The following is a 56,181-nucleotide window of genomic DNA, read 5'->3' on the forward strand; positions in this document are numbered from 1 at the left end:
TCGAGCGAGAGCGCCAGCCGGATCGCCCGTCGGAGCAGCCGCCGCATGACGTAGCCCTGCTCCTTGTTCGACGGACGCACACCGTCCACCGCCAGGAAGGTCGCACCCCGCAGGTGGTCGGCGATGATGCGCATCGCGGCGGTCTCGTCCTCGTAGCGTTTCCCGGTGAGCTCCTGGAGTCGCTCGACGATGGGCCACAGGAGCGAGATGCGGAAGACGTCGTCGGAGTCGATCGACGCGGCGGCGATGCGTTCGAGGCCGCCGCCGAAGTCCACGTTGCGCCGGGCGAGTTCCTCGAACGAGCCGTCCTCGCGTCGGCGGTACTGCATGAACACCTGGTTGCCGATCTCCATGAACCGTCCGCCGTCGCTCGCGGGATGCGCGAGGCCGTAGGACGGATCCTGGAACTCGGGGCCGAAGTCGTAGAACACCTCGCTGTCGGGGCCGCACGGGTCGCCGATCGGGGTGCCCTCGAGTGACCCGCCGCGGGACCACCAGTTCTCGCCGCCGTCGTAGAAGAAGATCCGCTCTCCGGGCCGCACCCCGCGGGCGTCGCCGTCGGCCTGGGAGCCGATCTCCGCGATCCCGTTGGAGACCCCGCGCTCGGCGAACACGGACGCCCAGATCGACGCGGCCTCGTCGTCGCGTGGGATGCCGTTCGCGGGATCGCCGATGAAGCAGGTGACGGAGATCCGCTCCGGATCCAGCCCGACGATGTCGACCAGGAAGGTGAAGAACTGCCGGATCTGCGTCTCCTTGAAGTAGTCGCCGAGCGACCAGTTGCCGAGCATCTCGAAGAAGGTGGTGTGCCGGTTGTCGCCGACGTCCTCGATGTCCTGGGCCCGGACGCACGGCTGGCTGTCGGTCAGCCGCCGCCCGTCGGGGTGCTCCTCACCGAGGAGGTACGGCAGGAGCGCCTGCATGCCGCTGCCGTTGAACAGGGTGCTCGTGTCGCCGCGCGGGACGAGCGGTGCCCGCGTGATCAGCGCGTGGCCGTTCCGTTCGAGGAAGTCGAGGTAGGCGTTGCGGATCTCGTGGGCGTCCATGCCGACACGATTCCAGCTTTCGGGCCCGAGGGGAAGCCGGTCGGCGCGGCGACCTGGGCCACTGCGGTCGCGGGTCACCGGCCGTCACGCCGCGAGGGGGTCTCGACGCCCCGATCGTCCTGGAATGCGGCCCCCGGCGAGCCGCTCGGACCATCGAGCCGCTCGGACCATACTGTACGAAATGCGGCCCCTCCAAGCGGCCCGCGGGCCGACACGGAGCCCGGAGACGACGAAGGATGTTTGGTGAGGCGATGACGAAATTCTGGCGGTCCCGATCGGCTGGCGTGCTCTCGGTGGTGGTGATGGCGCTGCTCGCCACATCGGTCGGCATCGCGCCCGCGGCGTCAGCCGACAGCGACACCCCGTCGGGCGAACCGGTCGCCGTCGAGGACGGCATGGGAGCCGAGCTTCGAGCGGAGGAACAGCAGCGCAGAGTGGCGCCCGCGCCCCTCGGTGAGGCGAGCGTCCCGGCCCGCGCCGACGGCCAGCTCTTCGGTATCGACATCGCCACGTCGCAGACCAACATCGACCTCCAGGCGTTCAAGGCGGCGGGTGGGCAGTTCACGATCATCAAGATGGGCGGCGGGAACGCCTCGGACAGCCCCTACGTCGCGCCCGCCTACCGTGCGCAACTCGCCCGTGCCCGAGCCGCAGGTCTCCTCGTGGGTCACTATTGGATGAACGGCGACAAGAACGGTCTCACGCCGACAGCCGCGGCGGACTACTTCGTCGCACAGAGCGACATCCGCATCGGCGAGGTCGTCGCGCTCGACATCGAGGCCATCGACGGCGTCGCGGCGTACACGCCCGCGCAGGCCATGGAGTGGATCCAGCGTGTGCAGCAGAGCTACCCCGGCCTCAAGGTGCTCATCTACCTCAACCAGAACGCGGTCAACAACGGCGATTGGAGTGCGGTCGCGAACGCCGGCCACCCGTTGTGGGTTGCGGTGTGGGGCTCGAACAACGGGGCGCCGAACGGTTCGCCGCAGCTGACCCGGAACTGGTCCGACTGGTCGATGTGGCAGTACTCGAGCCGCGGCGTGGTGGCCGGGTTCTCCGGTGCCGTGGACGTGAACCTCGCGAAGGCCGACACGTTCACCCGGAACGGATGGGCCCCGGTCGACCGGCTGGCCGGCTCCGATCGCTTCGGCACCGCCGTCGCCGTGTCGCAACGAGCGTTCCCCAGCGGGAACGCCGGCGTCGCCTACGTGGCCAACGCGCTCTCCGCGCCGGACGCCCTGTCGGCAGCGCCTGCAGCGGCCAAGGAGAACGGCCCGGTGCTGCTCACCCTCGCCGACGCCGTACCCGAGGCGGTGATGACCGAGCTGCGTCGTCTCAAGCCGAAGACCATCAAGGTCGTCGGCGGTGAACAAGCCGTCTCGGCAGCGGCGCTCGCGCAGCTCAGTACCGTCGCACCCGTCGTGCGGTACGCGGGCGACGACCGCTTCGCGACCTCGTTGGCGGTCGCGAGCGAGGTCTTCCCGGCAGCCGACAAGGCGTTCATCGCCACCGGACTCAGCTTCGCCGATGCGCTCACCGGGGCGGCGGCGATCTCCGACGCAGGACCCATGCTGCTCGTCGACGGCACCGCACCGACCGCCGACGCCGCCACGCTCGGTCGTCTGGCCGCCATGGACGTGAAGAGCGTCTACATCGCGGGAGGCACGGTGTCGGTGTCGCAGGGCATCGCGGACGGCATCGGGAGCCAGGAGGGAGCCGGGAACGTCATCCGACTGGCGGGGTCCGACCGGTTCGAGACCGCGGTGGTCATCAACTCGGAGTTCTTCAAGGACTCCTCGCCCGCGACGTTCTACCTGGCCACCGGGAGCGACTTCGCCGATGCACTGACGGGTGGCGCCCTCGCCGCCCTGAAACACGCGCCGCTCTACCTTTCCAGGCAGTACTGCATCCCTCCGACGACGAACGCGGTCCTCCGGGCCAACGCGTCGAACGTCACGTTGCTCGGCGGAGTGAGCGTCCTCAACGAGAACGTCGGTCGTCTGCTCTCCTGCTGACGCAGCGCGGGGTGCCGCCCGGTGCAGCGGCAGCGGCAGCGGTCACGCGGGCCGCTGCCGGCATGTCGCGTCGATTCAGTCGTGGAGCGAGCGCAGGGCGGTCACGACGTCGTCGTGCCAGCGGCGGGCCGCAGGGAGCACGCCGCCGAAGATGGGGGTGTCGTGCGTCGCGCCCAGGTACATCGTCCCGCTCGCGTCGACGCCGTCGGCCCGGAGCGCGGCGAGGTAGGCCGCGCCGTCGCCGCGGAGCGGGTCGTACTCGGCCGTGAGGATCACGGCGCGGGGGAGGTCCGCGTGCGACCGCGCGAGGAGGGGCGACGCGTGCGGCTCCTTCGCCTGACGTCGATCCAGGAGGTAGGTCTTCGCGACGGAACGGAGCTCCTTGATCGCGAAGATCCTCGGGATGCCCATCTCCCGCACGGGGCGGAGGTCGATGTGGCCGCCGGTCAGGTCCGTGACCGGCACCTCGAGCAGCTGGAGTCGGATGGGCAGCCGGCCGCGTTCACGATTCACGAGCGTGAGCGCCGCCGCGATGCTGCCGCCGGCGGACACCCCGGCGACGGCGATCCGCCCCGAGTCGATCCCGAGCGTCGCGGCCTCGGCGAACAGCCACTCGAGCGCCGCGTGGGCCTGCTCCAGCTGGGTCGGGTACCGGTGCTCGGGAGCGAGCGCGTAATCGACGGCGGCGATGACCACGCCGGCGTCGGCCGCCCGACGACGGAACCCCGCGTCGGTCGTCGGGTAGTCGATCCCGCCGATGCGGAACGCCCCACCGAAGAACGACAGGACCGCGGGCACCGCCTGGTCGCCGTCGGCCGTCGGCGGGTGGTAGAGCCGGATCCGGACGTCGGGGAAGCCGGCGACCGGGATCGTGTGCTCCTCGATGCGCAGCTCCGGGCCCGGGACGCCGACGGTCGCGAGCTCCTTCTTGTCCCAGTTCCGCGCGGCCTTGCGGTGCTGTGCGCGCGTCTTCTTGCGGCGGGGTGCGGCGGTGGTGGCCTTCGCCGTCGGGCTCGAGGGCTTCGCCTTCGGCCCGGCGGCCTTCGGGGAGGTCGCCGTCGGGTCCGCCGCGGGAGCGGGCTTCGGGCGCGCGACGGTGGTCGTCTTCGGTCGCAGGAAGAAGGCCTTCGCCTGCTCGAGTGCGGTCGAGATGAGGTAGGCGCGGTGCGTCCGCGCTCGTTCGACGAAGATCGGGTCGAGGGGCAAACGACTCACCTGCTCTGCTGCTCGGATGGGCGGATTCCAGCAGTCTAGGCGGCTCGGCGGACGACGGCCGTGGCTTGCCTGATCGATCCTTCCGCGGGGCTTCACCTCCTGTTCACCGGGAAGCCCGGCCCTGTTCGGGCGCCGCTCGTAGCGTGATCACACGTACGGCACACAGCAGTGCCCGCGTCGGTCACTCGCGGTTCCGATCCACCGGAGCCACGCGCGGAGCGGGCGGGTGCATCGGTCCTTCTGAAAGGTACGTCCCAGCACATGAAGCTCTCCCTCACCCGCGTCGCTGCGCTCGGCGCCGCCGCCCTCCTCTCGATCGGCCTGGCCGCCTGCTCGAGCGCCACCGCCAGCGACACCGGTTCCGCCGCGGCCGGGACCTTCGCGGTCGACGACCAGACCCTCGTCTTCGGCGTCGTCCCCGACTCGGTCGACACGCAGACCAACTACCAGCCGCTCATGGACTACATCGCCAAGGAGACCGGCAAGAAGGTCGAGTACCACGAGTCGACCGACTACGCGGCCCTCATCGAGGCGGCCGTGGCCGGGAAGATCGACGTCGCCTCCTTCTCCGGCTTCACCTACGTGACCGCGCTCAACAACGGGGCCAAGATCACGCCGATCTCGTCGATCATCACCGTCAAGGGGCAGGAGCCGGGGTACTACTCCGAGGCGATCGTCCCGAAGGACTCGTCGATCACGAAGATCGAGGAGTTCAAGGGCAAGAAGGTCTGCTTCGTCGACCCGTCCTCGACGTCCGGGTACCTCTTCCCGAGCTACAACCTGCTCGAGGCCGGCATCGACCCCGAGAAGGACATCACCCCGGTCTTCGCCGGCAAGCACGACGTCTCGGTGACGAAGACCGCCGAGGGCGTCGAGTGCGAGGCGGGCTTCGCCGAGGACTCCGAGGTCGAGAAGAACGACGGCGTGAAGGTCATCGACCGCACGATGGTCCCCGGTGCGCCGATCGTCGAGTCCGACTCGCTGCCCGCCGACGTGAAGGAGAAGCTCGAGAAGGCCCTGTCCGAGGTCACGATCGACCAGATCATCGACTCCGGCGTGAAGAGCGCCGACAGCGACGCCTTCCGCGCGACCTTCTACGGCACCTCGCCGGTCGACGACGCGTACTACGACACCATCCGTGACATCTGCAAGAAGACCAACGCCAAGCAGTGCCAGGCCTGACCTGAGCGCCGGTCCCGCCCTTCGACAAGCGGTTCCTGAGCTTGTCGAAGGGCGGGAACGGCCGTCGATGATCCGCAATCCACGAGAGGCAGCAGCCATGAGCGTCACCGAGCAGCAGGCGCGTCGCACCGCACCCGACGGAGCGGAACCGCTCGTGCGTCTCCGCGGGGTCACGAAGCGCTTCGACCGGACGGTCGCCCTGCAGCGCGTCGACCTCGACATCCGTCGCGGCGAGATCGTCGTCCTGCTCGGTCTGTCGGGCTCCGGCAAGTCGACGCTCCTCCGTCACCTGGACGGCCTCGAGCGGCCCACCGCCGGGTCCGTCTCGGTCCTCGGCGACGAGGTACCGGCCCTCGGGCAGCGTGCCCTGCGCCGGCTCCGCGCCCGCGTCGGGTTCGTCTTCCAGCAGTTCGAGCTGGTCCCGTCGCTCACCGTCCTCGAGAACGTCCTGACCGGTTCGCTGGCGGGCGTCCGCGGACCGCGTCTCGGCATCCTCGGCTACGGCCGCACCCTGAAGTTGAAGGCGCTCGGCCACCTCGACCGCGTCGGGCTCCTCGAGCGCGCCTACCAGCGCGCCGACACCCTCTCCGGCGGTCAGCAGCAGCGCGTCGCCATCGCCAGAGCGCTCATGCAGGACCCCGAGATCCTCCTCGCCGACGAGCCCGTCGCCTCCCTCGACCCGGAATCGAGCGAGCAGGTGATGGCCCTCATCCGCGAGATCGCGATCGACCGCGGACTCACCGTCGTGTGCAGCCTGCACCAGGTCGACCTCGCGCTCTCCTGGGGCGACCGCATCGTCGGTCTCCGCCACGGCGAGGTGGTCCTCGACACCACGACCGACGGCCTGTCGAAGACCGAGGTGATGGAGATCTATGGCCGGGTCGCGACGAGCACCCGTGAGCTGCAGGCGATCGCTGTGGAGTTGGAGACCGACGAGCTGCTCGGCGACCCCGACGACGACCTCCGCGGCCTGCTCGGTGTCGAGGAGCGCGTGGGCGAGGACGAACTGCCCGACGACCCGGAGTGGGAGTTCGACGCCGATGTCGACGGCCGCGAGCCCGACGAGCTCCGTCGACCGGGCAGGACCCGCTGATGGTCGTCACCGCACCCGCGAAGACGGCACCGCCCGTCGGCCGCCCGTCGGGACTCTCCGGACCCGTTCCCGTCGGTCGGCTCCGACCGCAGACGATCGCCGCCGTGCTCACGCTGATCGCGCTGCTCGCGTTCTCGGTCTACTCGCTCCTCGAGGTCGGGATCTCGATCCCGAACATGGTGGCGAGCTGGGGCAACGCGGTCAACTTCTTCAACCGGGTGGGCACGATCACGTTCCCGCCGCCCGGGGAACTGCTGTCGCTCACCGCCCTGACCCTGGGGATCGTCATCTCAGGCACCGTCCTCGCTGCGGTGCTCTCGATCCCGGTCGCGTACCTCGCGGCCGCCAACACGACCCCGGGACCGGCCTGGCGCGCGGTCGGTCGGTTCGTCGGCGTGCTCAGCCGTGCCGTGCCCGATGTCGTCATCGCGATGATCCTCGTGCTCATGTTCTCGCTCGGCTCGCTGCCCGGCATCATCGCGATCGGGCTGCACTCCGTCGGCATGATCTCGAAGCTCTTCGCGGACGCGATCGAGCAGGTCGACGAGGGGCCACGGCTCGCGATCCGGGCGGCCGGCGGCTCGAAGTTGCAGGAGTTCACCTCGGGTGTCCTGCCGCAGGTCCTCCCGTCCTGGGTGGCCACGGTCCTCCACCGGGGCGACATCAACCTGCGTGGTTCGGTCCTCCTCGGCTACGTCGGCGTCCTCGGCCTCGGCCGTGAACTGTCGCTCGCGTTCAAATCCCTCGACTACTCGCTCGGCATCGGACTCGCGATCGTCATCTTCGCGCTGTGCGTCGTCATGGAGATCGTGTCGAGCACCGTGCGGACCGTGATGCTCGGGGTGCAGCCGACCGGACGTGGACTCGGTGACCGCGTCGTGCGTCGGGTGGCCGCGGGCCGGGAGGCACGTCGTGCGGCGGGTGGGAGCAGCCGCACGGTCGCCTCTCCGAGCGCCGAGTCCCGGATCGCCGCTGCAGCGAAGCGTCCGTGGACGCCGGCCCGCGTCCGCGACACCGTCGGTGCCTGGCTCGCCGTGGCGGTCGTGGTCTGGGGCGTCGTCGTGTCCGACATCCAGTGGGGCGACCTCGTGACGTTCTGGGCCAAGGCCCCCGACGTCCTCGTCCGACTCTGGCCTCCGTCGTTCGGCATGCGCACGACGGAGCAGATGGTCGAGGCGATGTTCGAGACCGTCGCGATCGCCTTCGCGGCGACCCTCATCGCCCTCGTCTGCTCGATCGTCATCGGGTCCCTCGCCGCACGGAACGTCGCCCCGAACCGCGGTGTCCGCACCGGCGCCCGGTTCGCGCTCGTCGGCATCCGCGGTATCCCGGAGCTCATCCTCGCGATCCTCCTCATCGTGGTCACCGGGCTCGGGGCCCAGGCGGGGACGCTCGCGCTCGGCATCTGCGGGATCGGCCTCCTCGGCAAGCTCATCGCGGACTCCTTCGAGGAGGTCGCGCCCGGACCGGAACGCGCGCTGACCGCCGTCGGCGCGACGCGCCCACAGGTCTACGCCGCCGCGACGCTCCCGCAGGGCGCCCGTGCACTGGTCGGGCACACCTTCTACACGCTCGACACGAACATCCGCGCCGCGACCATGCTCGGCATCGTCGGCGGAGGCGGCATCGGCTACTACCTGATCCAGGCGGACCAGGGTGGGAACTACGACCAGGTCACGGCCATCGTGCTGATGATCCTCGCGGTGGTCCTCGTCGTCGAGGGCATCGCCATGTGGATGCGGAGGGTGTTCTCGTGAACGGACGACGGATGAGCGGCGGGGTGTCGGCGCCGCGGGTCGGCCTCGGCGTCGGCTCGCTCGGTGCCTCGGCCGATCGCGCGGACGTCGTGATCGTCGGAGCCGGCATCGTCGGGCTGTCCGCGGCGCTCGCCGCTGTGGACGCCGGTGCCGAGGTCGTGGTCGTCGAACGTTCGGCCGAAGCCCAGGGTGCGTCGGTCCGCAACTTCGGTCATCTGGCCGCGACGCCGCAGGCCGGGCTCGCCGCCCGCCTCGCCGCGCGTTCGGCGGAGATCTGGCAGCGACTCGAGCAGGACGCTGGGCTGTGGGTCCGGCGCTCGGGCACGCACGTGGTCGCCCGGCACCTCGACGAGCTGCGCGTCCTCGAGGACTTCGCTGCGTCCCGTGCCCAGGCGGGAGCTGCGGCCGACGTCCGCCTGTACGACGCGGCCGAGTTCCTGCAGGAGGTGCCGATCAGTGCCGACGACGTGGTGGGCGGCGCCTGGCTGCCACGCGACCTCCAGGTGAACCCGCGTCAGGCGCTGGGCGCCGTCACGGCGTACCTGGAACGCCGCGGTGTCGAGTTCCGACGCCGGACGACCGTGACGGGGCTGCGCTCCGGCTTCGTCGACACCAGCCGCGGCGTCATCGCCGCAGGCCTCACCGTAGTCGCGGTGAACCACGACATCGACACGCTCCTCCCCGAGCTGGCCGAGCGGGCGGTCGTCCGTCGATGCGCGCTCGACATGGTGCGGGTGCGCGCCGAACTCCCGATGCCGATGCCGGCGCCGCTCCTGACCGGGTGGTCACTCCTGCGCTACGCGGGATTCGCCGACTCGCCCGCCATCCCGGCACTCCGGGAGCGGTTGCAGCAGGACCACCCCGGGCTCGCCTCGCTCGACGTCAACCTCATGGCGACCCAGTTGCCGGACGGCTCGATCATCCTCGGCGACACCCACAGTCGCGGCGAAGCGGTCTCCCCGTTCCAGTCCGAGCACGCCTTCGACGAACTCCTGCAGGCTGGAAGCACGCTGTTCGGGATCAGGCTCGACGTCCTCGAACGCTGGCAGGGCGTCTACGCCACCGCTCCGGAGGAGTTGCTCATCGACGAACCGACCCCGGGCGTCCGCGTGGTCGCCGCGACCACGGGCATCGGGATGACCACCGGACCCGCGCTCGGCGAGCTGGCCGTCGCCGAGCACCTCGGCCCGACCTTCTCGCCGGCGCAGCCGACCAGCATCCGTGCCGCATCAGCCCACCTTCAGAAAGGCCTCTCGTGACCAGCATCGATCGACCCCAGCAGGACAGCACCGCGGCACCCGACCTCGATGACGACGTGGAGACCGACCTCGCCGACCTCGACGAGCTGGAGGGCGGGTTCGACGACGCGCACGAGGACGACCTCCTGCTCGAACTGGTGGTCCTCGACCTCGCCGGGACGACGGTCTCGGACGACGGCGTCGTCGAGGACGCCTTCCGCGTCGCCGCCGAGACGATCGGCATCGACACCGAGGACGCGCTCGACGCGGCCATCGAGCTCGTCCGCGACACGATGGGCCAGTCGAAGCTCGACGTGTTCCTCATGCTGACCGACGGCGACGAGGCTCGAGCCGCTTCCGGCAACGCCGCCTTCGAAGAGGCCTACGAGCGACTCGTCGGCGAGGGGCGCGTCGAGGCGATCGCCGGAGCCGAGGACACGGTGCGGCGGCTCCGCGAGCTCGGCGTGGGCGTCGTGTTCACCACCGGGTTCGCCCCCGCCACGCGCGACGCGCTCCTCGCGAGCCTCGGGTGGTCCGAACTCGCCGACGACGCCCTGTCGCCCGCCGACGCCGGTCGAGGGCGTCCAGCGCCGGACCTGCCGCTGACGGCGCTCCTCCGGTTCGGTGCGAGCGCCGTCGACACCATGGTCGTCGTCGGCGACACGGCCAGCGACATGCTGTCCGGGGTGAACGCCGGCGCCGGGCTCGTCGTCGGGGTGCTCACCGGAGCACACGACGAGGAGACGCTGCTCGAGGCGGGCGCCGACGAGATCATCACGAGCATCGCCGAGTTGCCCGCGCTGCTCGGTCTCGACTGAACGACCGACCGGGGGAACCATGCACACGACGCTCACCGCGCACGAGGGCAACGACGTCTTCATCAGACCGTCGCCGATCGCGATGGTCTGGCAGGGGCCGGGGCACCCGCACCAGGCGATGGCGGTGCCCGGGGTGACGCTCGGGCCGGGCGACGTCCTCGTCGAGGTGGAACTGGCGACCGTGTGCGGCTCCGACGTGCACACCGTCCTCGGGCACCGTGACGCCGCCACGCCGCTCGTCCTCGGGCACGAACAGGTGGGACGCGTCGTGGCGGTCGGGGGACCCGTCACCGCCGTGGACGGCACGGTCCTCGTCGCGGGGATGCGGGTCGTGTGGTCGGTCGTCGTGAGCTGCGGCGTCTGCGACCGCTGCTCCGCCGGCCTGGAGCAGAAGTGCCGCCGGCTCGCGAAGTACGGGCACGACCGGGTCCACCGCGGCTGGGAGCTGAGCGGCGGATTCGCCACCCACGTCGAACTCCTCGAGGGCACCGCCATCGTGATCGTGGGGGAGACGCCGCCCGCCGCCGTCTTCGCGCCGGCGTCCTGCGCGACGGCCACCGCGATCGCCGCACTGGATGCGGCCGGGCACGATCTGCCCGGCACGGCGGTCCTCGTGACCGGCGCCGGGATGCTCGGGCTGACGGTCGCGGCCATCGCGACCGATGCCGGGGCGCGCGTCGTCGTGAGCGATCCGGACCCCGCCCGCCGGCTGCTCGCCGGTCGCTTCGGCGCCATCGCGACCGTCGACCCCACGATCGGCGCCGCCGAGCACCTCGACGCCGCGCACCTGGCGGCGGGCGTTGAGGGCTTCCCGGTGGCCATCGAGATGTCCGGCGACGCCCGTGCCGTCGACGCCGCCATCGCGTCGCTGTCGATCGGCGGGACGGCGGTCCTCGTCGGCAGCGTGTCGCCCGGTGCGCCGCTCGGCATCGACGCCGAACGGATCGTCCGACGCCTCCTCACGGTGCGCGGCGCACACAACTACCGACCGCGGGATCTGGCACGCGCGGTCGACTTCCTGACCGGTGCGTGGCGTCGGTATCCGTTCGCCGAACTCGTCGGCCCGGAGTTCCCCTTGCAGGACGTCGACGAGGCGCTCGTCGCAGCTGCATCGGGCGCCTTCCCGCGCGTCGGTGTCCGACCCTGAACGACCCGCGGGAGGTCTCGCGAGCCGGCTCGAACCCTCCGGCGAGCCTCGCGGGATCCGGTCGAGGTCTCGGCGACGGCGTCCGAGGGCGACGTGACCTCTTCGAGCGCCCCCATTCCGGGGGTCACGACGGCCGATCCACCGCGGATTTCCGCCGATCTCGGCTCGTGAATCCTGCCGCATGACCCACCTTGTGGGGTATCCTCGGGCCATGACGGTCACGACTCGCCACCCTGGTGTGGTCCGTGTCGGTGGTCGCCTCATGGTCGTGGATCCGTTCGCGGAACGAGGTGAGCTCACCGAGGATCAGCAGCGCGGTCACCAGCTGCGGCGGAGGATCACGCTCCTGCTCGGTGCATTCCTCCTGCTCAGCGGCTTCGTCATCGGCGCGACGGTGGGCGTGCTCGTCGAGTGGTCGCTCGTCCACGACGAACGCTCGTCAGTGTCGCTCCCCGGCTTCGACCCGGAATGGGTGCCCGGACTCGACGTCGTCGGTGCCTTGCTCGGTGCCATCCTCGTCGCCGTCTTCCTGCTCGTGTCGGCCGAACGACGCAACCGTCGTCGTCGCCTGGACGGCGGGCACCAGCCGTCGCGGTGGATCGACCCGCTCAACGATCACCTCATCGGGCTGAGCGACGACCTCCCGTGGACCTCACTCTGGACGCTGACGCGCATGTACGCCACCGCGGAGCGCCTGCAGCGCGAGCTCGTGGAGCGCAGCGGCACCCGCAGCGAGGTGGGCAGTGACGATTCCTGCGATCTCGTCGAGGCGCGGCTCGCGGCCGACGATGCACGCGACGCACTCGAGAAGACGGCCACGCTCATGGGCGTCATCGTGCCGGAGGGGCCGCTGCCCGATGCGCAGGCCATCCTGGCCGACAACGCTCGGCTCCGCGCCCGTCGGAAGACGAGCTGACCGGCACATCCGCGATGCGGATGGTTCCGGTGGTCAGCGCCCGCTGCCGGTGAGGCGCTCCAGGAGTTCGCGGTAGCGGTCGGCCGTCTGCGTGACGATCTCGGCAGGCAGGGTCGGAGGCGTGGGTGTCGACGGGTCGTCCTGGTCCCAGTTGTGGGCCAGCCAGTTGCGGACGATCTGCTTGTCGAAGCTCGCCATCCGTGCGGTGGGGTCGTCGCTCGTCAGGTAGACGTCGCGGTCCCAGTACCGGCTGGAGTCGGAGGTGAGCACTTCGTCGCCGAGCGTGATGACGCCGGTCCCCGGGTTGCGGCCGAACTCGAACTTCGTGTCGGCGAGGATGACGCCGTGGCGCTCCGCCGTGAGTGATGCCGTCTCGTAGATGCCGAGCGACAGGTCCTTCAGCGCGACCGCGTCGTCCTCGCCGATGAGCTCGACCATGCGGGAGAACGAGATGTTCTCGTCGTGCTCGCCGAGCGGCGCCTTGTACGCGGGGGTGAACAACGGCTCGGGCAGGCGATCGCCGTCGCGGAGGCCGTCGGGCAGCGGGATGCCGCAGACGGTGCGGTTCGCGACGTACTCCTTCCAGCCGGAGCCGGTGAGGTAGCCGCGGACGACGCACTCGACGGGGAACATGTCGAGCTTGCGGACGAGCATCGCCCGACCGGCGAACTCCGCCGGGATGCTGGACACCGCGACACCCGCGGCGTCGAGCTCGTGATCGGGGACGAGATGGTTCGGCACCTCGCGGAGCTGGTCGAACCACCAGAGGCTCAGACTGGTGAGCAGATCGCCCTTGCCGGGGATGCCCGGCTCGAGCACGTGGTCGAAGGCGCTGACCCGGTCGCTCGCGACGACGAGCAACAGGTCGTCGGGGCCGGCGGCCGGCTCGTACAGGTCGCGGACCTTGCCCGAGTAGACGTGGTTCCAGGCGTTGGTCTCCGAGGGTGCGCTCACTCGTTCATTATCGTGCATCGGCCGCGGCCGGATCGGTCGCCAGGGCTTGCGACCTCAGGGCGGTACGCGTATATTCCACGTGGAATAGTTCGCGTGGAGTGATTGGAGGGTCATGGGCAAGGTCAAGCCGCTCGGCCTGCTCGCCGTCGCCGCGCTCGGCTACCTCGCCGAGCGCCCCATGCACCCCTACGAGATGTACCAACTCGCGCTCCACCGCCAGGAGGACCGCGTCGTCAAGGTGAGCCCCGGCTCGCTCTACCGCGCCGTCTACGGACTCGAGGCCGACGGCCTCGTGCTCGCCTCCGGGACCGACCGCGAGGGAGCCCGGCCCGAGCGCACCACCTTCGAGATCACCGACCTCGGCCGGCACCTGCTGGGGGAGCGGCTGCGCGAGCTGCTCAGCACCCCCACGAACGAGTACCCGGAGCTCGGGCTCGCGCTGTCCGAGGCGCACGAACTGGGTGCCGAGGAGGTGCGGATGCTGCTCGAGACCCGCATCCTCCGGCAGCAGGCCGAGCTCGCCGACCTCGATCGCCGCATGACGTGGGCGCTCGAGCGCGGGATCCCGCGCGTGTACTGGATCAACGTCCCCTACTCGGCCGCCATGCTGCGCGCCGAGATCGCCCACCTCGAATCGCTCCTCGCCGAGATCGCCGACGGCGCACTCGCCTGGCACGTGCCGGGCACCCGTGCGCCACTCCACGAGCAGGCGGCGACCCCGCCCGTGTCCGCTCAGCCGACACCCTCCACCTGAACCTCCGGGACGACCGACCAGTCCGGCCGGCGGTCCCGCTCATCCTCGCGTCCCGAACGCGAACCCGTCCTCCGTGCAGAAAGGGACATCATGTCCACCACCCCCACCACGCCTCCTCAGGGCGTTCCCGGTCCGACGCCAGGGGCCGTGCGCCCCTGGCCGGCGCTCTGGTCGCTCGTCATCGGCTTCTTCATGATCCTCATCGACACGACCATCGTGTCCGTGGCGAACCCCGCGATCATGCGCGGCCTCGACACCGACATCAACAACGTCATCTGGGTGACGAGCGCCTACCTGCTCGCCTACGCCGTGCCGCTCCTCATCACCGGCCGCCTCGGCGACCGCTTCGGCCCGAAGAACCTCTACCTCGTCGGCCTCGTCGTCTTCACGCTCGCCTCACTGTGGTGCGGCCTGTCGGGCTCGATCGAGATGCTCATCGTCGCCCGCGTCGTGCAGGGTCTCGGTGCGGCGCTCATGACCCCGCAGACGATGGCCGTCATCACCCGCATCTTCCCGCCGGACCGCCGTGGTGCGGCCATGGGCCTCTGGGGAGCGACCGCTGGTGTCGCGACGCTCGTCGGCCCGATCCTGGGCGGCGTGCTCGTCGACGGCTTCGGCTGGGAGTGGATCTTCTTCATCAACGTGCCCGTCGGTGTCATCGGCTTCATCATGGTCTGGCGCAACGTCCCCGCGCTCGCCACGCACCCGCACAAGTTCGACGTGCTCGGGGTCGTCCTGAGCGGGCTCGGGATGTTCCTCCTCGTGTTCGGCATCCAGGAGGGCCAGAGCTACGACTGGGGCACGATCACCGGTCCGATCACCGTGTGGAGCCTCATCATCGCCGGCGTGGTCGTCCTCGGCCTGTTCGTCGTGTGGCAGGCCGTCATGAAGGGCGAGCCGCTGCTCCCGCTGGCGTTGTTCCGCGACCGCAACTTCTCGGTCGGCAACCTCGCGATCTCGACGATCGGGTTCACGATCACGAGCATGTCGCTGCCGCTCGTCTTCTTCTACCAGACCGTCCGCGGCCTGACCCCGACGCAGTCCGCGCTCATGCTCGTCCCGATGGCCGTGCTCTCCGCCGGGCTCGCGCCCGTGGTCGGGCGGGCGATCGACCGGGTGAACCCGAAGTGGTTCGCCCTCGCGGGGCTCCTCCTGCTGGCCCTCGCGCTCGGCTGGTACTCGATCCTCCTCACGCCCGAGCAGCCGATCCTCATGCTGCTCCTCCCGAGTGCCGTCCTCGGCCTCGCCAACGGCTTCATGTGGGGCCCGGTCTCCAACCTCACCACCCGGGGGCTCCCACAGCACCAGGCCGGTGCCGGCTCAGGCGTGTTCAACACGACGCGTCAGATCGGAGCCGTCCTCGGCAGTGCGGCCATCGCCGCGCTCATCCAGGGACGCCTCGCGGCCGAGCTGCCCGCTGCACCCGGTGGGGCGGCCGGTGGGGTGAGCGAGGTGACGGGTGGCGAGCTGCCCGAGTTCCTGCATGCCGGGTTCACCACCGCCATGGCCCAGTCGTTGCTCCTCCCGGCAGGCCTCGCGCTCGTGGGCGCGGTCGTGGTCCTGTTCTTCCAGAAGCCGAAGGCGGCCGCCTGGTCGACCCCGGAGACCCAGCACGGACAGGCCGCTGCTGTCGCCGCGGCTGCCGTGACCGCCCGGTCCGAAGCCGAGTAGCGGCTCCGCAGACACGGCGACATCGGACGGTCACGGGCCGAGGAGGTCCGTGACCGTCCTGGTGTCGCCGTTCCAGAACCGGAGCCCGGTGACGAGCCCGGACGGGAGGTCGCCGAGCGACCGGAGCCCGTCGAGTGCCGCCGCGGTCTGCTCGCCTGCGACGCGTCGGGAGAGCGTGACGTGGGGTGTCCAGTCGCCGGGCCGGGTGTGCTCGAACCCACCGGTGACGTCTCCGGCCACACGTCCGTGCAGCTCCAGCAGCTCGTGCGTGGGGATCACCGTGAGCGCGAGGACGGCGCCCGAGCGACGCGGGAACAGCAGCGGAGCCCCGAGCCGGACGGCGAACGGCGCGAAGGCCGGTCGCCCGGTGAGCTCGAGGTCCTCGCCGGCCGACAGCGTGACGTGCGGACGGTTGCTCGCACCGCGATGCGTGGCGAGACTGCTGATGCCGAGGTCGAGGAGCGCTTGCCAGCGGTCGCGGACGGCGGCCTCGAGGGCCTCGTCGAACGTCAGATCGACGCTGCGCACCGGTCAGCCGATCGGGAAGAAGCCGTGTACGGCGGCGGCGAAGGATCGCGGCTGCTCCACCCAGGGGTAGTGTCCGCACCCGTCGAGCACGATGGCCTGGCCGAGCGGGAACCGCTTCGCGAGGTCGACGACGGGCGCGAGTCCCGTCAGGCCGTCTTCGGAGCCCGCGACCACGAGCACGGGCGCGGTGACGGTGCGGAGGGCGTCGCGGATGTCCTCGACCTCGTCGATCGTGGGGGTGTGCACGAACGCGTCCTGCGCGGCCGGGTGCCAGGCGCCCAGACGCTCGTGTTCGCGGGCGGTGTCGTCCCATTCGCCCCAGGCGATGGGCGCCACCGCCGGGAACAAGCGGTTCCCCGACGCGGAGTCCGGCGCCGCGAGCAGCGCGGGCAGCGCCTCGAGGAAGCCGGGGTACCAGTCCTCCGCCGCGTGCCGCGCGATGATCTCCGCGCTGTCGTCGTCCGTGTCGACGAGCCAGGTGGCGGGCGGCGTGATGAGGCACAGGCGGTCGAGCCGGTGCGGGTAGCGCGCGGCGTAGCTCACGGCGACGCGGGTGCCGGCGGAGTGCCCGAGGAGCTCGAGGCGGTCGACGTTTAGCCAGCGACGCACGGCCTCGACGTCCTCGGCGAGTTCCGGCCAGCTCGCCGCAGCGGTCGACGATCCGCTCTCGGACCGTCCGACCCCGCGCTGGTGCAGCACGATGAGGCGACGCCTGGTGCTCAGGCCGCCGAGATCACCGAGGTAGACCGGGTGGCGCGCCGGACCACCGGCGAGGACGACGAGGGGTGGCAGGGTGTCGTCGCCGATCACGTCCACGTGCAGTCGGGTGCCGTCGTGGCTCTCGACGACGGCCGACGACCCGGTTCCCGCTGCGGCGCTCATCCTGGCCGCGATCAGGAGACGCGTGCGGCGATGTCGGTGCGGTACTGACCGCCCTCGAGTTCGATGCGCGACAGCGCCTCGTACGCACGGCCGCGTGCCTCCGGGAACGTGGATCCGAGGGCCACGACGTTGAGGACGCGGCCGCCGGTGGCGACCAGGCCACCGTCGACGTCGGCCGTGGCCGCGTGGACGAGGTGGACCCCCTCGACGGCGACGGCGGCGTCGAGGCCGGTGATGCTCCGGCCGGTGACGGGCGTCTCGGGGTAGTTCTGGCTCGCGAGCACCACCGTCACCGCGCTCGCCTCAGCGAACGCGGGTCGGGGCTGCTCGCCGAGCGTACCGTTGGCCGAGCCGAGCAGGAGCGTCGACAGCGGCGTGACGAGCCGGGGGAGGACGACCTGCGTCTCCGGGTCGCCGAAGCGCGCGTTGAACTCGATCACCCGGATCCCGCGTTCGGTGAGGATGAGGCCGGCGTAGAGGAGACCCTGGAACGGGTTGCCCTCCGACGCCAGCTGCCGCACGACGGGGACGGCGACGGTCTCGAGGACCTCGTCGACGAAGGCCGTCTCGCTCCCGAAGCGGTTGTCGAGCCAGGGCAACGGGGAGTAGGCGCCCATGCCGCCGGTGTTCGGGCCGGCGTCGCCGTCGAGCAGCCGCTTGTAGTCCTGCGCGGGGGAGAGTGGGAGCACCGTCTCACCGTCGGTGATGAAGAAGAGGGAGACCTCCTGGCCGTCGAGGAACTCCTCGACGAGGACGCCGCCGTAGCCGAGCCAGTTGGTGGCGTGCTGGATGGCCGCGTCGCGGTCGTGGGTGACGAGAACGCCCTTGCCCGCCGCGAGGCCGTCGGCCTTGACGACGTAGGGTGCACCGAAGTCGTCGAGCGCGGCGATCGCTGCGTCGAGGTCCTCGGCGCGGACCGCGCGACCGGTGGGCACCCCGGCTTCGTCCATGATCCGCTTCGCGAAGGACTTCGAGCCCTCGAGTGCGGCCGCCGAGCGGTTGGGGCCGAAGACCGGGATGCCGGCGGCGCGCAGCTTGTCGGCCACGCCGGCGACGAGCGGGGCCTCGGGCCCGATGACGACGAGGTCGATCGCTTCGTCGCGGGCGAAATCGCGCACGATCGAAGGGTTCTCCTGGTCGATGCCGACCACGGTCACATCCCCCGCGATGCCCGCGTTGCCGGGCGCGGCGATGATGTGGTGCCCGGCCTCTTCGGAGAGGAGAGCCTTGATGATGGCGTGCTCGCGAGCACCGGAACCGAGGACGAGGATCTTCACCCGTCTAGCTTAAGGCGCAATGGCCTAGCCTCGAATGCATGGCCAGACCCAGGATCACGGACGCCGTCGGTCGCGCAGCCCTGGAGCAGGCGCTCGGGGACGCACCGGCGTCGCGCACGGACACGGCGACCGCGGTCCGCTACCTGTTGGAGCTCCTCGTCGAGCGGGCGCCCGGCAACACCGTCGAGGTGCGGGTGCCGCCGTTCGGTGCGGTGCAGTGCATCGAGGGCCCCCGCCACACCCGAGGCACGCCGCCGAACGTCATCGAGATGGACGCACCGACCTGGCTCGCGCTCGCCTCCGGCCGCATCGACTGGACCACGGCGATGGCCGGCGGCACGGTGCACGCGTCCGGCCAGCGGGCGGATCTCACTGGCCTCGTGCCACTGCTGCTGCCGCGCTGACGGTCCGGGTACATTGGTGCGGTGACCTCTGACATCGACGCCCCAGCCGAGACGACGCTCGACGCGACGATCGTCATCCCCACGTACAACGGCGAGCGGTATCTCGAGCAGATCCTCTCGGCGATCGAAGGCCAGGACTACGACGGCACCTACGAGACCCTCGTCATCGATTCCGGCTCCACCGACCGCACGCTCGACATCGTCGCCGCCCACCCGGACGTCCGGCTGCACGTCATCCCGAACAGCGAGTTCGGCCACGGCCGGACCCGCCAGCTCGCCGCCCGGCTCGCCCGGGGGAAGTACGTCGCCTACCTCACGCACGATGCGATCCCGGGTGACTCCCGCTGGTTGCACGAGCTGACCACACCCTTGGACCCGGACGGCATGGACGTCGTCGCCGTCATGGGCAAGCAGATCGCACGCCCGAACTGCTTCCCGCTGCTCAAGTACGAGATCCACGACGTCTTCCACAACTTCGGGCCGGACTTCGGCACGACCGTCTTCGCGAACGACGGCTTCGCCGACGGGAACGGCGGACTGCTCGACGCCCTCGCGTTCTACTCCGACGTCAACTCGGCCACGCGCCGCGACCTGCTGCTCGGCGACATCCCGTACCGCGACCTCCCGTACTCCGAGGACATGGCCTTCGGCGCCGACATCATCGCGGCCGGACTGCGGAAGGCCTACGCACCGCGGGGCTGGGTCGTCCACTCCAACGACCTCACCCTCGACGAGTACCGGAAGCGGATCTTCGACGAGACGACGGCGTTGCGTCGGATCGGGAAGCCGATCACGCGGCTGAGTCGGTTCCGGCAGGTGGGGTACACCGTCTTCGGCGCCCTTCGGGACGCGAAGCGGATCGTCCGCGACCCCCAGTACAGCTGGAAGCGACGTGCCTACTGGTTCGTCATGAACCCGGCCTATCACGCGGCGAAGTGGAGCAGCTACTACGTGGCCTCCCGCGTCGACCTGGACGATGAGGCCGCCATGCGCGCCGGCTCGCTGGAGCACAGCCGCAAGTAGTCCGCGGACGGAGCTCCGCTCGCGCGCACTGCTCGCTGCTCCCAGCGAACCGGGGTGGTGCATCACCGCCTCGTGCGCTGTGATGGAGGCATGAGCACGAATCGGCTGTTGGTCCTGGGCGGGACGGAGTTCGTCGGGCGAGCGGTCGTCGACGAGGCCGTCGCCGCCGGCTGGGAGGTCACCGTCTTCCATCGCGGTACGAACCGTTCCTCGCCGTCGGACGCGGTCACCGTGCTGCACGGCGACCGGACGATGCCCGGCGGACTCGACGCGCTCCGGGTCGGGTCGTGGGACCTCGCCGTCGACACCTGGTCTTGGGCTCCGGTCGCCGTCCGCGACGCGGCCGCGCTGCTGGCGGACCGGGTCGGGAGCTACGTCTACGTCTCGAGCCGTTCGGTCTACGCCGACCCGCTGCCCGCCGGCGCCGCCGAGGACGCGCCGGTCGTCGACGGGTCGGCGCACGACGACGGCTTCGCGGACTACGCCCGTGCCAAGCGCGGCGGTGAGCTGGCCGCCGTCCAGGCGTTCGGCGACCGAGCGGTCCTGGCGCGAGCCGGCCTCATCCTCGGCCCGCACGAGAACATCGGACGACTGCCCTGGTGGCTGGCGCGGATCGCCGAGGGCGGTGAGGTGCTCGCCCCTGGTGCCGCTTCCGACCCCATCCAGTACATCGATGCGCGGGATCTCGCGGCCTTCCTCGTCGCCGCCGGTTCGACGGGCGCGAGTGGTGCGTTCAACGTCGTCAGCGAGCCGCGGGCGACGACGTTGGGGGAGCTGCTCGACGCCTGCGTCGCCGCGACCGGGTCGGGTGCGACCCTCCGCTGGGTGGATCAGGAGCGGGTGCTCGCGGCCGGGATCCAGCCCTGGACCCAACTGCCCGTCTGGCTCCCCACCGGACCGGACGCCGACGCGATGCATCACGGTGACGTCTCGCGTGCGGTTGCGGCGGGTCTCCGTCGTCGTCCGGTCACCGAGACCGTCGCCGACACCTGGGTGTGGCTGCAGGCACTCGGCGGCGTGGCGCCGCAGCGCCCGGACCGGCCCGTCGTCGGACTGGACCGTGCCATCGAGCGGGCCGTGCTCGCCGGGAACTGACTGCTGTCAGTGGATCTCGCGGAGGAGGGCGAGCCGACTGCGCGTCCTGACCGCGTCGCGGGCGAACCCCTCCGGTCCGAGGGCGGGATCGGTCATGAAGGTCTCCTGGTCGGTGGCGGCCACGACGTGGAGTTCGACGCCGAGATCGCACAGGGCGTCGACGAGATGGACGAACCGCGCGCGCGCCTCCCGGGTGAGGGCGTGGGACTCGGGCAGGGCGTCGAGGACCCACCGGCCGTCGTCCGCCGCCCAGGCGAGGTAGTCGCCGACCGAGGTCGGACGCTCGATGAGTTCGGCGCTGGCGAACCAGAGGACGCCGTCGCGCGCGGCGGCTGCCTGGAACGTGTGGCCACTGATCGTCAGCGTCGTCGCCTCGCCTGGCCCCGGACGGTGGAGGCCGAGTGCCGCGAGGTGGGCGTCCGCGGACTCGCCGGCGATGGACCAGCTGCCGCGGGCGAAGCCGTCGCCGTGCCTGACCGGGGAGCTGCGACGGTGGTCGGTCGAGCCGGCGAGTTCGAGCACCTGCATGTTCGCTTCGATCAGGGCGATGCCGGGCTCGAAGATGTGGTGGTACCCCGGGTCCGGCAGCAGATCCTGCGGCGCGGAGTTCGAGCTCGTCAACAGGGTCACCTGTCGGGCGAAGAGCGCGTCGAGCAGACGGATCATGAGCGCGCCGTCGCCGGGATCGTGCACCTGGAACTCGTCGAACAGTACGACGTCCACCTCGTCGAGCAGTTCGTCGACGGCTTGCTCGACCGCGTTCGTCACCGCTCCGGCCGCCGCGCGGGACCCGGCGCCCGGCTCGCCCGTCGCCCGGGCGGCGTCGGCGGCCTCCGTGCGGACCCGGTGGATCGCGGCGTGCAGCCCGCGGAAGAAGGAGTGGAAGTGGACGCGACGCCTCCGATGCGTCGGGAGCGCCTCGAAGAACGCGTCGAGAAGCCAGGTCTTGCCCCGCCCGGCCGCACCCCACAGGTACAGGTGCCCGGGTTGGTCCTCGCCGATCCGGAGTGACGCCAGACGCCTCGCCACTTCCAGCTGCTCCGGCTCGAGCGTGAACCCGGCGTCGGCGGCGGCGGACTCGACCGCCGAGAGCAGGGTGTCGTCGGGAGGGACCGGAGCGGGATCGGTCGTCTCGGTCCCCGTCGTGTCCACCGCTCGATCGTACCCGTCGGCATGTCGACCGCGGCCGTTCACCATCGGTTCACGATGCCCAGGATCGTGGGGGAGAATGGAGGCATGACAGACGCCACCGGGCAGCCAGCACCGGAAGCTCAGCACCCATCCGAACCGACCGGTCCGACGCCCTCGACCGAGCCCGACACCGAGGTCGCGACCGTGTACTCCTCCGGTTCGGTCTCGGTGCGCCGGTCGCCGCGCTACTGGCGGTTCCTCGTCATCGGCGTCTTCGTCGGCATCATCGCCGCGCTCATCCTCACCTTCGCGTTCCCGGGGAGCGCCGACTACTCGCTCACCCAGGTGTTCGGCTTCCTCCTGCTCGTGTGCGTCGTCGTCTTCGGTGCGATCGCCCTCGTCGTCGGTCTCCTCATCGACCGTTCCATGGCGCGACGGACGCGGATCGTCGCAGCGGATAGAGTTGACGTGCATCCAGCCGGGACCCCCGCGGCCGACGCGGAACCGAACGGTTCCGTCAGTGCCGAGCCAGGTGAGTCCGGCCCCCCGAATCCACCCATCGCAGAAGGTTCAGGACGGTCATGACCTCATCCACCAGCTACCGGGAGGCCGGTGTCGACACGGCAGCCGGTGACCGCGCCGTCGAGCTCATGAAGGCCGCCGTCGCGAAGACGCACGGTCCGGAGGTCTTCGGCGGCTTCGGCGGGTTCGCCGGCCTGTTCGACGCCTCGGCGCTCACCGCCTTCCGTCGGCCCCTGCTCGCGACGTCGACCGACGGCGTCGGCACGAAGGTCGCGATCGCCCAGGCCATCGACAAGCACGACACCATCGGCCAGGACCTCGTCGGCATGGTCGTCGACGACATCGTCGTGGTCGGGGCGAAGCCGCTCTTCATGACCGACTACATCGCCTGCGGCAAGGTCCACCCGGAGCGCATCGCCTCGATCGTCTCGGGCATCGCCCAGGCCTGCTCCGACACCGGGACGGCGCTCATCGGCGGCGAGACCGCGGAGCACCCCGGACTCCTCGGGGTCGACGACTACGACGTCGCCGGCGCCTGCACCGGTGCGGTCGAGGCGGACGCCATCCTCGGTGAGCACCGCGTCGAGGACGGCGACGTCGTCCTCGCACTCGCGTCCTCGGGCCTGCACTCGAACGGCTTCTCCCTCGTGCGGCACATCCTCGCCCAGGCGGGCGTCGGCTACGCCGACCACAGCGACGACCTCGGCACGACGTTCGGCGAGGCCCTCCTCGAGCCGACGCGGCTCTACACCCTGCCCCTCCTGCGGCTGCTCGACGCCCCGGCCTTCGCGGGTGGCGTCCACTCGCTCAGCCACGTCACCGGAGGCGGGATCGCCGCCAACCTCGCGCGCGTTCTGCCCAAGGGGTCCTGGGCCGAGGTCGACCGCTCCACCTGGAGCCCGTCGCCGGTGTTCCGGACGCTGAGCGAGCTGGCCAGATCCTCGCTCGAGTCGAGCGAGGGCACCTGGAACCTGGGCGTCGGATTCTTCGCCGTCGTCTCGCCGGCGGTCGCCGCCGGTGTCACGGCCGCGCTCGAGGCCGACGGGATCGCGACCTGGCAGGTCGGCACCGTGCACCTCGGCGACGCCGCCGCAGACCTCAGCGCGTTCGAACAGGGTGCCAAGGGGGTCGACGGCGGTGCCGTCCGCCTCGTGGGCGCCTACCGCGACTAGTCGCACCGCTCCGGCACACCTTCTTCCGTTCCGTCACTCGCCCAGCACGAACCCCAAGGAGTCCCCACGCATGTGCGGCATCGTCGGCATCGTCTCAACCGAGCCTGCCAACCAGCAGGTCTACGACAGCCTCCTGCTCCTTCAGCACCGCGGTCAGGACTCCACCGGCATCGCCACCGCCGACGGCAGCACCTTCCACATGGTCAAAGCCAAGGGCCAGGTGCGTGAAGCCTTCCGCACCCGCGACATGCGCTCGCTCCTCGGCAACATGGGCCTCGGCCACGTGCGCTACGCGACGAAGGGCGACGCCGCCAACGAGAGCGAGGCGCAGCCGTTCTACGTGAACGCGCCCTACGGCATCACGCTCATCCACAACGGCAACCTCACGAACACCCGCGAGCTCAGCAAGGACCTGTTCCACGTCGACCGCCGCCACGTGAACTCCACGAGCGACACCGAGCTGCTGCTCAACGTCCTCGCGACGGAGCTGCAGGGGCAGATCAGCGGTCTCGACCTCGATCCCGACCAGGTGTTCAACGCCGTCGAGAACGTGCACGAGCGGGTCGAGGGGTCCTACGCGACGATCGCCCTCATCGCCGGTCACGGCCTGCTCGCCTTCCGCGACCCGTTCGGCATCCGCCCGCTCATCCTCGGCAAGCGCCAGACGGGCCTGGTCGGCAACGACTGGGTGGTCGCCTCGGAGTCGCTCGTCCTCGAAGCCGGCGGCTACGAGATCGTCCGCGAGATCGCCCCGGGCGAGGCCGTCTTCATCACCGCTTCGGGTGAGCTGTACTCGCGGCAGTGCGCGAAGAACCCGCGGCTCGTTCCGTGCTCCTTCGAGTACGTGTACCTCGCTCGCCCCGACTCCGTCATGAACGGCATCTCGGTCTACGAGGCCCGACTGCGTCTCGGCAACCGGCTCGCCGACACCATCGCCGAGTACACGCCGATGGGCGACATCGACGTCGTCATGCCGATCCCGGACTCCTCCCGCCCAGCGGCCATGCAGGTCGCCCAGAAGCTCGGCATCGAGTACCGCGAGGGCTTCTACAAGAACCGGTACGTGGGGCGCACCTTCATCATGCCGGGCCAGGCGCAGCGCAAGAAGAGCGTCCGCCAGAAACTCAACGCGATGGGCTCGGAGTTCAAGGGCAAGAACATCCTCATCGTCGACGACTCGATCGTCCGCGGCACGACGTCGAAGGAGATCGTCGACATGGCGCGTCTCGCCGGAGCGAACAAGGTGACCTTCACCTCCGCCGCACCGCCGGTCCGCTACCCCCACGTGTACGGCATCAACATGCCGTCCCGCCAGGAGCTCGTCGCACACGGCAAGAAGATCCCCGACATCGCCCGCGAGCTGGGCGCTGACAACCTCATCTACCAGGAGGTCGCCGACATGAAGGCCGCCATCCTCGAGGGCTCCGGCATCAGCGACCTCGAGATGAGCTGCTTCACCGGCGAGTACATCACCGGGACCGTCTCCGAGGAGTACCTCGAGTGGGTGGAGCGCTCGCAGCTCTCCTGACCCGCGCCTGAACGACGAAGCGCGCGAGCCCCTCGGGGCTCGCGCGCTTCGTCGTTCAGGAACCGACCGCTACTCCGGCGTACCGGGCTGCTCGAGCGGCGCCGGCGTGGCCGCAGGGGCCGCCTTCGGCTTCGTCGTGCGCGGCTTCGCCGGTGCCTTCGCGGTGGCCGGCTTCGCTGCGGCGCCCGTCGTCTTCGTCGTCGGTGCCTTCGTGGCTGCGGCCTTCGGCGTCGTGGTCTTGGCTGCTGCAGCCTTCGGCGTCGTCGAACCGGTGGTGGCGCGCGTCGAACTCGTCTTGCGGACGGTGCTGCCCGCGGCCGTCGCCGCCGTGGTCGTCTTGGCGGCGGGCTTCCGGGCCGTCGTCGAACGCGTCGTCGTCGACCGGCTGGTCGAGGTGCGGGGCGCGCTCACGGCCGCGGCCGGTGCGGCGGCCGACACGGTCTCGTCGCGTCCGGTCGTGGCGTCGGCTCCGGTCTCGTCGCTCGCGAGGCGCGCTTCGGTCTCGTCTGCGGCGGCTGCGACGGTCTCGGCGTCGCCGGTGGACGTCGACTCGAGGACGATCGACTCGGCCGGTTCGGCGGACGTGTTCGGCGCGGCTGCGGCCTCGGGCGCGCGGTCGGTGCCGGAGAAGACCGCGGCGAACTGCTCGGTCGGGGTGGGCTCGGCGGCGCGCACCCAGTCCGAGGTGGGCTCCGCTGCAGGAGCCTCAGGGTTCGGAGACTCGGTCGACGGTGCCTGGTAGGCGCCGTACTGCTGCGTCGCCTGGGAGCCCTGCTGGGTCTGCTGCGTGCCGTAGCCGCTCGTCTGGCCACCCGCGTACTGCGAGGTGTCGTAGGCGGTCGTCTGTCCGTACTGTGCGGGGTCGTACACCGGCGCCTGGCCGGTCTGGCCCGCCTGGTACGGGTGCTGCTCGTAACCGCTCTGGCCGGCGTACGGTGCCTGCGTGGCGTTCGGCTGCGAGGCGGCCTCACGAGCGGCAGCGCGCTGCTGCTGCTGGTTCACGAGGCGCGCGACCTCGGCGTCGATGGCGTCCTCGGTGATGTGCTTGGACGGACCGTAGGCGTCGAGTCCGACGAAGACCAGGGCGATGCCCATCACGAAGATCGGCCAGATCGGCCAGAAGTATCCCCAGGCGCCGGTGAGGAGCCAGATGACGATCAGGAGGACGGAGACCGCACCCCAGACGGCGAGAAACTGCTTGAAATCGTGCTGCGCCTTCAGGCGCTTCTTGGCGGCAACGCGGAGTTCGTCGGTGTTCATCCGTCCAGGCTAGTCTCCGCCCAGCGAGAACTCCATTTGCCAACAGTCGTCTGAGAGATCACCCAGCCGCGAGGTGCTGGAGCGAGGGCGAACCGCCGATGCGGGGGCGCGCCGGAACGGTGCGAAGGGCGCGCCTACGCGCCCTTCGCCTCACCGTCGGCGTACTTCTCGGCGTATTCAGCCCACTTGGCGATCTCGTCGTCGTAGCTCTCGTCGACGCCCGTGCCCGGGTGGTCGACGGAGTGCCCCGTGAGCTCGCGCTCGAGCGCGTTGTAGTTCACGTCCGGGCTGAACGACTTGAGCTCACGAGCGATCTTCGTGTGCTTTGCCTTTTGACGGCCACGACCCATGCGAGACCCCCTCATGATTTTCTGACCGGCCGCGCTTGCGGGGCGTCCGGGGCTTTCGCCTACCAGGGAACGATAAAGACTAGCGTTGAGCTTACCATGCCGCCCGTGGACGGGGCGCTCGTACGGAGACGGTCTGCCGGGCACCGATGCCGACACCGCGACGGAACGGGGCTGGGCCAGGACGTCGAGTGGTGGGACGATGGACCCATGACCGGAACCCTGCACATCACCGGAGATGCGGACGCCGACCGCCTGTTGTCGACCGACCCGCTCGCCCTGCTCGTCGGCATGCTGCTCGATCAGCAGGTGCCGATGGAGACCGCGTTCGCCGGCCCGCTGAAGATCAGCGACCGACTCGGTTCCTTCGACGCGGCCACCATCGCGCGGGAAGAACCCGAGGCGTTCGCCTCCCTCTTCAAGACGAGTCCCGCCGTGCACCGGTTCCCGGGTTCCATGGCCGGCCGGGTGCAGGGGCTCTGCGCCGCGATCGTCGACGACTGGGACGGCGACGCTGAGGCGATCTGGATGCGCGACGCGCCCGACGGCCCGGAGATCCTGAAGCGCCTGCTCGCCCTCCCGGGGTTCGGTGAGCAGAAGGCGAAGATCTTCCTCGCGCTCCTCGGCAAGCAGTACGGGCTCGACGCGGCCGACTGGCGGGAAGCGTCGGCGCCCTACGGCGAGGACGGCAGCCTCCGGTCCGTCGCCGACATCGTCGACCCGGAGTCGCTCGCGCAGGTGCGGGCGGCGAAGCAGGCGGCCAAGGCCGCCGCGAAGCGTACGAAGGGGGAGTGACGACATGAGCGAAGCGCAGCGGGGTACCGCGATCGTGGTCGGTGTCACGCCGGGGCAGCCCGACACCGTGCTCGTCGAGGCGGCGTCGTTCGCGCAAGCCTTCGCCTGCCGGCTCGTCCTCGCCCACGTCGATGCGAGCCGGTTCGTCGTGGTCGAGAACGTCGACGGCACCGTCACGTCGTTGCCGTTCGACGCCGATCTGCACGACTTCGAACCGGAGCCCGCCGATCCCGGCCTGGAGGCGACGGCGCATCGTCTCCTCGACGACAGCGGCGTCGTGTGGGAGCTGACCCAGCTCGCCGGGGACCCGGCGCGTGCCCTCGGCCGACTCGCCGATTCGGTGTCCGCGCGGGCGATCATCGTCGGGACACGGGAGCGTGGCCTCCGGAAGGGCATCCTCGAGTTCTTCAACGGTTCCGTCGCCGCGACGCTGGCCCACCGGCAGGCGCGTCCGGTGATCGTGGTCCCACTCGCGCCCAGCGCCACCGACGAACCCCTCTGGGACGCCCCCGCCGGCGACCTGCGGTGACGGCCGCTCCGACGGGGACACGGGCTCCGCACCTCCAACCCGCCACGATCGCGATGGTCGGGCTCGGTGGCGCGATCGGGACGGGTGCCCGCGAGGCGATCTCCCTCGCCATCCCGCCCATCGGTGGTGTCCCCGTGGCCATCCTCGGCATCAACGTCGTCGGCGCCTTCCTGCTCGGTCTCCTCCTCGAGTCGCTCCTCCGACGCGGGTCCGACGCCGGCCGTCGACGCGATCTCCGCCTCTTCCTCGGCACCGGCGTCCTCGGCGGCTTCACGACGTACAGTGCGCTCGCGGCCGACAGCAGCGTCCTCCTCATCGAGGGGAGCGCCCTCGTGGGGGTGCTGTACGCGGTGGGGAGCGTCGTGCTGGGCGCCCTGGCGAGCTGGGGCGGCATCGTCCTCGCCCGACGGATCGGCGGTGGCCGCTCGTGACGCCCTGGCTCTTCCTTGCGATCGCGGCGGCCGGCGGTGTGGGCGCCGCGGCCCGCTTCGTCGTCGACGGCATCGTCCGTTCCCGTGTGGGCGGCGCCTACCCGTGGGGCACGACCGTGATCAACGTCAGCGGGTCGCTGCTGCTGGGCTTCGTCACTGCGCTGGCCCTCGGCGGGGTCGTCGACGAGGCGTGGCGGCTCGTCCTCGGAGGCGGGCTGCTCGGTGGGTACACGACGTTCAGCACCGCGAGTGTCGAGACCGTCCGGCTGCTCCACGACGGACGTTCGCGGGCCGGACTGGCGAACGCGTTGGGCATGCTCGTCGCGTCGGTCGTCGCGGCCCTGGTCGGCTACGGGCTCGGTGCGCTCCTCGCCTAGCCGCTCGTTCGCCCGAAGATGGGCGAACGAACGCGGCGGCTATGCCTCGAAGCGGCGGTTGTGCCGGAGGTTCAGCACGATCGGGATCCCGAGGGCGACGATGAGCAGCAGGATGCTCCAGAAGCCGATCTCCGACCACAGCAGGAAGACCCCGAAGACCCCGAGTCCGCCCGACAGGCCGCGCAGGATGATCGTGAACTGCGGGAGTCGCTGCGGGCGGCCCTGCCACATCGGCAGCGGCGAGTCGGGGTTCGCGGCGATGAGGCGGACCATCGACAGCGTCCCGAAGACGGCCGCGAGGAACAGCAGCGAGAGACCCCAGGTGAACATGTCCCCAGTCTGTCAGTCTGCGACACGTCCCTCACGCCGTCGCCGGAGCGCGTGGCCGATCAGGAGCGGGGCTGCCCCGTGTTGCGGTCGATGTGCGGCTTCCGCTCGACCGGCTTCTTGACGCGGACGATCTCGCCACGTCGTTCCTGGCCGGGCAGCGGCCGTGACCGACGTCCGTAGATGAGCTCCGAGGAGTCGAGCAGCCACGGCACGAGGGCGACGGTCACGCCGTGGACGAGCATGATCTGGTTGCGGATCCGCGATGCCCGCCGGTTGTGGAGGAGGCTCTCCCACCAGTGCCCGACGATGTACTGCGGCATGTAGACGGTGACGACCTCGGCGCCGTGCTCAGCACGGTGCGCCTTGATGTACTTTGCGAGCGGCATCGCGAACTCGCGGTACGGCGACTCGAGGATGACGAGCGGCACGTGGATGTTCTGTTCGATCCACTGCTGCTCGAGCAGCTTCGTGGCCTCCGGATCGATCGACATGTGGACCGCTTCGAGGCTGTCGTGCTTGGCGGCGATCGCGTAGTCCAGCGCCTTGAGGATCGGCTTCTGCATCTTGCCGACGAGGACGATCGCGTGGTCGCCGGTCGCGCCGAAGGTCGTGGTCGGGTCGACCTCGACCTCCTTCTCGACGTCGCGGTAGTAGCGGTTCACGCCGAGCATGAGGACGAAGAGGATCGGCATGAGCACGAAGACGAGCCAGGCGCCGTGGGTGAACTTCGTGATCGTCACGACGATGAGGACGCTCGCCGTGAGCAGGGCGCCGAACGCGTTGATCGCGAGGCCCCGATAGACGGAGCCGCGGTTGTCGCAGCCCTCCCGCAGCATCCGCAGCCAGTGCTTCACCATGCCCGTCTGGCCGAGGGTGAACGACACGAACACCCCGATGATGTACAGCTGGATGAGCTGGGTGAGGTTCGCCTGGTAGACGACGAGGATCGCGCACGCGGCCAGACCCAGGATGATCATGCCGTTCGAGAACACGAGGCGGTCGCCACGGGTGTTGAGCGACTTCGGCGCGTAGGAGTCGCGCGCGAGGACGGCGCCGAGCAGCGGGAAGCCGTTGAACGCCGTGTTGGCCGCGAGGAGCAGGACGCACGCGGTCGCCGCCTGGATGAGGAAGAACGGGATGCTGTTCGCACCGAACACCGCGGTCGCGACCTGTGCCATGAGGCTCGGCTGCGGGGTCGTCGCGCAGTCCGCGAACCCTTCCAGGTGACAGGCGTTCTCGGCGTAGTGCACGCGGGAGATGAGGGCGAGCGCGGTGAGGCCGACGAACAGCACGATCGCGGTGCCGCCCATGAGGACCAGCGTCTTCTGAGCGTTCTTGATCTGCGGGCGACGGAACGCCGGGACGCCGTTCGAGACGGCTTCGACACCGGTGAGCGCTGAACAACCGGAGGAGAAGGCGCGCAGGAGGAGCAGGATGAACGCCGCCTGGGTGAGGCTCTCGCCCTGCACGGTGAACGCGGCGCTCGAGGCGACCGGGGCGTCGCCCATGAACGTGCGGGCGAGTCCCGCGACGATCATGACGAGCACGCTCGCGATGAAGAAGTAGGTGGGGATCGCGAAGGCCTTGCTCGACTCCCGGACGCCGCGGAGGTTCACGGCCATGAGGACGAGCACGAACCCGACGGCCAGCTCGACGCGCCAGGGGTTCAGCCCGGGGATCGCGGAGATGATGTTGTCGACGCCCGAGGCCACCGACACGGCGACCGTCAGGACGTAGTCGACGAGCAGCGCGGAGGCGACCACGAGGCCGGCCTTCTCGCCGAGGTTCCGGTGGGCGACCTCGTAGTCGCCACCACCCGACGGGTACGCCTTGATGAGCTGTCGGTAGCTCGCGACGACCACGACGAGCAGGATCACGACGCACGCCGCGACCCACGGCGCGAAGCTCAGGAAGGCGAGCCCGCCGAGCGTCAGGATCATGAGGAGTTCCTGCGGCGCGTACGCCACACTCGACAACGCGTCGCTCGCGAAGATCGGCAGTGCGAGGCGTTTGGGGAGGAGCTGGCCCTCCAGGTTGTCGGTCGGCAGCGGGTCCCCGATCAACCAGCGTTTTGCCGATCGTGGTTCTGTCCCGGGCTCTCGACCCTCAGTTGTCACGAGCGGCGATATTACTCCTTCGGGAACCGGAGTCAAGCGGGGATGAGCTGGATGGACAGGCATCGTCACCCGACCGTGACGCAGTGTTCATCGAGCGGGGGAGTGGCGGACCCGGATGGTCGACCAATATCCTGATCGACGGCTGTTGCCTGGCTGTGAGCCTGAACAGTCGCTCGTGATCGACACCCACCTCAAGGACCCTCATCGTGACCGCTCGCCGTCGTCTCCTCCCGCTCGCCCTCGCCGCTCTCGCTGCGGCCCTGACGCTCTCCGGTTGCAGTGTCGTGGAGGGCATCCTCCCGAAGCCCGCCGAGACCCGGGATGCGCAGTCCGGCGAGATCGTCGGTGGAGGCACCACGGACGTCTTCACCCTCTCGGTCGGCGACTGCCTGAACGACGAGTCGTCGTCCGACGAGGTCACGGAGGTGCCGACCGTGCCCTGTTCCGAGCCGCACCAGTACGAGGTGTACGGCGAGGTCACGCTGACCGGCGACGAGTGGCCCGGCGAGGAGGCCGTCACGCAGCAGGCCGACGACGGTTGCTACGCGCAGTTCCAGGCGTTCGTCGGGATCGTCTACGAGGACTCCAGCCTCGAGTTCAACTACTACACGCCGACCGAGGCCAGCTGGAACGGGGTGGACGACCGGCTCGTCACCTGCGTGATCTACGACTCGGCGGCGACCACGGGCTCGCTGGCCGGCGCCGCACGGTAGGCCGACCGCACGCGCCGTATCGACGGAACCGCCCGACTCCCGTGAGGGGCCGGGCGGTTCCGTGTCTCGGCCTGCGTGTCGGGGTGCTCAGCCCTGGAGGCGCTCCCGCAGGCGGTCGCGGACGGCGACGAGGTCGGCACGCAGGGCCGAGACGGTGTCGTCGTCGAGCACGCCCCCACGGGCGACGTGCTCGCGGAGTTCGGCTCGGACCGCCTGCCGGAACTCGTTGATCGACACGTCGGTCTCGTGGAGCGCCAGGCGACCCTGCACCTTCTGGTCGGCGCTCTCCTCGGCGGTCGACGTCCAGCTCGGACCGGGCTTCGCGGACTGCTTCGCCTCGCGCGCGGCGGAGGCGAGATCGGCCCGGAGGCTCTTCATGGCCGCCGTGACCCCGCTGCGGACCTCGTCGGCGATGCGACGGACGGAATCGGTGAGCTGGTCCTCGATGCCGTCGAGCTCGCCCGCCCGTGCTGCGAGCTCCGCCCGGCCCGCCTCGGTGATCTCGTAGACGGTCTTCCTGCCGTCACTCGTCTTCGTGACGAGTCCCTCCTCCTCGAGCTTCGCGAGGCGCGGGTAGATGGTGCCGGCGCTCGGGCTGTAGGTGCCACCGCTCCGGTCGGTGAGCGCCTGGATGAGTTCGTAGCCGTGCTTCGGCGACTCGTCGAGCAGGCTCAGGAGGTACAGCCGCAGGCTGCCGTGGGCGAAGACGGGGCTCATGCGCCTGCCTCGCTCCCTGCGGTGGTGGCCGCGCCCGCCGGCTCGGCAGCCGGCCGGCGGAGGACGGTCACCGCGCCGCCGACGGTGTTCATGCGCACCTCGGCGAACTGTCCGGACAGGGCACCGGTGTGCGAGTTGTACCCACCACCGCGCAGTCCCTTGAGGACGACGCCGTCGATCGCCAGGCGGCCGCCGACCGAGTTCGCCGTGTAGCGCGCGGCGAGCTCCTCGTCGAGGCGGACCGTGATCGCGCCGCTCACGGTGTTCAGGTCGAGCTGCTCGCACGCACCGTGGATGTCGAGGAGCAGGTCGGAGGAGACGCCGTCGATCGAGGCGCGCGTGATGTCGCCGGAGACGGTGACGTCGCCCGAGACCGTGTGCGCCTGGATGCGACCCGTGTGGTTCTGGACCGTGAGCTCGCCGCTCACGGAGTTGAGGTCGAGTCGCCCGGTCATCCGGTCGGCCACGAGGTCGCCGGACACCGTGTTGAGCTTGGCGTCTGCGGTGAGGCCTGCGACCAGTCCACTGGCGCTGACGACACCGAACGTCAGGGCGATGTCGCGGGGGACGAGGACACTGACCTGGGCCGTGGCGCGATTGGCGCCGAAGTTCGAGAACACTTCGAGGAAGTTGTCCCAGCGCAGCTGCGGGTGGTCGATCTCGGCGACGTCGCCGTCGATGGTGATCTTGAGGTCCTTGCCGGTGACGGCCCCCACCTCGATGCGGGCGCCGGGCTCGTCGTGTCCGATGATGTCGACCTGGCCGCCGATGAGGCCGACCTTGAGTCGTCTCACGAGTTCGAGGTCGATGATGCGGCTCTCGCCGGGAGCGATGATCCACTTCTCCTGTGCCATGGTGCGGTTCCTTCCGAGTGATCGCGATATATCGCGTTGAACTGGAATTCACGATATATCGCGTATCGGTGCATGGCAACCCCGGGAACCTCCGGGATCACCCTGAGTCGACCCTGGGATCGGCGGCCGCTCAGTACCAGGGAGCGATGGCCAGGTCGTCCGGTACGGACCCCTCGTCGCTCGGCGGTCCGTCGCCGTCGAGGCAACTCGACCCGGCCGGGACCTCCGAGCGCGCCGACCACGGGTCGTCGGCCTCCGCATGGAAGGGTACGTACCCGACGAGCTTCGAGGACGGAGGCCTCACCTCGGCCTCGAGCGCAGCGGTGAAGTCGTCGAACTCCTTCGTGGCGTACACCGTCGCGCCCTCCAGCCCGGACGACCGATCCAGCTCGCAGGAGACGGCCACCGGTCGCCAACCTGCCTCGCGCAGCTGGGCCAACATGGCGGTGGCGGCAGGCCAGGCGGGCCCGCTCACTCCTGGTTCCGCGGTGACGTCCGTCGGCCAGAGGTCGTCGACCGTGATCGCCCCGCGTTGCACACTGACGTTGGCCGAGGTGTCCGGAACCCGTGGCCCGGTGACGCTGCCGTCCGCGAAGAGCGGATCATCGGCCAACGCGGTGAGCCGGGCATCGTCGGTCTCGTCCGCCACGACGGGGGTCGACGACAGGCCGCAACCCGTGCAACAGAGCGCCGCGACGAGGATGGTCAACGACACGGTCGCGAGGCGACGATGGATCTGCTGCATGACGGCCCCTTCCGCGGCGCCCGGGTGGACGCGTCACCCTCACCGTAACCGACGCCCCGTCGTGCGCCAGGTCCGACGCCCACCGGGCTATGGGGAGTGCTGCCCATCGTCTTGGGGAGCCGGCTGGGACAGGGTGGAGCCATCGGATCAGGCGCATCACCGGGATCGGCCGGGCAGCGCGAACAGCACCGGAGAGCGGGGAACCATGAGCGGCACGATGCAGGTGGACGATGCGGGCCTGGCGGCGGTCGTCCATGCGGTCGCCGGGGCGGCGTCGAGCGCGACGGGGATCTTCTCCACGTGCCTCGACACGTCGTTCCTCGACGAGCAGGTGGCCACGAGCGCCGCCGCCTTCGAACTGACGTGGCGGACCGAGATGACGGAGGCGGGCAAGACGCTCGACGACTTCGCGCGGTGGATGCAGAACGTCGCGGACACGATGGCCGGTACGGATGCGGCGCTCGCCGAGGACGCCTCATGACCGCGCCGTCGCCGCCAGCCCGGACATGCACGGCTGCTCAGCCCGACCGCCGTGATGCGGCCGAGCGGGCCGAGACCGGCGCGCGGGTCGCGTCGCTGGCCGCGGAACTCCGAGGTGCCGGCGTCCCCGCCGGCGTCACCGAGCAGGTCGCGAGTGTGGTCCGCACGGCCGGTCTCGACGCCGTCATCGGCCTCGGCGCCGGCATGCTGACGGACGAGCAGGCGGGGGCGGTGTTGCTCGACGCCCTCCTCGACGCGCGTCGCCGAGGAGCCGACAGTGCGGAGACGGCGGCCGAACTGCGCGCGGTCGCCAAGCTGCAGACCGTCGTCCTGCGGCTCCTCTCCGGCCTCGCCGCGACCAGGAGCACCACCGGAAACAAGGACCGACCATGAACCTCTCCGAACTCCGCACCAAGAGCTCAGCCGAGATCGACGTGCTCGCCACCTTCATCGGCTCGTTGAGCGGCGACCCGTTGAGCTTCATCACGTCGATCGGTTCGTTCGTCGATCGCGCGGTCGGGCTCATCCCCAGATCCTCCACGTTCGCGGACACCCCGCCGCCGGGTGACCCGGCCACCATCGACGGGCTCGCGGAGCAGTACGAGAACGCGGTGATCGCCGCCGAGGCGATCCAGACCACGCTCTCCACCGTCACCGCGTCGAGCCTGCCCGACGCACTCGTCGGCGTGACCGGTGCGAGCGCGACGCAGGTCCTGGCGTCCGTCGACACCCTCGTCGGTGGCGAGATCGAGGGGCTCCGATCCGGGGCCAGCGGCCTCCGAGACTACGCGGACGCCATCACCTCGGCGCGCACCGCCCACCAGCCGGGTGCCGACAGCATCCGCGACGGCCACCGGACCATCGGGAACATCTCCGTGAACCCGTGGGCGATGATGAACCCGATCACCGGAGCAGGAGAGGTCGCCGGGGTGATCTCGGACCTCATCCGCGGAGCCGGTCAGATCCTCGACGGCGTATCCGTCTGCCACGAAGCCTACGAGGACGCATGGGCGGCCGGTGAGGCGCTGCAGCGGGCCCTGTCGGACTCCGAGGGCTACGCCGTGCTCGCCGGCGTCGAGGTGCCCGTGGGCCAGACGAGGCTGGACGTCCTCGTCTCGCGGACGCAGTTCCCGAACGGCGACCCCGACGGTTCGGTCCTCTCCGAGACGGAGTGGGTCAACTACGTCCAGAACTGGAACGCGATGAGCGAGGACGAACGGGAGCGCATCCTCGCGGCGATGGAGGAGTCCGGCGACCCCGCCGTCAGCGCCCTCCTCATGAGCGCGATAGCCACCGGCGCCGGCAGTTCCTCCGTGCTCGCCCTCGCCGACGCGATCAAGAACGCTCCCCCCGGCGAACGGCAGCGCATGATCGACGAGCTCACGAACCTCGGCGTCGGCGACAACGGGGACGCCACGGTGAACGGCGAGACCTTCGACCAGTACAACAACAAGACCTGCGGGTCGACGACGCTCATCACCCTCGCCGCCCAGTCGGACCCGTTCCTCGCCTACTGGCTGCAGACCGGCGAGTTCCTCGACGGCCATGTGCCCGACTACCTCCGGGGTCTCGACCTCGCCGATGCGGCCGGTCTGGACACGGAGGATCGGATGACGTTCCTGCAGCAGGCCGTCCAGGACCGCGCGAACGACCTGTTCCCCGGCCCGATCGACTACCCGAACGTCGCGGGCACGGCACCCGGCGGCGCGGTCGCCGAATCCGACCGCACCGGTACCGACTATCACATCGACTGGACCAACGCCCTGGGTGGTGACTCGGGCCGAGGGGCGGCACTCACCGAGGCCGCGGCGGCAGCGAACGACGGGACGCCCGTCCCGCTCCTCGTCGGCCCGAGCGACAACACCATCCCGCAGCATTACGTGCTCATCATCGGCTTCCACGACGGCGACTACGAGATCTACGATCCGTCGACCGGCGAGACGAACTCCGTGGACGAGGACATCATGCTGAACGGCTCGGATGAGCCAGTCACCGGCTTCGCGAACTGGAACCAGATCTACGCGGTCGTGAACCCGAGCTGACCCTTCGACAAGCTCGGGGACCGGGCAGCGTGCTCGAGGGCAGCGGAGACCACAGCGGCATCAGCGCCAGTGGTACTCGAGCTGACCCTTCGACGAGCTCAGGGACCGGGCGCGGCCGTCCGCGGCTCAGCCGACCCGCTTGCGTCGTCGGGTGATGAGGATGGCGGCACCGACGGCGAGCAGCATCGAGGACGGCAGGGCGATCGCGAGCGGGAGGCCGAAGGGGACGTCGAGCAGGGCCGCGACGGCGAGGGCGACGGCGAACCCGAGGCCGACTCCGGCGCCGGTCATCGCACTCATGATGACGGGGTCGATCAGCGCGGGGCGGGCGGTGGATGTCGTCGAGGAGGTCATGCTCCGAGCCTAGGAACCACCCGCTCAGCCGACATCCGTCGGCTGACTGATCCGTCATCGAGACGGTCTCCGCCGAGCGGGGGAGGTCGGCGCGGCATCAGCGCCAGCGGTACTCGAGTTCCGGGCGGCCGGGGGAGCCGTACCGGGGCGACCGCTCCACCGCGCCTGTCTCGGCGAGGTACTCGAGGTAACGCCTGGCCGTCACCCGTGACAGGGACCCGGCGGCTGCCGCTTCGCTCGCGGAGAGCGGTCCGGTGGCCTGCCGGAGGAGGTCCGAGACCAGACGCAGGGTGTCCTCCGAGAGTCCCTTCGCCAACTGCGGGCGGGAGGACGGCGCTCGCAGCGTGGCGAGGGTGAGGTCCACCTCGTGTTGGCTCGCGACCGAGCCCTCCGCCGACATCGTGTGCCGGAAGGAGCGATACGCCTCCAGCTTGTCGGCGAACGCGGGGAACGCGAACGGTTTGATGAGGTACTGGACGATGCCCGCCGAGACCGCCGCTCGGACGATCCGGAGATCACGGGCCGCGGTGATGGCGATGACGTCGACGTCGATACCCGCCGTCCGGATGCGTCGGCAGAGCTCGAGACCGTGCGCGTCCGGCAGGTTGAGGTCGAGCAGGACGAGGTCGATCCGGTCGTCGGGGGAGCGGTGGGCCGCAGCTGCCCGCAGCGCCTGCATCGCGGTGGCCGCATCGCCCGCCACGGCGGCGAGTTCGAAGCCCTCGACGCGGCGCAGGTAGGACGCGTGGGCCTGCTGGGTGATCGGTTCGTCCTCGACGACCAGGACCCGGATGCGCTCGCTCATGTGCCTGCCTCGTCCCGGACGCCGACCGCGGCCGGCAGCGTCACGACGAACGCCGAGGAGGGCTCGCGGACGACCTCGACCGTGCCGCCGAGCCGTGTCACCGCCTGCTGGACCAGCGCGAGACCGAACCCCCGGCCGTATCGGCCGGGCTCCTTCGTCGACCAGCCGCGTACGAACGCGAGGTCGAGCGCCTCCGGGGGCAGGCCCGGTCCGCTGTCGGTCACCTGGATCACGAGCTCCGTCGTCTCGGCGTCGCCGGACCGCCCGGCGCCGAGGTCGTCCGGCAGCCCCTGCCCGAGGTAGACCTCCACCCAGGGGCGATCGCCGGACGCCGCGTCGATCGCGTTGTCGATGAGGTTGCCGAGGATGGTGACGATCACGGCCGGGTCGACGCGCACGCGTCCGAGCGCGGGGTCGCTCTCGAGGTGCAGCTCGACCCCCTGCTCGGACGCCTGCGCCGTCTTGCCGAGTAGCAGCGCCGAGATCACCGGCTCCTGTTCCGCCGCGAGCACGCGGTCGGTCAACCGCTGACTCGCTCCGAGTCCCTGCGCCGCGAGGTCGAGCGCCTCCTCCCGCCGGTCGAGCTCGATGAGCGAGACGATCGTGTGCAGCCGGTTCGCGAACTCGTGGGTCTGCGAGCGCAGGGCGTCGCTCATCGTGCGCATCGACGCCAGCTCGCCGCTCAGGTGTTCGATCTCGGTGTGGTCGCGCAGCGTCATCACCCACCCACGCGGGTGCGGGCCTGCCGTCTCGCCCGGACCGACCGCCGACTCCTGGTTCACGACGAGCACGTGGTCGCGTGTGAGGTGGATCTCGTCGACGGCCTGGCGTCCGCTCGCGAGGAGCTCGCGCAGGCCGGCGTCGATCGGCAGCTCGTCGACCGGCGCCGCTCCCGGGGAACACTCGCCGAGGGGCAGCCCGAGCAGTTCGGACGCCTGGTCGTTGACGAGCACGAGACGGCGGTGGCGGTCCACGAGGACGAGCCCCTCCCGCACCGAGTGGAGCACCGACTCGTAGTAGTCGAACATCCTGGCGAGGTCCTCCGGTCCGCGCGACCCGGTGACCCGTGCGAGGTAGCGGCGGAGCGTCCAGGAGCCGATCGCGCCGATGACGAGCACGAGCAGAGTCGTTCCGAGCAACCACGGCACCCGGGTCTCGAAGGTCTCGGACACGTTGCTGACCGTGACGCCTGCGGCGACGAGGGCGACGACCTCGCCGGCGTCGTCACGGATGGGTGCGACGGCGCGGACGGAGGGGCCGAGCGTGCCCGTGTACGTCTCGGTGAAGGTCCGTCCCTCGAGCGCCGGTCCGATCGTGCCGATGAACGGCTTGCCGATCTGGTCGCGCTCGCGGTGCGTGTACCGGGTGCGATCCGGAGCCATGATCGTCACGAAGTCGACACCGGTGTCGCGCATGAGTGCCTCGGCGTAGGGCTGGAGCGCGTCGGACGGGCGATCCGAGCCGAGCTGCGCGACGACGTAGGGGTTGTCCGCGACGCCGTTCGCGACGTCGAGGCACTTCGCGACCGCGCGGTCCTCGGTCTCGGTGCGGGCCTGGAACCACAGCAGGACTCCGGCGACGAGCGTCATCGCGACGACCGCGACGAGCTGCACGAGGAAGAGCCGCGAGGCGATGCTCCTGGACCGACCGGCCATCGCGTCACCTCCGTCTGCTCCGTCGCGTCGACCCCTCAAGTATCGGGGGTGACGCCGGCCCCAGGCGTCGCCGACCGCGACCAGTACGACCACAAGCGGTCACTACGACCACAACCCGGTCGATCCGCCGGTGTGGTCGCAGCATGGGTCGATCGACCACCCGCTGCCGCACTGACGCGGCCGACGAAACGGATCCGGAATGGCAATGACGCTCTCCTCCCTGAAACGGCTGGACAAGACCCACTACCTCTACCTCGCGGTGATCCTCGCAGTGCTCGCCGGCATCGTCGTCGGTCTCGCCGCGCCGGAGTTCGCGAAAGGACTCAAACCCATCGGCGACGCCTTCGTGGCGCTGATCAAGATGATGATCGCCCCGGTCATCTTCTGCACCATCGTGATCGGCGTCGGGTCGATCGCGAAGGCCGCGACCGTCGGCAAGGTCGGCGGGCTCGCGCTGCTGTACTTCATCGCGATGTCGACCTTCGCCCTCGCGATCGGCCTCGTCGTCGGCAACCTCATCCAGCCGGGCGCCGGCTTGAACCTCGCCGAGACGAGCTACCAGGTGGAGGGGGAGGCCAAGAGCACGACCGAGTTCATCCTCGGCATCATCCCCACGACGCTCGTGTCCTCGCTGACCGGCGGCAACATCCTGCAGGTCCTCTTCGTCGCCCTGCTCGTCGGATTCGGCCTGCAGAAGATGGGGACGACGGGAGAACCGATCCTGCGCGGCATCAAGCTCATCCAGGCGCTCGTGTTCCGGGTGCTCGCGATGATCATGTGGATTGCGCCCATCGGTGCCTTCGGTGCGATCGCCGCCGTGACCGGGTCCGCCGGTGCGAGCGCGCTCGTCGGGCTCGCCACGCTCATGATCGCGTTCTACATCACCTGCGCGTTGTTCATCGTCGTCGTGCTCGGCGGGGTCCTGCGCCTCGCCACGGGCTTCAACATCTTCAAGCTCATGAAGTACCTCGGCCGCGAGTACCTCCTCATCGTCGGCACCTCCTCCTCCGAGGCCGCGCTGCCGCGACTCATCGCGAAGATGGAGCACCTCGGTGTCTCCAAGCCGGTCGTCGGCATCACCGTCCCGACGGGCTACTCCTTCAACCTCGACGGCACCGCGATCTACCTCACCATGGCGTCGATCTTCATCGCCGACGTCATGGGCGTCCCGATGAACCTCGGGGAGCAGATCTCGCTCCTCGTGTTCATGATCATCGCGTCGAAGGGCGCCGCGGGCGTCACGGGCGCCGGTCTCGCGACCCTGGCCGGCGGCCTGCAGGCCAACCGACCCGACCTCGTCGACGGGGTCGGCCTCATCGTCGGCATCGACCGCTTCATGTCGGAGGCGCGTGCGCTCACGAACTTCACCGGCAACGCGGTCGCCACGATCATCATCGGCACGTGGGTGAAGGAGGTCGACCGGGTGCAGGTCGGCGAGGTCCTCTCCGGTCGCTCGCGGTTCGACGAGGCGACGATGAGCGTCGACGACCACACGGGCGCGGTGGCGGTGGCGAAGCCCTGACGGATCGGCCCTTCGACAGACTCAGGGACCGGACATCCGGTCCCTGAGTCTGTCCCTCCCGGTCCCTGAGCCTGTCGAAGGGTGGCTTCAGTTGGCCGGGGAGTCGACGATCGGCTTCGAGGGCGGGGTGTCGCCCTCGAGCACAGCCTCGTCCACGGCGGTGGTCGAGTGTTCCGTCCGCGGAGCGATCCGGAACAACGGGATCGTGTAGCCGCAGATCGGGCCGATGAGCACGGCGAAGACCACCGTTCCGATGCCGACGTTCCCGCCGAGCAGCCATCCGATGCCGAGGACCACGAGCTCCACACCCGTGCGCCCGACCCAGATCGGCCACCCAGTGACGCGGTGGATGCCGGTCATGAGGCCGTCTCGCGGGCCGGGGCCGAAGTTGCCGCCGATGTAGAGGCCCGAGGCGACGCCGAGGAGGAGCAGTCCGCCTGCGAACAGCAGGATGCGCGCCCACAGGTCGAGGTCCGCGGGGATGACCGCCAGCCCGATGTCGGCCGAGGGCCCCACGAGGAGGACGTTCAGGACCGTGCCGACACCCGGCCGCTGCTTGAGCGGGATCCAGGCGAGGAGCACGAGCCCGCCGACGATGATCGTGATGAGTCCGAAGCTCAGGCCGGTCCGCAGGTTGAGTCCCTGGGTGAGGACGTCCCATGGGGCGACGCCGACCGCACCGCGCACGATCATCGCGATGGCGATGCCGTACAGGAAGAGGCCGATGAGGAGTTGGAGCACACGACGGGTCATGGTGGACAATCCAATTGCACGATTGGCTTTGGCGCTAGAGGCCAATCTGGGTATCGTGGTTCAATGGCTTCCATCACCCTGAGTGCCCGATCGCTCGCCGCCCTGCTCGGGCAGTGGAAGACCGCTGCGCCCGCATACCGCGGTCTCGCCGACCGCATCCGACTCCTCGTCCTCGACGGACGCATCCCGGTCGGCACCCGTCTGCCGGCCGAGCGGGAACTGGCCGATCGGCTCGCGCTGAGCCGCACCACGGTCACCGCGGCGTACCGCGAACTGCGCGAGGCCGGCTACCTCCGCAGCATCCGCGGTTCGGGCAGCGTCACCCTCCTGCCGTCGGCGCCCACTGCGCTGGCTCCCGTGCCACAGGGCGGGTTCCTCGACTTCAGCAAGGCGGCCGTCCCGCCGTGCCCCGAGATCATCGACGCCGTGGCCACCGCCGCCGCAGAACTGCCGCGGTACATGCACGACTTCGACTACGACCTCGTCGGCATGCCCGAGCTGCGGCAGGCCATCGCCGACCGCTACACCGCGCGCGGGCTGCCCACCGACCCCGACGAGATCATGGTCACCGTGGGGGCCCAACACGCGATCGCCCTCATCGCGCGCACCCTGCTCAGCCGAGGTGACCGCGTCCTCGTCGAGATGCCGAGCTATCCCCACGCCTACGAGGCGCTCCGGGCGGCCGGGGCCAGGCTCGGCGCCGCGACCGTCTCCTCGGAGACCGGCTGGGACGTCCGCGAACTCGAGCAGTGGTTCGAGCGCACGAGCCCCACGATGGCGTACCTCATGCCGGACTTCCACAACCCGACCGGGGCGTCGATGCCGCTCGAGACCCGGCGACGGGTCGCCGCAGCCGCCGAGCGGCACGGGACGGTGCTCGTGATCGACGAGACCACGGCCGAGCTCGACATCGACCGGCCGACGGACCAGGGCCTCGACGGCACCCCGTTCGCCGCACTCCAGGGCGCGCCGGCGTCGATCATCACGATCGGCTCGGTGGGCAAGACGATCTGGGGAGGCCTCCGCATCGGGTGGATCCGGGCCGAGCGCGGCACGATCAGGAAGCTCGTCTCGGCACGCTCGCTGGGCGACCTCGGCACGCCGATCCTCGACCAGCTGACCGTCCAGCAGTTGATGCCGGCGATGGACGGCATCGTCGCCCGGCGCGGTGTCGCGCTCGGCGAGACCCGCGACCGGCTCGTCGACCTCCTGGCCGACCGCCTTCCCGAGTGGACCGTGCCGCGGGTCGACGGTGGGATCGCCACCTGGGTGAACCTCGGCGAGGCCGCGTCATCGCAGCTCTCGCTCGCGGCTCGCAGCCACGGGCTCGTGATCGTCGCCGGGCCACGGTTCGGGATCGACGGGGCGTTCGAGCGCTACCTTCGCATCCCGATCAGCTATCCGTGGGCCCAGACCGAGCAGGCGGTCGAGCTGCTGACGCAGACCTGGCACTCCGCGATGTTCGGGCACGTGCCGGCTCTGGACTACCTCGAAGACGTCGTCTGACCTCGTCGCCGACGAGCGTGACACCGCTCCACACGCAGTGCTTGTGCGTGCCGTGTCCAGCCTCCGCGCGAGACCGCCGTCGGACGGGTGTGCGGTGACATAATTACAGCGTCCGCACCTCTCGCAACAACCGAAAGCGGCTCCGTGCACCTGCTCTCCGTCCTCAGCATGAAGAACCGCGCGTTGATCGCGCTCGTCACCATCGTGGCCGCCGTGTTCGGCGTCCTGGCGGTGGGCGGCCTCAAGCAGGAGCTCATCCCGTCGGTCCAGTTCCCGCAGCTCGCGATCATCACGAGCTACCCGGGTGCGGCACCCGAGGTCGTCAACGACGACGTCTCGACCCCGATCGAGACCGCGATCCAGGGCGTGCCCGGTATCGAGTCCACCTCGGCGACGTCGAGCACGAACTCGAGCCTCATCAGCGCGACCTTCACCTACGGCACGGACCTCGCCACCGCCGAGCAGAAGATCACCCAGGCGATCAACCGCATCAAGTCGACCCTGCCCGACACCGTCGACCCGCAGGTGGTCAGCGGCAGCATCGACGACCTCCCGGTCATCCAGATCGCCGTGTCGGGCGCGGCCGACCAGGACTCCCTGGCCGAGGTGCTCTCGAGCTCCGTGGTCCCCGACATCAAGGACGTCGACGGCGTCCGCGACGCGGCGATCGTCGGCGAGGTGGGCAAGCGGGTCACGATCACCCCCGACGACGCCAAACTGGCCCTCGCGGGGCAGACCAGCCGGGTCATCGGGACGACGCTGCAGCAGAACGGCTCCCTGCAGCCTGCGGGCGACATCACCGAAGGCGACAAGACGTTCTCCGTGCAGACGGGCACGAAGCTCACCTCGGTCGACGACATCGCCGCACTGCCGATCACGGGCGCCCTCGCCGCCGACGGCTCCGTCCTGACCATCGGCGACGTCGCGACGGTCGCCCTGAGCGACGACCCGATCACGTCGATCTCGCGCGTCGACGGCGAGCCGGCGCTCACCATCGCCGTCACGAAGCTGCCCGCGGCGAACACCGTCGAGGTCTCGCAGGGTGTGCGCGACATCCTTCCTGAGCTGGAGCGCACCATCGGGTCCGACGCCAAGCTCACCGTCGTCTTCGATCAGGCGCCCTACATCGAGCAGTCCATCGAGGCCCTGACGACGGAAGGCCTGCTCGGCCTCGTCTTCGCGGTGCTGATCATCCTCGTGTTCCTCCTCGACGTCCGGGCCACGCTGGTGACGGCGATCTCCATCCCGACGTCCGTGCTCATCACCTTCATCGGTCTCCAGGTCGCCGAGTACTCGCTCAACATCCTCACGCTGGGCGCGCTGACGATCGCCATCGGGCGCGTGGTCGACGACTCGATCGTGGTCATCGAGAACATCAAGCGACACCTCTCGTTCGGCGACAACCGCACGGGTGCACAGCGCGCCGGGTCGATCCTGAGCGCCGTCCAGGAGGTCGCGGGCGCGATCACCGCCTCGACCATCACCACGGTGGCCGTGTTCCTGCCCATCGCGTTCGTCGGCGACGTCACCGGAGAACTCTTCCGACCCTTCGCCCTCACCGTCACGATCGCGCTGCTCGCGTCGCTCCTCGTCGCGCTCACCATCGTGCCCGTGCTCGCCTACTGGTTCCTCCGCGCCCCGAAGGCCCAGCGCCTCGCAGCCGCAGCCGCAGCGGAGGAAGCGCCCTCCGACGCGACGAGCGGACCGGTCCGGAGCCGACGCGAGCGCCGGGTCAGCGTGCAGGACGAAGACGACCTCGAGAAGCCGTCACGGCTCCAGAAGGCCTACCTCCCGATCATCCACTGGACCCTCAAGCACTCGGTCACCACCCTGCTGCTCTCGGTGCTCGTGCTCGTCGGCACCTTCGCGCTGACGCCGTTCATGAAGACCAACTTCCTCGGTGACTCCGGCCAGAACACCCTCACGGTCACGCAGACCCTGCCGGTCGGCACGAGCCTCGACGCCCAGGACGCGGCGGCGAAGCAGGTCGAGACAAAGCTGCGCGACATCGACGGCATCGACACCGTCCAGCTCTCGATCGGGTCGAGCGGAAGCTCGTTGCGCGACGCGTTCTCGGGCGGCGGTGGCGGAGCCATCACCTACTCGATCACGACGAGCGAAGACGCCGACCAGACGGCACTCCAGAAGACGGTCCGGAAGGACCTGTCCGGGCTCGACGACGTCGGCGAGATCGAGGTCGCCGCGTCCGCGGGCTTCGGCGGGTCGAGCGACATCGAGATCGACATCACCTCCGCACGGCAGAGCGATCTCGCGGAGGCCGCCGACGCGATCCAGCAGGCCGTCACCGGTCTCGACGGCATCGACCAGGTCACGAGCAACCTCAGCGAATCGCGGCCCTACGTCCAGGTGGCCGTCAACCGCGACGCCGCCGCCGCAGCAGGGTTCAGCGAGGTCGCGCTCGGTGCGTACGTCTCGCAGCTCATGCAGCCGACGACGGTGGGCTCCATCGTCATCGACGACACCACGCTCACCATCTACGTCGACGCCCAGGACCCGCCGACCACCGTCGACGCCCTCGCGGCGACGGAGGTCCCGACGGCCACCGGCCCGAGACGCCTCGACACCCTCGCGACGGTCTCGCAGGTCGACGGACCCGCGACGATCTCGACCGTCAAGGGGCTGCGCTCAGCCACGATCAGCGCGACTCCGGGCAGCGACAACCTCGGTACCGCCAGCGCCGAGGTGCAGACGGCGATCGACGACGTCAAGCTGCCCGCCGGCACCACGGCGACCCTCGGGGGTGTCACGGCATCGCAGAGCGACGCGTTCGGACAGCTGGGTCTCGCGCTCCTCGCCGCGATCCTCATCGTCTACGTCATCATGGTCGCGACCTTCCGTTCGCTGCGGCAGCCGCTCCTGCTGCTGGTGTCGGTACCGTTCGCCGCGACCGGCGCGATCGGGCTCCAGATCATCACCGGCGTGCCGCTCGGCGTACCGTCGCTCATCGGCGTGCTGATGCTCATCGGTATCGTCGTGACGAACGCGATCGTGCTGGTCGACCTCGTGAACCAGTACCGGCGCCGCGGCATGACGGTGATCGAGGCCGTCGAGCACGGTGCCGCACGCCGGCTCCGTCCGATCCTCATGACGGCGCTCGCGACGATCTTCGCCCTCACCCCGATGGCACTCGGCATCACCGGACACGGTGGTTTCATCTCGCAGCCGCTCGCGATCGTCGTCATCGGCGGGCTCGTCTCCTCGACCATCCTGACGCTCGTCGTGCTCCCCACCCTCTACAACCTCGTCGAGGGGTTCCGCGAACGTCGCGAGCAGCGGCGGGCTGCAGCCGAGCCGAAGCCGACGGCGCGCACGGTCGCCGCGATCGAGGGGCCGCGGGCCGCGACTGTCCCCGCGGAGGAGCCGGTCCTCGTCGGCGCCGGTGGCGGAAGCGCTGCAACCGCGCCGAGCGTGCCTAACGCATCCGTTCCGTCGGCCTCGGCGGATGTGGCTCCGGTGGACGCGGCTCCAGATGGCGCCACTCCCGCTGACGCGGAACCGGCGGAGGAGGCCCCGATCGATTCGGTTGCTGCCGACGCCGATCCTGCCGATGCGGCTCCCACGGACTCGGATGCGGCACTCGAGCCGCAGATCGCTGCGCCGAGTGAGCCGGCGGTGGATCGACCGATGACGCGGCCCGCCGCGCACGAGGTGCACGAAGCCCACGAGGTGCACGGGGCGCATGTGGCGACGGGTGACGAGCTGCCGCGCACCGAAGCGATCACCCTTCCCGACGCCGTCTCCGAAGGCCCTGCGGACGAGGTCGCTCATTCCGGCGAGCACGCAGCCCCTGCGGTGCAGCCTGAGCCGGAAGTGACGGCTGAGCCGGTCGCCGAGCCCGAGCCGATCCTGGAGACGGAGCCGGCCGGAGAGGCTGAGGCGGCGGAGAAGTCCGAGCTCCCTGCTGACTCCAGCCCGACGAGCGACACCCAGCCGACGCCTGACGCTGAGCCGAAGCCCGATGCCGACCCGGCACCCGGGACTGAGCCGTCTTCGGGCACCGAACGGCCGAAGCGCCGCCGCGCGCAGTGGCCGTGATCGACCACCTCCCGCTCGGTCGATGAGCTGAGGTTCGAGCCCCTCGACACGAAGCCCTCGGGAACGCCGTCACCGGCGCCCGAGGGCTTCGTCGTGTGACGCCCGACTCAGCGGAGATCGCCGACCGCGCCGGTGACCGCCCGCACGACCTCGCCCGACTGCACCAGCGCGGTGACCGCCTCGATCTCGGGGGAGAGGAACCGGTCGGGTCCGGGACCCGTGACCTGCTCACGCACCCGGCGGAGCACCGCCCCGGTGCCGACGGCCGGCTCGAGCGGGCTGCGCAGGTCGAGGCCACGGGCCGCCGTCATGACCTCGATCGCCAGCACGCGGCCGAGACCGTCGATCGCCCGACGGAGCTTCCGCGCCGCCGCCCAGCCCATCGAGACGTGGTCCTCCTGCATCGCGGAGGACGGGATCGAGTCGACGGACGCCGGGTGCGCCAGCCGTTTCAGTTCACTCACGATGCCGGCCGCCGTGTACTGGGCGATCATGAGGCCCGAGTCGACACCCACCTCGTGCGCGAGGAACGGTGGGAGGCCGTTGCTCCGGCTCCGATCCAGGAAGCGGTCGGTGCGGCGCTCCGACATGGATGCGACATCGGCGACGGCGATCGCGAGGAAGTCGAGCACGTAGGCGACCGGGGCGCCGTGGAAGTTCCCGTTCGACTCGACCCGCCCGTCCGGCGTGAGCACCGGGTTGTCGACGGCACTCGCGAGCTCCCGCTCGGCGACCATCGCGGCGTGGTCGACGGTGTCCCTGGCTGCACCGTGCACCTGCGGGGCGCAGCGCAGTGAGTAGGCGTCCTGCACCCGGGTGCACTCGGGGCCCCGGTGGCTCGCGACGATCGGGGAGCCCTCGAGCAGCAACCGCAGGTTCGCGGCGCTCTCGGCCTGACCCGCCTGCGGGCGCAGGGTCTGCAGGTCTGCGGCGAACACCGCGTCCGTGCCGAGCAGGCCCTCGACGCTCATCGCCGCGGCGACGTCGGCTGTGCGCAAGAGCATCCGCAGGTCGTCCACGGCGAGCGCGAGCATCCCCAGCATGCCGTCGGTGCCGTTGATGAGGGCGAGCCCCTCCTTCTCGGCGAGCTGTACCGGCTTGAGGCCAGCGTCCGCGAGCGCCTCCGCAGCGGAGCGCGTGCGCCCGGACGCATCGGTCACCTCGCCCTCGCCCATCACCGCCAGCGCGCAGTGCGCGAGGGGTGCGAGGTCGCCGGAGCAGCCGAGCGACCCGTACTCGCGCACGACCGGGGTGATGTCGGCGTTCAGCATCGCCGCGTAGGCGCGGACCGTCTCCATCCGCACCCCGGTGCGGCCCGTCATGAGCGTCGAGAGGCGCAGCGTCATGAGAGAACGCACGACCTCCCGCTCGACGACCTCGCCGCTGCCTGCGGCGTGCGAGCGGACGAGGCTCGCCTGCAACTGCGCGCGGCGCGCCGGCTCGATGAACGTGGTCGCGAGCGCACCGAACCCGGTCGAGATCCCGTAGTGGGGCTCGGGGTCGGAGGCGAGCGCCTCGATGATCCGACGGGATGCGGCGACACCGTCGAGGGCCGCGCCATCGAGGTCGATCCGCGCGCCGTGTCGGGCGACGGCGACGACCTCGTCGATCGACAGCGGCCCTGCGCCGAGGGAGACCGAGGTCGGGCCGGCAGGTTGGGGATACGAGCGACCGGAGGTCGTCGGGTCGCTGGTGGTCGGGGTCGCGCCGGGCTGGATGTCCATGTTCCGATGGAACACCCGGACGCCGACCGCGGCGGTGCGCGTAGAGTCGTCCGTGTCTGGGATCACAGACATGGACGACCAGGCGGCCGCGTCCGAGCCGCGGAGACGAGGTCAACGGTGAGTCAGGTCCCGGCAGCCGACGCCACCCTGCGCGTGCTGAGCCATCTCGCCGGTGCCCGCGGCCCGCTTCCGGCCGCGGCCATCGCCTCGGCACTCGACCTGCCGAGATCGACGGTCTACCACCTCCTCAGCGTGCTGCAGGAGCACGGCTTCGTGGTCCACCTGCCCGAAGCCCGTCGCTACGGGCTCGGGGTCGCCGCCTTCGAACTCTCCGGTGGGTACGCGCGCCAGGAGCCGCTCAGCATGCTCGGGCGCCCGTTGCTCGCCGAGCTGGTCGACCGGGTGGGTGAGAGCGCGCATCTCGCCGTGCTGCACGGCCGGGACGTGCTCTACATCGTGGATGAGCGGGCACCGCGTCGGCCGCACCTCGTCACCGACGTCGGTGTGCGCCTCCCGGCTCACCTGACCGCCAGCGGCTGCGCGATCCTCGCCGCGCTCCCGGCCGGCCAGCTGCGCGCCCTGTTCCCCGACCAGGCGGCGTTCGTCGACCGCACCGGCCACGGGCCGAAGCGGTACCGCGAACTCCGCCAGGTCCTCGCCCAGACGACGCAGGACGGGTATGCGCGCGAGGCGGGCGGGGTGACGCTCGGCCTCGCGAGTGTCGGGGTGGTCGTCCGGGACCACACGGGCTGGCCGGCGGCGGCGATCGCGGTCACCTACGACGCCGATGCCGGGCTCGACCCGGCGTGGTTGGCCCGCGAGATCCACCCGGCGGCGGCCGAGCTGTCGCGGCGGATCCGGGGTCGCTGAGCGCTCGGCGGAGCGGGCGGGCGGAGCGTGCGGGCGGCTCCGGAACCGTGGTCAGGCGACCGAGCGCAGGATGAGCTCGAGCAGTGCGGTCGCATACGCGTCGGGCGCCGTCGCGGCGCTGAACCGTCGCAATTCGCCGCCGAGCTCGACCACGACGGTGTACGCCTCGGCGTCGCCGAGCGACAGGAGGACGTCGAGTTCGTCGTCGAGGGTCGGCTCACCGTCGGTCGGTGCAGCGGGGGAGACCGCGCGTTCGAGCGACCGGAACGAGCCGCGCAGCAGAGCGCGCAGCTGGTGCTCCGACGGCAGCCAGAGCGTCTCCTCCTGGTCGACGGAGTCCAACGCCCACTCGGTCGTGCCGTTGAAGCCGAAGCTGCGGCCACCCGGGTGCTCGTGCACCTCGACGGTCATCTCGCTCACCGTGAACACGTCGCCGGCGAGCTCGCCGCCATCGATGGTGAAGCGGTCGCCGGGTTCGGGGGTCCAGCGCAGGCCGGCGGTGCGGAGCGCTCGGGCGAGGTCAGCGGAGATCATCAGTCCAGTATCGCCGACCACCGTGCGATGCGGCTGGCAACCCCTCGATTCGGACGGAACCCTGTGCGAGGGTGGATGAACTCTTCGAAGGGTCCGATGATGCCCGCACCTGATGATGGCCTATCCGGTCGGTTCCCTGCGCGCGGCCGCGTGACCACACGACGGTTCGAGGGTGCGACCGGGATGCAGGAGGCGTCGGGCGCGCTGCGATTCGTGGACGTGGACCCCGACCGGTTCTCGATGACCGTCGACTCGGTCGTGCTCGGCGAGTACGTCCTCCATCGCAACACGGTCGGGCCCGGGACGTTCGACGTCCTCGCCGACGCCTACGGGCTCGACGAGCCGGTCGCGACGATCGTGATGCTCATCGAGGGTGCGGCCAGCCTGGTCCACGGACGACAGCAACTCGACCTGCTCCCCGGGACCGGAACGCTCACGGAGGGCGCCGAGACGTACCGGACGACGATCCAAGACCACGCGACCTATCTGTACGTGTTCGTGCCGATGCGTGCGCTCCGCCGCCTCGGCATCGCCCCGACGAGCGCCCTCGGCCCCTTGGCGCCGTCGCCCCTGTTGCGGGGGAGCGCCGCGTTCCTCGTGGAGGTCATCTCCGCGTTCGAACCGATCGGCGGCGCCGCACAGCTCAGACTCTGCCGCGTGATCGACACGATGCTCGCGACGCTCTACGCGGAGAACGACCTCTTCCGGGCCGAGGGTGAGGCCGGCCGGGTTCCGCTCCGGCTCCGGATCATCGAGCACATCGCCGCGTCCTTCGCCGAGCGGGAGCTGCGACCGGAGACGCTGGCGCGTCGCTTCAACATGTCGACCAGGTCCCTGCAACGGGTGTTCGAAGGCTCGGGCACGAGCGCCGCCGGCGAGATCGCCGAGCGGCGGGTGCAGCTCGCGCTCGCCCTCCTCTCGGACCCCGACCACCGGGGCCTGTCGATCGCCGAGGTCGCGGCCCGCTGCGGCTACCACTCCCAGGCGCACCTCCGTCGAGCGGTCGTCGCGCACACCGGTCTCAGCCCGAGCCAGTTCCGAGAGCAGACCAAGGCGGAGGACGCCTGAGGTCGCAGCGCCGTCCGAGTGCGCCGGATCAGGCTGCGGTGCGCCCGCTTCGTCGCGGAGCCGTCAACCAGGGCCGCAGCAGCCTCGTGACGAGTGGCAGGAGCCAGTAGGTCATGATCGGCGTCAGGATGAGCGTCGAGATGAGCACGTGGAGGAACACGCCGAGCGGTTCCCAACCGGGCACGAGCGCCGTGACGAGGAGGGTGAAGACGAGGTTGAGCGGGAAGAAGCCCGACCAGATGCTCACCGCCTGCTTCCAGCGCGGCGGTGCCGGCGGGATCGGGTCCGGGTCGCCGGAGAGCTCGGCCTCCTCGACGCGGAGGATCCCGTCGGGCGCGTCGAACCACCCCTCGATCCCGCTGCGCCGCTCGACGCGGGACTGCTCCATGAACTCGCGGCCGCTCGAGAGCCACCAGGCGCGTTCCTTCGACTCCTCCCAGTCGGTGAGCGTCTGTTCGTCCGCGAAGCGGTAGAGCATGTACCAGACGTCGCTCTCGGCGCCGGCGCGCACCCAGCCGGAGCCGAGGAAGCCGGGGTATCGGTTCGCCAGGTTGATGCCCGCCTGGACCCAGATGGTGGCCTCGGAGATCGACGCCGGGTTGACGCGTCGCTCGATCGAGACGGTGATGGGATCGTGTTCCATGCGCCCAGTAGACCGCACTCGTGTTTCGATCTCGTGTCCCGCTGTGGCCCCCGTAGAGTCGAGGCATGGCGACTCCTGACTTCGTACTGGCCCTCCGCGAGCGGATCGGGCACGCGCCCCTCTGGTTGACGGGGGTGACCGCCGTCGTCCTGCGCGGTCTCGGGACGCCCGAGGCGGAGGTCCTGCTCGTCCGGCGACAGGACAACGGGGCGTGGACGCCGGTCACCGGCATCATCGACCCGGGCGAGGAGCCCGCGGTCGCGGCGGAGCGCGAGGTCCTCGAGGAGGCGGCCGTGGTCGCCGTCGCCGAGCGTCTCGCCCAGGTGCAGGTGCTCCCGCAGAACGTCTACGACAACGGCGACGTCACGCAGTACATCGACCTCGTGTTCCGATGCCGCTACGAGTCGGGCGAGCCGTATCCGGCGGACGGCGAGAACTCCGAGGCGCGGTGGTTCCCGCTCGATGCCCTGCCGGAGCAGGTCTCGCAGAACTTCCGCACCCGGATAGCGCTCGCCGCCTCCGACACCCCTGAGGCCCACTTCACCCGCTGACGTCCCTCCACCTGCCCGCGAACTGTCACTTGAGGCTAGTTCCGGGGCCCGTGACTAGCGTTTGGTGACAGTTCGCGGGCAGGTGGAGGGGGTGGCGGTGGCTGCGGCGATGGCGTCGGCGGCTCGGACGAGGGTGAGGTGCGAGAGCGCCTGCGGGGTGTTGCCGACCTGCCGCGCCTGCTGCACGTCGTACTCCTCGGACAGCAGGCCCAGGTCGTTGCGGAAGGACAGCAGCCGGTCCATCAGCTCGCGGGCGTCGTCGAGTCGGCCCGAGGCCGCGTACTGCTGCACGAGCCAGAACGAGCACGCGAGGAACGGGTGCTCGTCGCCCGGCAGACCGTCGACCCCGCTCGTCGTGCGGTAGCGCAGGAGCAGACCGTCCTGGAGGAGGTCCTCCTCGATCGCGGCCACCGTCGCGAGCATGCGCGGGTCGTCGGGTGCCACGTAGCCGATCTGCGCGAGGACGAGCAGCGACGCGTCGACCTCGGTCGTCCCGGCATGCTGGACGTAGCACCCGCGTGCATGGTCGACGTTCTCGCGCTCGATCGTCTCGCGGAGGGTCTCGCGCAGGGCCTCCCAACGTTCGACGGGCCCGTCCATGCCGTGCTCGCGAACCGCTCGGACGCCGCGGTCGAGCGCCGCCCAGATCATGGCGCGCGAGTGGGTGAAGTGCTGCTCGTCGCCCCGCACCTCCCAGATGCCGCGGTCGGGGCGGTTCCAGTGCTCCTCGAGGACGCCGAGCAGCGCGCGCTGGAGGCTCCACGAGAAGTCGTCGTCCGCGAGACCGACCGAGCGCGCCTCGTCGAGGGCGATCATCACAGACCCGAAGACGTCGCCCTGGTACTGCGTGTAGGCGCCGTTGCCGACGCGCACGGGGGCGGCACCGAGGTAGCCGGGGAGGCTGTCGAGCTCCTCCTCCACGAGGTGGCGTTCGCCGGCGAGGCCGTACATGATCTGCAGGTCGTTCGGGTCACCGGCTATCGCCCGGAGGAGCCACCTGCGCCAGTCGTGCGCCTCCTCGGTGAAGCCGTGCTGCATGAGGGCTTCGAGGGTCAGCGAGGCGTCGCGCAACCAGACGTAGCGGTAGTCCCAGTTCCGGACGCCCCCGAACGACTCCGGCAGGCTCGTGGTCGCGGCGGCGACGATGCCCCCGGTGTCCTCGTGCGTGAGGGCGCGGAGGACGAGTAGCGACCGCACGACCGCCTCCTCGTACTCGTCGGCGGGATCGCAGCGGGACGCCCAGTCGCGCCACCAGGCGATCGTGTGGTCGATGCGCGGGCCGACGTCGACCGGGTCCGGCACCTCGCGGTGCGAGGGGTACCAGGTGAGGGTGAGGTCGACGGTGTCGCCCGCGGAGACCTCGACGGTCGCCGAGTGGGCGTGATCGGACGCCGTCAAGTGCACGCCCCGGACCACGACGGCGTCGGGGCCGGCGACGGCGACGATCCCGGATCCGTCCGGGAGCTGCCGCACCCACGGGATCGCGTCGGCGTACCCGAAGCGGAGGCGAACCTCGACGTCGACCGCGACGGTGCCGCTGAGCCCCTCGATCCGGCGGACCACATCCGCCCGGCGGTCGCCGTGGGGCATGAGGTCGGTCACACGCACCTGGCCGTCGGGGGTCGTCCAGACGGTCTCGAGGACGAAGGTGTCGTCGAGGTAGGCGCGGCTCGCCGTCGCCCGAGCATCGGCAGGCCGGACCGTCCAGCATCCGTGGTCCTCGGTGCCGAGCAGCGCACCGAACATCGACGGCGAGTCGAACCGGGGGAGGCACAGCCAGTCGATGCTGCCCTCCGACGAGACGAGCGCGGCGGTGTGGCAATCACCGATGAGGGCGTAATCCTCGATGGGGCTGGGCATGCACCCATGCTGCCACGCCGCCGCGCGCCTGCCTGGGAGTGATGCTCCGTGACTTCTCAGGGTGGATCGGGTAACGTAGGTGAGTCGGCTCTAGACACCGCGTTTGTACCGCGGAGGGTTATGTCAGTCTGGTGGGCCGGTTTCGTCGGAGAGAACTCCGCGAACACACACATGATGTGGACGGCCCCGGCCAGTGATCGCCCGGGTATGAGCATGCCGCAGCGCAGCCGAGGTTTCGGATGGCGCTGTGTGAGTCATGCAGGTTGTTCATGCGAACGAGTTATAACCCGGAAAGCATTTCTCCATGCCCAAGAACAACACCCCCGCCGGCAAACGCCCGGCCAAGAACTTCGACCCCAAGTCCAAGTACGGCGAGAACAAGCGGCCCTTCGGTTCGCGTCCCGGCGCGAAGTCCGGCAGCAAGAGCGAAGGCCACCGCGGCTACCGTCCCGACGCCGGTGGAGCGCCGCAGAAGTCTCGCTGGAACGCAGACGAGCGTGCCGAGCGCGCCGCCCGCTTCGAGTCGGAGGAGCGCGGCGACCGCGCACCCCGCGGCGACCGCAACGAGCGTCCTGCCTACAACCGTGGTGGCGACCGCAATGAGCGTCCTGCGTACAACCGTGGTGGCGACCGCAATGAGCGTCCTGCGTACAACCGTGGTGGCGACCGCAATGAGCGTCCCGCGTACAACCGTGGTGGCGACCGCAACGAGCGTCCCGCGTACAACCGTGGTGAGCGGACTGAGCGTCCTTCGTACGGCGACCGCAATGAGCGTCCTGCGTACAACCGCGGTGAGCGGTCCGAGCGTCCGTCGTACGGTGACCGCAATGAGCGCCCGTCGTACAACCGCGGTGGCGACCGGAACGAGCGTCCTGCGTACAACCGTGCTGAGCGGTCCGAGCGTCCGTCGTACGGTGACCGCAATGAGCGCCCGTCGTACAACCGCGGAGAGCGGACCGAGCGTCCCTCCTACGGTGACCGGAACGAGCGTCCTGCCTACAACCGTGGTGAGCGGTCCGAGCGTCCCTCGTACGGTGACCGGAACGACCGTCCCGCGTACAACCGTGGTGGCGACCGCAACGAGCGTCCGGCCTACAACCGGGGTGAGCGAACGGAGCGTCCCTCGTACGGTGACCGCACCGAGCGTCCCGCGTACAACCGTGGCGAGCGGACCG

The 56,181-nt window shown here is 70.3% G+C and carries 53 protein-coding genes (2 of these 53 only partly in view); 31 read left to right on the forward strand and 22 right to left on the reverse strand.

The features are described from left to right. On the reverse strand, positions 1-1,046 hold the 5' portion of the coding sequence (locus tag ACLIME_RS18550; RefSeq protein ID WP_411557873.1) for an alanine--tRNA ligase-related protein. Its footprint begins 385 nt before the window's first position; 1,046 of the gene's 1,431 nt are visible here — the first part of the coding sequence; its start codon is at positions 1,044-1,046; its stop codon lies off the left edge, out of view. 251 nt (positions 1,047-1,297) lie between these two features. Here ACLIME_RS18550 and ACLIME_RS18555 point away from each other — a divergent pair, with 251 nt between their 5' ends. Continuing rightward, on the forward strand, positions 1,298-3,061 hold the full coding sequence (locus tag ACLIME_RS18555; protein WP_159877688.1) for a cell wall-binding repeat-containing protein: 1,764 nt from the start codon (positions 1,298-1,300) through the stop codon (positions 3,059-3,061). Between the two features lie 75 nt (positions 3,062-3,136). On the opposite strand, the gene ACLIME_RS18560 is transcribed toward ACLIME_RS18555, so the two are convergent. Next, a complete protein-coding gene (locus tag ACLIME_RS18560; protein ID WP_241161018.1) occupies positions 3,137-4,276 on the reverse strand; it encodes an alpha/beta hydrolase in 1,140 nt (379 codons plus the stop codon). 261 nt (positions 4,277-4,537) lie between these two features. Here ACLIME_RS18560 and ACLIME_RS18565 point away from each other — a divergent pair, with 261 nt between their 5' ends. The 7 genes from ACLIME_RS18565 to ACLIME_RS18595 all read left to right on the forward strand — a co-directional run bounded on the left by ACLIME_RS18565 (position 4,538) and on the right by ACLIME_RS18595 (position 12,427). Then, positions 4,538-5,458, forward strand: coding sequence for a phosphate/phosphite/phosphonate ABC transporter substrate-binding protein (locus ACLIME_RS18565; RefSeq protein ID WP_159877690.1), 921 nt, complete (start codon positions 4,538-4,540; stop codon positions 5,456-5,458). 97 nt (positions 5,459-5,555) lie between these two features. After that, positions 5,556-6,551, forward strand: coding sequence for a phosphonate ABC transporter ATP-binding protein (gene phnC, locus ACLIME_RS18570; RefSeq protein ID WP_411557874.1), 996 nt, complete (start codon positions 5,556-5,558; stop codon positions 6,549-6,551). Beyond that, a complete protein-coding gene (phnE, locus tag ACLIME_RS18575) occupies positions 6,551-8,308 on the forward strand; it encodes a phosphonate ABC transporter, permease protein PhnE (protein ID WP_411557875.1) in 1,758 nt (585 codons plus the stop codon). The genes phnC and phnE overlap by 1 nt, the downstream gene beginning before the upstream one ends. Next, entirely contained in the window at positions 8,305-9,567 is a 1,263-nt protein-coding gene (locus ACLIME_RS18580) for a TIGR03364 family FAD-dependent oxidoreductase (RefSeq protein ID WP_411557876.1), read from the forward strand. The genes phnE and ACLIME_RS18580 overlap by 4 nt, the downstream gene beginning before the upstream one ends. After that, a complete protein-coding gene (locus ACLIME_RS18585; RefSeq protein ID WP_244175414.1) occupies positions 9,564-10,364 on the forward strand; it encodes an HAD family hydrolase in 801 nt (266 codons plus the stop codon). Before ACLIME_RS18580 ends, ACLIME_RS18585 begins: the two co-directional genes overlap by 4 nt. Before the next feature lie 19 nt (positions 10,365-10,383). Then, positions 10,384-11,511: a zinc-binding dehydrogenase gene (locus tag ACLIME_RS18590; RefSeq protein ID WP_124768656.1), complete on the forward strand. Its 1,128-nt coding sequence runs from the start codon at positions 10,384-10,386 to the stop codon at positions 11,509-11,511. 211 nt (positions 11,512-11,722) lie between these two features. Further along, positions 11,723-12,427, forward strand: a complete 705-nt coding sequence (locus ACLIME_RS18595) for a hypothetical protein (RefSeq protein WP_139382399.1) — start codon at positions 11,723-11,725, stop codon at positions 12,425-12,427. A 33-nt stretch (positions 12,428-12,460) separates the two neighbouring features. Here the strand turns inward: ACLIME_RS18595 and ACLIME_RS18600 are convergent, their stop codons facing one another. Then, complete coding sequence (locus ACLIME_RS18600) at positions 12,461-13,399, reverse strand: phosphoribosylaminoimidazolesuccinocarboxamide synthase (RefSeq protein ID WP_079705063.1); 939 nt, start codon at positions 13,397-13,399, stop codon at positions 12,461-12,463. Between the two features lie 94 nt (positions 13,400-13,493). Here ACLIME_RS18600 and ACLIME_RS18605 point away from each other — a divergent pair, with 94 nt between their 5' ends. Both ACLIME_RS18605 and ACLIME_RS18610 read left to right on the forward strand, forming a co-directional pair. Continuing rightward, positions 13,494-14,135 (forward strand): PadR family transcriptional regulator, encoded by a 642-nt coding sequence (locus tag ACLIME_RS18605; RefSeq protein ID WP_079705064.1) that lies wholly within the window; start codon positions 13,494-13,496, stop codon positions 14,133-14,135. A gap of 90 nt (positions 14,136-14,225) precedes the next feature. Continuing rightward, positions 14,226-15,806: a DHA2 family efflux MFS transporter permease subunit gene (locus tag ACLIME_RS18610; RefSeq protein WP_411557877.1), complete on the forward strand. Its 1,581-nt coding sequence runs from the start codon at positions 14,226-14,228 to the stop codon at positions 15,804-15,806. A gap of 30 nt (positions 15,807-15,836) precedes the next feature. Here ACLIME_RS18610 and ACLIME_RS18615 read toward each other — a convergent pair whose 3' ends face one another. The 3 genes from ACLIME_RS18615 to purD are packed head-to-tail and all read right to left on the reverse strand — an operon-like array spanning position 15,837 to position 18,493. After that, positions 15,837-16,334, reverse strand: a complete 498-nt coding sequence (locus ACLIME_RS18615; protein WP_411557878.1) for a 2'-5' RNA ligase family protein — start codon at positions 16,332-16,334, stop codon at positions 15,837-15,839. Positions 16,335-16,337: 3 nt separating this feature from the next. Beyond that, entirely contained in the window at positions 16,338-17,216 is an 879-nt protein-coding gene (locus ACLIME_RS18620) for an alpha/beta fold hydrolase (RefSeq protein WP_411557879.1), read from the reverse strand. Positions 17,217-17,227: 11 nt separating this feature from the next. Beyond that, positions 17,228-18,493 (reverse strand): phosphoribosylamine--glycine ligase, encoded by a 1,266-nt coding sequence (gene purD / locus ACLIME_RS18625; RefSeq protein WP_411557880.1) that lies wholly within the window; start codon positions 18,491-18,493, stop codon positions 17,228-17,230. A 38-nt stretch (positions 18,494-18,531) separates the two neighbouring features. Here purD and ACLIME_RS18630 point away from each other — a divergent pair, with 38 nt between their 5' ends. The 3 genes from ACLIME_RS18630 (at position 18,532) to ACLIME_RS18640 (ending at position 21,015) form a co-directional block, all read left to right on the forward strand. Next, the gene (locus tag ACLIME_RS18630) at positions 18,532-18,897 is read left to right on the forward strand and encodes a sterol carrier family protein (protein WP_064294203.1); all 366 of its coding nucleotides are present in this window, start codon (positions 18,532-18,534) and stop codon (positions 18,895-18,897) included. A 21-nt stretch (positions 18,898-18,918) separates the two neighbouring features. Then, positions 18,919-19,920 carry a glycosyltransferase family 2 protein gene (locus ACLIME_RS18635; protein ID WP_159877704.1) on the forward strand — a complete coding sequence of 334 codons (1,002 nt, stop codon included), beginning with the start codon at positions 18,919-18,921 and terminating at the stop codon, positions 19,918-19,920. A gap of 90 nt (positions 19,921-20,010) precedes the next feature. Beyond that, complete coding sequence (locus ACLIME_RS18640) at positions 20,011-21,015, forward strand: NAD-dependent epimerase/dehydratase family protein (protein WP_411557881.1); 1,005 nt, start codon at positions 20,011-20,013, stop codon at positions 21,013-21,015. A 6-nt stretch (positions 21,016-21,021) separates the two neighbouring features. On the opposite strand, the gene zapE is transcribed toward ACLIME_RS18640, so the two are convergent. Continuing rightward, a complete protein-coding gene (gene zapE, locus ACLIME_RS18645) occupies positions 21,022-22,167 on the reverse strand; it encodes a cell division protein ZapE (RefSeq protein WP_411557882.1) in 1,146 nt (381 codons plus the stop codon). Positions 22,168-22,251: 84 nt separating this feature from the next. Here zapE and ACLIME_RS18650 point away from each other — a divergent pair, with 84 nt between their 5' ends. From ACLIME_RS18650 to purF, 3 genes are all read left to right on the forward strand, one after another. Further along, positions 22,252-22,731 (forward strand): DUF2273 domain-containing protein, encoded by a 480-nt coding sequence (locus tag ACLIME_RS18650; protein WP_201299373.1) that lies wholly within the window; start codon positions 22,252-22,254, stop codon positions 22,729-22,731. Next, complete coding sequence (purM, locus tag ACLIME_RS18655) at positions 22,728-23,840, forward strand: phosphoribosylformylglycinamidine cyclo-ligase (protein ID WP_411557883.1); 1,113 nt, start codon at positions 22,728-22,730, stop codon at positions 23,838-23,840. Before ACLIME_RS18650 ends, purM begins: the two co-directional genes overlap by 4 nt. 70 nt (positions 23,841-23,910) lie before the next feature. Continuing rightward, positions 23,911-25,368: an amidophosphoribosyltransferase gene (gene purF, locus ACLIME_RS18660; RefSeq protein ID WP_079705073.1), complete on the forward strand. Its 1,458-nt coding sequence runs from the start codon at positions 23,911-23,913 to the stop codon at positions 25,366-25,368. 69 nt (positions 25,369-25,437) lie between these two features. On the opposite strand, the gene ACLIME_RS18665 is transcribed toward purF, so the two are convergent. Together ACLIME_RS18665 and ACLIME_RS18670 are read right to left on the reverse strand one after the other, a co-directional pair. Next, positions 25,438-26,628: a 2TM domain-containing protein gene (locus ACLIME_RS18665; protein WP_411557884.1), complete on the reverse strand. Its 1,191-nt coding sequence runs from the start codon at positions 26,626-26,628 to the stop codon at positions 25,438-25,440. Between the two features lie 134 nt (positions 26,629-26,762). Then, positions 26,763-26,978 carry a DUF3073 domain-containing protein gene (locus ACLIME_RS18670; RefSeq protein ID WP_064294210.1) on the reverse strand — a complete coding sequence of 72 codons (216 nt, stop codon included), beginning with the start codon at positions 26,976-26,978 and terminating at the stop codon, positions 26,763-26,765. Between the two features lie 207 nt (positions 26,979-27,185). Between ACLIME_RS18670 and ACLIME_RS18675 the strand changes: the two genes are divergently transcribed. The 4 genes from ACLIME_RS18675 to crcB are packed head-to-tail and all read left to right on the forward strand — an operon-like array spanning position 27,186 to position 29,107. After that, positions 27,186-27,770, forward strand: coding sequence for an HhH-GPD-type base excision DNA repair protein (locus ACLIME_RS18675; protein WP_411557885.1), 585 nt, complete (start codon positions 27,186-27,188; stop codon positions 27,768-27,770). Positions 27,771-27,774: 4 nt separating this feature from the next. Continuing rightward, positions 27,775-28,299 (forward strand): universal stress protein, encoded by a 525-nt coding sequence (locus ACLIME_RS18680; RefSeq protein WP_124768671.1) that lies wholly within the window; start codon positions 27,775-27,777, stop codon positions 28,297-28,299. Next, entirely contained in the window at positions 28,296-28,730 is a 435-nt protein-coding gene (locus tag ACLIME_RS18685) for a fluoride efflux transporter FluC (protein ID WP_411557886.1), read from the forward strand. Before ACLIME_RS18680 ends, ACLIME_RS18685 begins: the two co-directional genes overlap by 4 nt. Beyond that, the gene (crcB, locus tag ACLIME_RS18690) at positions 28,727-29,107 is read left to right on the forward strand and encodes a fluoride efflux transporter CrcB (protein WP_411557887.1); all 381 of its coding nucleotides are present in this window, start codon (positions 28,727-28,729) and stop codon (positions 29,105-29,107) included. The genes ACLIME_RS18685 and crcB overlap by 4 nt, the downstream gene beginning before the upstream one ends. Positions 29,108-29,146: 39 nt before the next feature. Here crcB and ACLIME_RS18695 read toward each other — a convergent pair whose 3' ends face one another. Both ACLIME_RS18695 and ACLIME_RS18700 read right to left on the reverse strand, forming a co-directional pair. Continuing rightward, on the reverse strand, positions 29,147-29,437 hold the full coding sequence (locus ACLIME_RS18695; RefSeq protein ID WP_064294214.1) for a hypothetical protein: 291 nt from the start codon (positions 29,435-29,437) through the stop codon (positions 29,147-29,149). 59 nt (positions 29,438-29,496) lie between these two features. Beyond that, positions 29,497-31,500: an APC family permease gene (locus ACLIME_RS18700; protein WP_249404638.1), complete on the reverse strand. Its 2,004-nt coding sequence runs from the start codon at positions 31,498-31,500 to the stop codon at positions 29,497-29,499. Between the two features lie 260 nt (positions 31,501-31,760). Here ACLIME_RS18700 and ACLIME_RS18705 point away from each other — a divergent pair, with 260 nt between their 5' ends. After that, positions 31,761-32,267: a septum formation family protein gene (locus tag ACLIME_RS18705; RefSeq protein ID WP_229940073.1), complete on the forward strand. Its 507-nt coding sequence runs from the start codon at positions 31,761-31,763 to the stop codon at positions 32,265-32,267. An 87-nt stretch (positions 32,268-32,354) separates the two neighbouring features. Here ACLIME_RS18705 and ACLIME_RS18710 read toward each other — a convergent pair whose 3' ends face one another. From ACLIME_RS18710 to ACLIME_RS18720, 3 genes are all read right to left on the reverse strand, one after another. Continuing rightward, positions 32,355-32,984: a PadR family transcriptional regulator gene (locus ACLIME_RS18710; protein ID WP_124768676.1), complete on the reverse strand. Its 630-nt coding sequence runs from the start codon at positions 32,982-32,984 to the stop codon at positions 32,355-32,357. Next, positions 32,981-33,838 carry a DUF4097 family beta strand repeat-containing protein gene (locus ACLIME_RS18715; protein ID WP_137242313.1) on the reverse strand — a complete coding sequence of 286 codons (858 nt, stop codon included), beginning with the start codon at positions 33,836-33,838 and terminating at the stop codon, positions 32,981-32,983. The genes ACLIME_RS18710 and ACLIME_RS18715 overlap by 4 nt, the downstream gene beginning before the upstream one ends. Positions 33,839-33,968: 130 nt before the next feature. Then, entirely contained in the window at positions 33,969-34,583 is a 615-nt protein-coding gene (locus ACLIME_RS18720) for a hypothetical protein (protein ID WP_137242312.1), read from the reverse strand. Between the two features lie 205 nt (positions 34,584-34,788). On the opposite strand from ACLIME_RS18720, the gene ACLIME_RS18725 reads away from it, so the two are divergent. The 3 genes from ACLIME_RS18725 to ACLIME_RS18735 are packed head-to-tail and all read left to right on the forward strand — an operon-like array spanning position 34,789 to position 37,105. Further along, positions 34,789-35,064 (forward strand): hypothetical protein, encoded by a 276-nt coding sequence (locus tag ACLIME_RS18725; RefSeq protein WP_411557888.1) that lies wholly within the window; start codon positions 34,789-34,791, stop codon positions 35,062-35,064. Further along, the gene (locus ACLIME_RS18730) at positions 35,061-35,456 is read left to right on the forward strand and encodes a hypothetical protein (protein WP_124768680.1); all 396 of its coding nucleotides are present in this window, start codon (positions 35,061-35,063) and stop codon (positions 35,454-35,456) included. Before ACLIME_RS18725 ends, ACLIME_RS18730 begins: the two co-directional genes overlap by 4 nt. Next, on the forward strand, positions 35,453-37,105 hold the full coding sequence (locus ACLIME_RS18735) for a hypothetical protein (RefSeq protein ID WP_411557889.1): 1,653 nt from the start codon (positions 35,453-35,455) through the stop codon (positions 37,103-37,105). Before ACLIME_RS18730 ends, ACLIME_RS18735 begins: the two co-directional genes overlap by 4 nt. Before the next feature lie 126 nt (positions 37,106-37,231). On the opposite strand, the gene ACLIME_RS18740 is transcribed toward ACLIME_RS18735, so the two are convergent. From ACLIME_RS18740 to ACLIME_RS18750, 3 genes are all read right to left on the reverse strand, one after another. Next, complete coding sequence (locus tag ACLIME_RS18740; protein ID WP_124768682.1) at positions 37,232-37,459, reverse strand: hypothetical protein; 228 nt, start codon at positions 37,457-37,459, stop codon at positions 37,232-37,234. Positions 37,460-37,556: 97 nt separating this feature from the next. After that, on the reverse strand, positions 37,557-38,264 hold the full coding sequence (locus ACLIME_RS18745; protein WP_411557890.1) for a response regulator: 708 nt from the start codon (positions 38,262-38,264) through the stop codon (positions 37,557-37,559). Then, on the reverse strand, positions 38,261-39,919 hold the full coding sequence (locus ACLIME_RS18750) for an ATP-binding protein (RefSeq protein WP_411557891.1): 1,659 nt from the start codon (positions 39,917-39,919) through the stop codon (positions 38,261-38,263). Before ACLIME_RS18750 ends, ACLIME_RS18745 begins: the two co-directional genes overlap by 4 nt. A gap of 199 nt (positions 39,920-40,118) precedes the next feature. Here ACLIME_RS18750 and ACLIME_RS18755 point away from each other — a divergent pair, with 199 nt between their 5' ends. Further along, positions 40,119-41,441, forward strand: a complete 1,323-nt coding sequence (locus tag ACLIME_RS18755) for a cation:dicarboxylate symporter family transporter (RefSeq protein WP_411557892.1) — start codon at positions 40,119-40,121, stop codon at positions 41,439-41,441. Between the two features lie 87 nt (positions 41,442-41,528). Here ACLIME_RS18755 and ACLIME_RS18760 read toward each other — a convergent pair whose 3' ends face one another. After that, positions 41,529-42,194: a YczE/YyaS/YitT family protein gene (locus tag ACLIME_RS18760; protein ID WP_411557893.1), complete on the reverse strand. Its 666-nt coding sequence runs from the start codon at positions 42,192-42,194 to the stop codon at positions 41,529-41,531. A 63-nt stretch (positions 42,195-42,257) separates the two neighbouring features. Between ACLIME_RS18760 and ACLIME_RS18765 the strand changes: the two genes are divergently transcribed. Both ACLIME_RS18765 and ACLIME_RS18770 read left to right on the forward strand, forming a co-directional pair. Next, complete coding sequence (locus ACLIME_RS18765; RefSeq protein WP_411557894.1) at positions 42,258-43,700, forward strand: PLP-dependent aminotransferase family protein; 1,443 nt, start codon at positions 42,258-42,260, stop codon at positions 43,698-43,700. A 144-nt stretch (positions 43,701-43,844) separates the two neighbouring features. After that, positions 43,845-47,756: an efflux RND transporter permease subunit gene (locus ACLIME_RS18770; protein WP_411557895.1), complete on the forward strand. Its 3,912-nt coding sequence runs from the start codon at positions 43,845-43,847 to the stop codon at positions 47,754-47,756. Between the two features lie 107 nt (positions 47,757-47,863). Here ACLIME_RS18770 and hutH read toward each other — a convergent pair whose 3' ends face one another. Further along, positions 47,864-49,480 carry a histidine ammonia-lyase gene (gene hutH, locus ACLIME_RS18775; RefSeq protein WP_411557896.1) on the reverse strand — a complete coding sequence of 539 codons (1,617 nt, stop codon included), beginning with the start codon at positions 49,478-49,480 and terminating at the stop codon, positions 47,864-47,866. A gap of 117 nt (positions 49,481-49,597) precedes the next feature. On the opposite strand from hutH, the gene ACLIME_RS18780 reads away from it, so the two are divergent. Continuing rightward, on the forward strand, positions 49,598-50,350 hold the full coding sequence (locus ACLIME_RS18780) for an IclR family transcriptional regulator (protein ID WP_079705092.1): 753 nt from the start codon (positions 49,598-49,600) through the stop codon (positions 50,348-50,350). Positions 50,351-50,401: 51 nt separating this feature from the next. Here the strand turns inward: ACLIME_RS18780 and ACLIME_RS18785 are convergent, their stop codons facing one another. After that, the gene (locus tag ACLIME_RS18785) at positions 50,402-50,884 is read right to left on the reverse strand and encodes a hypothetical protein (protein WP_064294230.1); all 483 of its coding nucleotides are present in this window, start codon (positions 50,882-50,884) and stop codon (positions 50,402-50,404) included. A gap of 150 nt (positions 50,885-51,034) precedes the next feature. Between ACLIME_RS18785 and ACLIME_RS18790 the strand changes: the two genes are divergently transcribed. Continuing rightward, positions 51,035-51,952 carry an AraC family transcriptional regulator gene (locus tag ACLIME_RS18790; protein ID WP_411557897.1) on the forward strand — a complete coding sequence of 306 codons (918 nt, stop codon included), beginning with the start codon at positions 51,035-51,037 and terminating at the stop codon, positions 51,950-51,952. Between the two features lie 28 nt (positions 51,953-51,980). On the opposite strand, the gene ACLIME_RS18795 is transcribed toward ACLIME_RS18790, so the two are convergent. Further along, complete coding sequence (locus ACLIME_RS18795; protein ID WP_411557898.1) at positions 51,981-52,595, reverse strand: antibiotic biosynthesis monooxygenase; 615 nt, start codon at positions 52,593-52,595, stop codon at positions 51,981-51,983. A 65-nt stretch (positions 52,596-52,660) separates the two neighbouring features. On the opposite strand from ACLIME_RS18795, the gene ACLIME_RS18800 reads away from it, so the two are divergent. After that, on the forward strand, positions 52,661-53,146 hold the full coding sequence (locus tag ACLIME_RS18800; RefSeq protein ID WP_411557899.1) for an NUDIX hydrolase: 486 nt from the start codon (positions 52,661-52,663) through the stop codon (positions 53,144-53,146). A gap of 54 nt (positions 53,147-53,200) precedes the next feature. On the opposite strand, the gene ACLIME_RS18805 is transcribed toward ACLIME_RS18800, so the two are convergent. Beyond that, on the reverse strand, positions 53,201-55,006 hold the full coding sequence (locus ACLIME_RS18805; protein WP_411557900.1) for a glycoside hydrolase family 15 protein: 1,806 nt from the start codon (positions 55,004-55,006) through the stop codon (positions 53,201-53,203). 304 nt (positions 55,007-55,310) lie between these two features. Here ACLIME_RS18805 and ACLIME_RS18810 point away from each other — a divergent pair, with 304 nt between their 5' ends. After that, positions 55,311-56,181 carry the start of a DEAD/DEAH box helicase gene (locus ACLIME_RS18810; RefSeq protein ID WP_411557901.1) on the forward strand. It continues 1,502 nt past the right edge of the window, so 871 of the gene's 2,373 nt are visible here — the first part of the coding sequence; its start codon is at positions 55,311-55,313; the stop codon falls past the right edge of the window.

This window comes from Plantibacter sp. MPB07 (assembly GCF_046619465.1).
GTDB classification, from domain to species: Bacteria; Actinomycetota; Actinomycetes; order Actinomycetales; family Microbacteriaceae; genus Plantibacter; species Plantibacter auratus.

Excerpts from the sequence above, each read along its gene's own strand:
- ACLIME_RS18805 (WP_411557900.1), bottom strand. The coding sequence starts at position 55,006 with ATGCCCAGCCCCATCGAGGATTACGCCCTCATCGGTGATTGCCACACC.
- ACLIME_RS18710 (WP_124768676.1), bottom strand. The coding sequence starts at position 32,984 with ATGAGCCCCGTCTTCGCCCACGGCAGCCTGCGGCTGTACCTCCTGAGC.
- ACLIME_RS18605 (WP_079705064.1), top strand. The coding sequence starts at position 13,494 with ATGGGCAAGGTCAAGCCGCTCGGCCTGCTCGCCGTCGCCGCGCTCGGC.
- ACLIME_RS18745 (WP_411557890.1), bottom strand. The coding sequence starts at position 38,264 with ATGAGCGAGCGCATCCGGGTCCTGGTCGTCGAGGACGAACCGATCACC.
- ACLIME_RS18765 (WP_411557894.1), top strand. The coding sequence starts at position 42,258 with ATGGCTTCCATCACCCTGAGTGCCCGATCGCTCGCCGCCCTGCTCGGG.
- ACLIME_RS18720 (WP_137242312.1), bottom strand. The coding sequence starts at position 34,583 with ATGCAGCAGATCCATCGTCGCCTCGCGACCGTGTCGTTGACCATCCTC.
- ACLIME_RS18590 (WP_124768656.1), top strand. The coding sequence starts at position 10,384 with ATGCACACGACGCTCACCGCGCACGAGGGCAACGACGTCTTCATCAGA.
- ACLIME_RS18725 (WP_411557888.1), top strand. The coding sequence starts at position 34,789 with ATGAGCGGCACGATGCAGGTGGACGATGCGGGCCTGGCGGCGGTCGTC.
- ACLIME_RS18610 (WP_411557877.1), top strand. The coding sequence starts at position 14,226 with ATGTCCACCACCCCCACCACGCCTCCTCAGGGCGTTCCCGGTCCGACG.
- ACLIME_RS18630 (WP_064294203.1), top strand. The coding sequence starts at position 18,532 with ATGGCCAGACCCAGGATCACGGACGCCGTCGGTCGCGCAGCCCTGGAG.
- purM (WP_411557883.1), top strand. The coding sequence starts at position 22,728 with ATGACCTCATCCACCAGCTACCGGGAGGCCGGTGTCGACACGGCAGCC.
- phnE (WP_411557875.1), top strand. The coding sequence starts at position 6,551 with ATGGTCGTCACCGCACCCGCGAAGACGGCACCGCCCGTCGGCCGCCCG.
- ACLIME_RS18785 (WP_064294230.1), bottom strand. The coding sequence starts at position 50,884 with ATGATCTCCGCTGACCTCGCCCGAGCGCTCCGCACCGCCGGCCTGCGC.
- ACLIME_RS18640 (WP_411557881.1), top strand. The coding sequence starts at position 20,011 with ATGAGCACGAATCGGCTGTTGGTCCTGGGCGGGACGGAGTTCGTCGGG.
- ACLIME_RS18675 (WP_411557885.1), top strand. The coding sequence starts at position 27,186 with ATGACCGGAACCCTGCACATCACCGGAGATGCGGACGCCGACCGCCTG.
- ACLIME_RS18760 (WP_411557893.1), bottom strand. The coding sequence starts at position 42,194 with ATGACCCGTCGTGTGCTCCAACTCCTCATCGGCCTCTTCCTGTACGGC.
- ACLIME_RS18795 (WP_411557898.1), bottom strand. The coding sequence starts at position 52,595 with ATGGAACACGATCCCATCACCGTCTCGATCGAGCGACGCGTCAACCCG.
- ACLIME_RS18565 (WP_159877690.1), top strand. The coding sequence starts at position 4,538 with ATGAAGCTCTCCCTCACCCGCGTCGCTGCGCTCGGCGCCGCCGCCCTC.
- ACLIME_RS18750 (WP_411557891.1), bottom strand. The coding sequence starts at position 39,919 with ATGGCCGGTCGGTCCAGGAGCATCGCCTCGCGGCTCTTCCTCGTGCAG.
- ACLIME_RS18695 (WP_064294214.1), bottom strand. The coding sequence starts at position 29,437 with ATGTTCACCTGGGGTCTCTCGCTGCTGTTCCTCGCGGCCGTCTTCGGG.
- ACLIME_RS18735 (WP_411557889.1), top strand. The coding sequence starts at position 35,453 with ATGAACCTCTCCGAACTCCGCACCAAGAGCTCAGCCGAGATCGACGTG.
- ACLIME_RS18730 (WP_124768680.1), top strand. The coding sequence starts at position 35,061 with ATGACCGCGCCGTCGCCGCCAGCCCGGACATGCACGGCTGCTCAGCCC.
- ACLIME_RS18650 (WP_201299373.1), top strand. The coding sequence starts at position 22,252 with ATGACAGACGCCACCGGGCAGCCAGCACCGGAAGCTCAGCACCCATCC.
- hutH (WP_411557896.1), bottom strand. The coding sequence starts at position 49,480 with ATGGACATCCAGCCCGGCGCGACCCCGACCACCAGCGACCCGACGACC.
- ACLIME_RS18595 (WP_139382399.1), top strand. The coding sequence starts at position 11,723 with ATGACGGTCACGACTCGCCACCCTGGTGTGGTCCGTGTCGGTGGTCGC.
- ACLIME_RS18680 (WP_124768671.1), top strand. The coding sequence starts at position 27,775 with ATGAGCGAAGCGCAGCGGGGTACCGCGATCGTGGTCGGTGTCACGCCG.
- ACLIME_RS18555 (WP_159877688.1), top strand. The coding sequence starts at position 1,298 with ATGACGAAATTCTGGCGGTCCCGATCGGCTGGCGTGCTCTCGGTGGTG.
- phnC (WP_411557874.1), top strand. The coding sequence starts at position 5,556 with ATGAGCGTCACCGAGCAGCAGGCGCGTCGCACCGCACCCGACGGAGCG.
- ACLIME_RS18740 (WP_124768682.1), bottom strand. The coding sequence starts at position 37,459 with ATGACCTCCTCGACGACATCCACCGCCCGCCCCGCGCTGATCGACCCC.
- ACLIME_RS18755 (WP_411557892.1), top strand. The coding sequence starts at position 40,119 with ATGGCAATGACGCTCTCCTCCCTGAAACGGCTGGACAAGACCCACTAC.
- ACLIME_RS18715 (WP_137242313.1), bottom strand. The coding sequence starts at position 33,838 with ATGGCACAGGAGAAGTGGATCATCGCTCCCGGCGAGAGCCGCATCATC.
- ACLIME_RS18620 (WP_411557879.1), bottom strand. The coding sequence starts at position 17,216 with ATGAGCGCCGCAGCGGGAACCGGGTCGTCGGCCGTCGTCGAGAGCCAC.
- ACLIME_RS18665 (WP_411557884.1), bottom strand. The coding sequence starts at position 26,628 with ATGAACACCGACGAACTCCGCGTTGCCGCCAAGAAGCGCCTGAAGGCG.
- ACLIME_RS18800 (WP_411557899.1), top strand. The coding sequence starts at position 52,661 with ATGGCGACTCCTGACTTCGTACTGGCCCTCCGCGAGCGGATCGGGCAC.
- ACLIME_RS18600 (WP_079705063.1), bottom strand. The coding sequence starts at position 13,399 with ATGCACGATAATGAACGAGTGAGCGCACCCTCGGAGACCAACGCCTGG.
- ACLIME_RS18670 (WP_064294210.1), bottom strand. The coding sequence starts at position 26,978 with ATGGGTCGTGGCCGTCAAAAGGCAAAGCACACGAAGATCGCTCGTGAG.
- purF (WP_079705073.1), top strand. The coding sequence starts at position 23,911 with ATGTGCGGCATCGTCGGCATCGTCTCAACCGAGCCTGCCAACCAGCAG.